Source organism: Nonomuraea mangrovi (assembly GCF_042681425.1).
GTDB lineage: Bacteria > Actinomycetota > Actinomycetes > Streptosporangiales > Streptosporangiaceae > Nonomuraea > Nonomuraea mangrovi.
Genome location: NZ_JBHUFV010000104.1, coordinates 1 through 55,422, shown reverse-complemented (window position 1 = coordinate 55,422; position 55,422 = coordinate 1). Strand labels below are relative to the sequence as shown.

At 70.0% G+C, this 55,422-nt stretch carries 56 protein-coding genes, 1 tRNA gene and 1 pseudogene; 25 read left to right on the top strand and 33 right to left on the bottom strand.

Annotated elements, in window-relative coordinates; all coding sequences use genetic code 11:
• Positions 1-58 precede the first annotated feature (58 nt).
• Positions 59-1,990, bottom strand: a complete 1,932-nt coding sequence (locus tag ACFSKW_RS52470) for an FtsX-like permease family protein (RefSeq protein ID WP_379583005.1) — start codon at positions 1,988-1,990, stop codon at positions 59-61.
• Positions 1,987-2,664, bottom strand: coding sequence for an ABC transporter ATP-binding protein (locus ACFSKW_RS52465; protein ID WP_379583003.1), 678 nt, complete (start codon positions 2,662-2,664; stop codon positions 1,987-1,989). Before ACFSKW_RS52465 ends, ACFSKW_RS52470 begins: the two co-directional genes overlap by 4 nt.
• Positions 2,665-2,813: 149 nt before the next feature.
• Here ACFSKW_RS52465 and ACFSKW_RS52460 point away from each other — a divergent pair, with 149 nt between their 5' ends.
• From ACFSKW_RS52460 to ACFSKW_RS52450, 3 genes are all read left to right on the top strand, one after another.
• Entirely contained in the window at positions 2,814-3,464 is a 651-nt protein-coding gene (locus ACFSKW_RS52460) for a response regulator (protein ID WP_379583001.1), read from the top strand.
• Between the two features lie 142 nt (positions 3,465-3,606).
• Positions 3,607-4,179, top strand: a complete 573-nt coding sequence (locus ACFSKW_RS52455) for a DUF4328 domain-containing protein (RefSeq protein WP_379582999.1) — start codon at positions 3,607-3,609, stop codon at positions 4,177-4,179.
• Between the two features lie 70 nt (positions 4,180-4,249).
• Positions 4,250-5,137: a hypothetical protein gene (locus ACFSKW_RS52450; protein WP_379582997.1), complete on the top strand. Its 888-nt coding sequence runs from the start codon at positions 4,250-4,252 to the stop codon at positions 5,135-5,137.
• Between the two features lie 16 nt (positions 5,138-5,153).
• On the opposite strand, the gene ACFSKW_RS52445 is transcribed toward ACFSKW_RS52450, so the two are convergent.
• From ACFSKW_RS52445 to ACFSKW_RS52435, 3 genes are all read right to left on the bottom strand, one after another.
• Entirely contained in the window at positions 5,154-9,179 is a 4,026-nt protein-coding gene (locus tag ACFSKW_RS52445) for a DNA polymerase III subunit alpha (protein WP_379583011.1), read from the bottom strand.
• Entirely contained in the window at positions 9,179-9,445 is a 267-nt protein-coding gene (locus ACFSKW_RS52440; RefSeq protein ID WP_379582995.1) for a DUF6504 family protein, read from the bottom strand. Before ACFSKW_RS52440 ends, ACFSKW_RS52445 begins: the two co-directional genes overlap by 1 nt.
• 83 nt (positions 9,446-9,528) lie before the next feature.
• A complete protein-coding gene (locus tag ACFSKW_RS52435) occupies positions 9,529-10,260 on the bottom strand; it encodes a GntR family transcriptional regulator (protein ID WP_379582993.1) in 732 nt (243 codons plus the stop codon).
• A gap of 213 nt (positions 10,261-10,473) precedes the next feature.
• On the opposite strand from ACFSKW_RS52435, the gene ACFSKW_RS52430 reads away from it, so the two are divergent.
• From ACFSKW_RS52430 to ACFSKW_RS52405, 6 genes are read left to right on the top strand one after another with little or no spacing between them, the layout of a single operon-like run.
• Positions 10,474-11,514, top strand: a complete 1,041-nt coding sequence (locus ACFSKW_RS52430; RefSeq protein WP_379582991.1) for an ABC transporter substrate-binding protein — start codon at positions 10,474-10,476, stop codon at positions 11,512-11,514.
• Positions 11,514-12,326: an ABC transporter permease gene (locus tag ACFSKW_RS52425; RefSeq protein WP_379582989.1), complete on the top strand. Its 813-nt coding sequence runs from the start codon at positions 11,514-11,516 to the stop codon at positions 12,324-12,326. Before ACFSKW_RS52430 ends, ACFSKW_RS52425 begins: the two co-directional genes overlap by 1 nt.
• Before the next feature lie 10 nt (positions 12,327-12,336).
• On the top strand, positions 12,337-13,197 hold the full coding sequence (locus ACFSKW_RS52420; RefSeq protein ID WP_379582987.1) for an ABC transporter permease: 861 nt from the start codon (positions 12,337-12,339) through the stop codon (positions 13,195-13,197).
• Positions 13,194-14,273: an ABC transporter ATP-binding protein gene (locus ACFSKW_RS52415; protein WP_379582985.1), complete on the top strand. Its 1,080-nt coding sequence runs from the start codon at positions 13,194-13,196 to the stop codon at positions 14,271-14,273. Before ACFSKW_RS52420 ends, ACFSKW_RS52415 begins: the two co-directional genes overlap by 4 nt.
• A complete protein-coding gene (locus ACFSKW_RS52410) occupies positions 14,263-14,973 on the top strand; it encodes an HAD family hydrolase (RefSeq protein WP_379582983.1) in 711 nt (236 codons plus the stop codon). Before ACFSKW_RS52415 ends, ACFSKW_RS52410 begins: the two co-directional genes overlap by 11 nt.
• Positions 14,974-14,979: 6 nt before the next feature.
• Positions 14,980-16,581, top strand: coding sequence for a serine/threonine-protein kinase (locus ACFSKW_RS52405; protein ID WP_379582981.1), 1,602 nt, complete (start codon positions 14,980-14,982; stop codon positions 16,579-16,581).
• On the opposite strand, the gene ACFSKW_RS52400 is transcribed toward ACFSKW_RS52405, so the two are convergent.
• Positions 16,578-17,141, bottom strand: a complete 564-nt coding sequence (locus ACFSKW_RS52400; RefSeq protein ID WP_379582979.1) for a TetR/AcrR family transcriptional regulator — start codon at positions 17,139-17,141, stop codon at positions 16,578-16,580. The genes ACFSKW_RS52405 and ACFSKW_RS52400 overlap by 4 nt on opposite strands.
• A 49-nt stretch (positions 17,142-17,190) precedes the next feature.
• Here ACFSKW_RS52400 and abc-f point away from each other — a divergent pair, with 49 nt between their 5' ends.
• The 3 genes from abc-f to ACFSKW_RS52385 all read left to right on the top strand — a co-directional run bounded on the left by abc-f (position 17,191) and on the right by ACFSKW_RS52385 (position 20,411).
• On the top strand, positions 17,191-18,705 hold the full coding sequence (gene abc-f, locus ACFSKW_RS52395; RefSeq protein ID WP_379582977.1) for a ribosomal protection-like ABC-F family protein: 1,515 nt from the start codon (positions 17,191-17,193) through the stop codon (positions 18,703-18,705).
• Entirely contained in the window at positions 18,690-19,649 is a 960-nt protein-coding gene (locus ACFSKW_RS52390; protein WP_379582975.1) for a quinone oxidoreductase family protein, read from the top strand. Before abc-f ends, ACFSKW_RS52390 begins: the two co-directional genes overlap by 16 nt.
• A gap of 117 nt (positions 19,650-19,766) precedes the next feature.
• Entirely contained in the window at positions 19,767-20,411 is a 645-nt protein-coding gene (locus tag ACFSKW_RS52385; protein ID WP_379582973.1) for a hypothetical protein, read from the top strand.
• Between the two features lie 43 nt (positions 20,412-20,454).
• Here the strand turns inward: ACFSKW_RS52385 and ACFSKW_RS52380 are convergent, their stop codons facing one another.
• A complete protein-coding gene (locus ACFSKW_RS52380; RefSeq protein WP_379582971.1) occupies positions 20,455-20,652 on the bottom strand; it encodes an SHOCT domain-containing protein in 198 nt (65 codons plus the stop codon).
• 87 nt (positions 20,653-20,739) lie between these two features.
• On the opposite strand from ACFSKW_RS52380, the gene ACFSKW_RS52375 reads away from it, so the two are divergent.
• Positions 20,740-21,552 carry a patatin-like phospholipase family protein gene (locus ACFSKW_RS52375; protein WP_379582969.1) on the top strand — a complete coding sequence of 271 codons (813 nt, stop codon included), beginning with the start codon at positions 20,740-20,742 and terminating at the stop codon, positions 21,550-21,552.
• Positions 21,553-21,555: 3 nt separating this feature from the next.
• Positions 21,556-22,590, top strand: coding sequence for a 1-acyl-sn-glycerol-3-phosphate acyltransferase (locus ACFSKW_RS52370; RefSeq protein ID WP_379582967.1), 1,035 nt, complete (start codon positions 21,556-21,558; stop codon positions 22,588-22,590).
• A 194-nt stretch (positions 22,591-22,784) separates the two neighbouring features.
• Here ACFSKW_RS52370 and ACFSKW_RS52365 read toward each other — a convergent pair whose 3' ends face one another.
• From ACFSKW_RS52365 to ACFSKW_RS52325, 9 genes are all read right to left on the bottom strand, one after another.
• On the bottom strand, positions 22,785-23,399 hold the full coding sequence (locus ACFSKW_RS52365; protein WP_379582965.1) for a VOC family protein: 615 nt from the start codon (positions 23,397-23,399) through the stop codon (positions 22,785-22,787).
• Complete coding sequence (locus ACFSKW_RS52360) at positions 23,389-23,937, bottom strand: alkylhydroperoxidase domain protein (protein ID WP_379582963.1); 549 nt, start codon at positions 23,935-23,937, stop codon at positions 23,389-23,391. The genes ACFSKW_RS52365 and ACFSKW_RS52360 overlap by 11 nt, the downstream gene beginning before the upstream one ends.
• A complete protein-coding gene (locus tag ACFSKW_RS52355) occupies positions 23,934-24,542 on the bottom strand; it encodes a CMD domain protein (protein WP_379582961.1) in 609 nt (202 codons plus the stop codon). Before ACFSKW_RS52355 ends, ACFSKW_RS52360 begins: the two co-directional genes overlap by 4 nt.
• A complete protein-coding gene (locus ACFSKW_RS52350; protein ID WP_379582959.1) occupies positions 24,539-25,507 on the bottom strand; it encodes a putative FMN-dependent luciferase-like monooxygenase in 969 nt (322 codons plus the stop codon). The genes ACFSKW_RS52355 and ACFSKW_RS52350 overlap by 4 nt, the downstream gene beginning before the upstream one ends.
• The gene (locus tag ACFSKW_RS52345; protein ID WP_379582957.1) at positions 25,504-27,006 is read right to left on the bottom strand and encodes a dipeptide ABC transporter ATP-binding protein; all 1,503 of its coding nucleotides are present in this window, start codon (positions 27,004-27,006) and stop codon (positions 25,504-25,506) included. Before ACFSKW_RS52345 ends, ACFSKW_RS52350 begins: the two co-directional genes overlap by 4 nt.
• A complete protein-coding gene (locus tag ACFSKW_RS52340) occupies positions 26,984-27,763 on the bottom strand; it encodes an ABC transporter permease (RefSeq protein WP_379582955.1) in 780 nt (259 codons plus the stop codon). Before ACFSKW_RS52340 ends, ACFSKW_RS52345 begins: the two co-directional genes overlap by 23 nt.
• Complete coding sequence (locus ACFSKW_RS52335) at positions 27,760-28,650, bottom strand: ABC transporter permease (protein ID WP_379582953.1); 891 nt, start codon at positions 28,648-28,650, stop codon at positions 27,760-27,762. Before ACFSKW_RS52335 ends, ACFSKW_RS52340 begins: the two co-directional genes overlap by 4 nt.
• Positions 28,647-30,257: a TIGR04028 family ABC transporter substrate-binding protein gene (locus tag ACFSKW_RS52330; RefSeq protein WP_379582952.1), complete on the bottom strand. Its 1,611-nt coding sequence runs from the start codon at positions 30,255-30,257 to the stop codon at positions 28,647-28,649. The genes ACFSKW_RS52335 and ACFSKW_RS52330 overlap by 4 nt, the downstream gene beginning before the upstream one ends.
• A 132-nt stretch (positions 30,258-30,389) precedes the next feature.
• The gene (locus tag ACFSKW_RS52325) at positions 30,390-32,939 is read right to left on the bottom strand and encodes a glycosyl hydrolase family 18 protein (RefSeq protein WP_379582950.1); all 2,550 of its coding nucleotides are present in this window, start codon (positions 32,937-32,939) and stop codon (positions 30,390-30,392) included.
• Between the two features lie 119 nt (positions 32,940-33,058).
• On the opposite strand from ACFSKW_RS52325, the gene ACFSKW_RS52320 reads away from it, so the two are divergent.
• Together ACFSKW_RS52320 and ACFSKW_RS52315 are read left to right on the top strand one after the other, a co-directional pair.
• The gene (locus ACFSKW_RS52320) at positions 33,059-33,808 is read left to right on the top strand and encodes a MerR family transcriptional regulator (protein ID WP_379582948.1); all 750 of its coding nucleotides are present in this window, start codon (positions 33,059-33,061) and stop codon (positions 33,806-33,808) included.
• A complete protein-coding gene (locus ACFSKW_RS52315; RefSeq protein ID WP_379582946.1) occupies positions 33,808-34,626 on the top strand; it encodes a hypothetical protein in 819 nt (272 codons plus the stop codon). Before ACFSKW_RS52320 ends, ACFSKW_RS52315 begins: the two co-directional genes overlap by 1 nt.
• A gap of 10 nt (positions 34,627-34,636) precedes the next feature.
• On the opposite strand, the gene ACFSKW_RS52310 is transcribed toward ACFSKW_RS52315, so the two are convergent.
• A complete protein-coding gene (locus tag ACFSKW_RS52310) occupies positions 34,637-34,807 on the bottom strand; it encodes a hypothetical protein (RefSeq protein ID WP_379582944.1) in 171 nt (56 codons plus the stop codon).
• Positions 34,804-35,247 (bottom strand): hypothetical protein, encoded by a 444-nt coding sequence (locus tag ACFSKW_RS52305; protein ID WP_379582942.1) that lies wholly within the window; start codon positions 35,245-35,247, stop codon positions 34,804-34,806. Before ACFSKW_RS52305 ends, ACFSKW_RS52310 begins: the two co-directional genes overlap by 4 nt.
• Positions 35,248-35,338: 91 nt before the next feature.
• Between ACFSKW_RS52305 and ACFSKW_RS52300 the strand changes: the two genes are divergently transcribed.
• On the top strand, positions 35,339-35,884 hold the full coding sequence (locus ACFSKW_RS52300; protein ID WP_379582940.1) for a hypothetical protein: 546 nt from the start codon (positions 35,339-35,341) through the stop codon (positions 35,882-35,884).
• A 48-nt stretch (positions 35,885-35,932) separates the two neighbouring features.
• Complete coding sequence (locus tag ACFSKW_RS52295; protein WP_379582938.1) at positions 35,933-36,436, top strand: hypothetical protein; 504 nt, start codon at positions 35,933-35,935, stop codon at positions 36,434-36,436.
• A gap of 63 nt (positions 36,437-36,499) precedes the next feature.
• Here the strand turns inward: ACFSKW_RS52295 and ACFSKW_RS52290 are convergent, their stop codons facing one another.
• Positions 36,500-37,975 (bottom strand): cobyric acid synthase, encoded by a 1,476-nt coding sequence (locus ACFSKW_RS52290; protein ID WP_379582936.1) that lies wholly within the window; start codon positions 37,973-37,975, stop codon positions 36,500-36,502.
• A 99-nt stretch (positions 37,976-38,074) separates the two neighbouring features.
• Between ACFSKW_RS52290 and ACFSKW_RS52285 the strand changes: the two genes are divergently transcribed.
• Positions 38,075-39,361 carry an MFS transporter gene (locus ACFSKW_RS52285; protein ID WP_379583009.1) on the top strand — a complete coding sequence of 429 codons (1,287 nt, stop codon included), beginning with the start codon at positions 38,075-38,077 and terminating at the stop codon, positions 39,359-39,361.
• On the opposite strand, the gene ACFSKW_RS52280 is transcribed toward ACFSKW_RS52285, so the two are convergent.
• Entirely contained in the window at positions 39,294-40,415 is a 1,122-nt protein-coding gene (locus ACFSKW_RS52280) for a cobalamin biosynthesis protein (protein ID WP_379582934.1), read from the bottom strand. The two genes, ACFSKW_RS52285 and ACFSKW_RS52280, sit on opposite strands and share 68 nt — an antisense overlap.
• Positions 40,399-41,181, bottom strand: a complete 783-nt coding sequence (locus ACFSKW_RS52275; protein ID WP_379582932.1) for a phosphotransferase enzyme family protein — start codon at positions 41,179-41,181, stop codon at positions 40,399-40,401. Before ACFSKW_RS52275 ends, ACFSKW_RS52280 begins: the two co-directional genes overlap by 17 nt.
• 175 nt (positions 41,182-41,356) lie before the next feature.
• Here ACFSKW_RS52275 and ACFSKW_RS52270 point away from each other — a divergent pair, with 175 nt between their 5' ends.
• Together ACFSKW_RS52270 and ACFSKW_RS52265 are read left to right on the top strand one after the other, a co-directional pair.
• The gene (locus ACFSKW_RS52270) at positions 41,357-41,797 is read left to right on the top strand and encodes a lamin tail domain-containing protein (RefSeq protein ID WP_379582930.1); all 441 of its coding nucleotides are present in this window, start codon (positions 41,357-41,359) and stop codon (positions 41,795-41,797) included.
• A gap of 82 nt (positions 41,798-41,879) precedes the next feature.
• Positions 41,880-41,953, top strand: a tRNA-Arg gene (locus ACFSKW_RS52265).
• A 240-nt stretch (positions 41,954-42,193) separates the two neighbouring features.
• Here the strand turns inward: ACFSKW_RS52265 and ACFSKW_RS52260 are convergent.
• The 4 genes from ACFSKW_RS52260 to ACFSKW_RS52245 all read right to left on the bottom strand — a co-directional run bounded on the left by ACFSKW_RS52260 (position 42,194) and on the right by ACFSKW_RS52245 (position 45,058).
• Entirely contained in the window at positions 42,194-42,934 is a 741-nt protein-coding gene (locus ACFSKW_RS52260) for a tyrosine-type recombinase/integrase (RefSeq protein ID WP_379582928.1), read from the bottom strand.
• A gap of 34 nt (positions 42,935-42,968) precedes the next feature.
• Positions 42,969-43,577, bottom strand: coding sequence for a hypothetical protein (locus ACFSKW_RS52255; protein ID WP_379582926.1), 609 nt, complete (start codon positions 43,575-43,577; stop codon positions 42,969-42,971).
• Entirely contained in the window at positions 43,574-43,762 is a 189-nt protein-coding gene (locus tag ACFSKW_RS52250) for a helix-turn-helix transcriptional regulator (RefSeq protein WP_346131382.1), read from the bottom strand. Before ACFSKW_RS52250 ends, ACFSKW_RS52255 begins: the two co-directional genes overlap by 4 nt.
• A 132-nt stretch (positions 43,763-43,894) precedes the next feature.
• Positions 43,895-45,058, bottom strand: a complete 1,164-nt coding sequence (locus tag ACFSKW_RS52245; protein ID WP_379583007.1) for a replication initiator — start codon at positions 45,056-45,058, stop codon at positions 43,895-43,897.
• 59 nt (positions 45,059-45,117) lie between these two features.
• Between ACFSKW_RS52245 and ACFSKW_RS52240 the strand changes: the two genes are divergently transcribed.
• A complete protein-coding gene (locus ACFSKW_RS52240; RefSeq protein ID WP_379582924.1) occupies positions 45,118-45,411 on the top strand; it encodes a GIY-YIG nuclease family protein in 294 nt (97 codons plus the stop codon).
• A 189-nt stretch (positions 45,412-45,600) separates the two neighbouring features.
• Here the strand turns inward: ACFSKW_RS52240 and ACFSKW_RS52235 are convergent, their stop codons facing one another.
• The 4 genes from ACFSKW_RS52235 to ACFSKW_RS52220 all read right to left on the bottom strand — a co-directional run bounded on the left by ACFSKW_RS52235 (position 45,601) and on the right by ACFSKW_RS52220 (position 49,181).
• Positions 45,601-45,951, bottom strand: coding sequence for a hypothetical protein (locus ACFSKW_RS52235; RefSeq protein ID WP_379582922.1), 351 nt, complete (start codon positions 45,949-45,951; stop codon positions 45,601-45,603).
• Positions 45,952-46,241: 290 nt separating this feature from the next.
• On the bottom strand, positions 46,242-46,574 hold the full coding sequence (locus ACFSKW_RS52230) for a hypothetical protein (protein WP_379582920.1): 333 nt from the start codon (positions 46,572-46,574) through the stop codon (positions 46,242-46,244).
• Positions 46,575-47,097: 523 nt separating this feature from the next.
• Positions 47,098-47,490, bottom strand: a complete 393-nt coding sequence (locus ACFSKW_RS52225) for a hypothetical protein (RefSeq protein WP_379582919.1) — start codon at positions 47,488-47,490, stop codon at positions 47,098-47,100.
• Positions 47,491-48,119: 629 nt separating this feature from the next.
• Complete coding sequence (locus ACFSKW_RS52220; protein ID WP_379582917.1) at positions 48,120-49,181, bottom strand: integrase core domain-containing protein; 1,062 nt, start codon at positions 49,179-49,181, stop codon at positions 48,120-48,122.
• 185 nt (positions 49,182-49,366) lie between these two features.
• On the opposite strand from ACFSKW_RS52220, the gene ACFSKW_RS52215 reads away from it, so the two are divergent.
• The 3 genes from ACFSKW_RS52215 to ACFSKW_RS52205 all read left to right on the top strand — a co-directional run bounded on the left by ACFSKW_RS52215 (position 49,367) and on the right by ACFSKW_RS52205 (position 52,504).
• The gene (locus tag ACFSKW_RS52215; RefSeq protein ID WP_379582915.1) at positions 49,367-50,509 is read left to right on the top strand and encodes a transposase; all 1,143 of its coding nucleotides are present in this window, start codon (positions 49,367-49,369) and stop codon (positions 50,507-50,509) included.
• A 369-nt stretch (positions 50,510-50,878) separates the two neighbouring features.
• A complete protein-coding gene (locus ACFSKW_RS52210; RefSeq protein ID WP_379582913.1) occupies positions 50,879-51,772 on the top strand; it encodes a TIGR03620 family F420-dependent LLM class oxidoreductase in 894 nt (297 codons plus the stop codon).
• 456 nt (positions 51,773-52,228) lie between these two features.
• On the top strand, positions 52,229-52,504 hold the full coding sequence (locus ACFSKW_RS52205) for a hypothetical protein (RefSeq protein ID WP_379582911.1): 276 nt from the start codon (positions 52,229-52,231) through the stop codon (positions 52,502-52,504).
• 482 nt (positions 52,505-52,986) lie between these two features.
• On the opposite strand, the pseudogene ACFSKW_RS52200 reads toward ACFSKW_RS52205, so the two are convergent.
• The 4 genes and pseudogenes from ACFSKW_RS52200 to ACFSKW_RS52185 all read right to left on the bottom strand — a co-directional run.
• A pseudogene (locus tag ACFSKW_RS52200) lies at positions 52,987-53,076 on the bottom strand (NAD(P)-binding protein); the annotation flags it as partial.
• 90 nt (positions 53,077-53,166) lie between these two features.
• Positions 53,167-53,589, bottom strand: coding sequence for a nuclear transport factor 2 family protein (locus tag ACFSKW_RS52195; protein WP_379582909.1), 423 nt, complete (start codon positions 53,587-53,589; stop codon positions 53,167-53,169).
• Between the two features lie 239 nt (positions 53,590-53,828).
• Positions 53,829-53,960 carry a hypothetical protein gene (locus tag ACFSKW_RS52190; protein ID WP_379582907.1) on the bottom strand — a complete coding sequence of 44 codons (132 nt, stop codon included), beginning with the start codon at positions 53,958-53,960 and terminating at the stop codon, positions 53,829-53,831.
• A gap of 149 nt (positions 53,961-54,109) precedes the next feature.
• A partial coding sequence (locus ACFSKW_RS52185; protein ID WP_379582905.1) for a transposase occupies positions 54,110-55,422 on the bottom strand: 1,313 nt, incomplete at its 5' end.

Below are 55,422 nucleotides of genomic sequence, written 5' to 3'. Positions count from 1 at the left end.
AGCGGTCGCTGATCGCATTCGACCACTAAACGTAGCCACACCCCTTGGCATCAACCATCTAGTCGGGACGCGGGGCGGGATCGTCGGTCACCGCGCGCAGCAACGGCCTGCTCAGCGCGCCCGCGCCGATCACGCCCGCGAACCCGACCGTGACGCACACCGCCAGCGTGATCGCGCCCGAGATGTTCGGCGACACCAGCATGAACGGCGAGGCGCAGAACACGCCGACCGCGATCGCGCCGCCGCCCATCACCATGAGCGGGATCAGCGTCTCCGACCTGCGCGCCCTGTCCAGCACCTCCAGCGGGGTGCCCGCCAGCCGCAGCAGGGCGTAGGTCTGGCGGCGGTCCAGGACCGAGGAGGCGGAGGTGATGCCCGAGCTGGCGATCGCGACGAGGAACGACACCGACAGCACGACCACGGTCCCCGTGGCGATGTCGTCGAGAAGCTGGCCGGTGAAACGCTGCTCGTCCGCCTCGCTGGTGGCCGAATGCCCGGGAACGAGCCCGTCCAGCGCCGTGCGCGCCCTGTCCACGTCGGCTGTGCCGACGGCGGCGGCGACGAGCCCCTTCTCCTGCTTCACCGTGGCCTTCACCCCCGCCTTCGCGAGCCGCTCGCGCGCCTGGCCCGCGACCACGGCCACCTTGGCCTCGGGCACGGCGAGCATGAGCCGGCCGTCGGCGGCGTGTCCCGCCAGCGCGTCCCCAGGGCTGAGCAGCCCGAGGAAGCCCGCCACGAAACCCGTCAGCGCCACCCCGCTGACCGTCCGCCACGCCGAGCGCGGATCGTCCACGAGCCTGCGGCCCGCCAGCAGCTTCGCGGGCCGCCTTGCGCGCTTCGCGGTGATCCTGCCGATGAGGCCGACGACCCACGGGCCGACCAGGTTGACGCACAGGAACGCCAGGCCCAGCACCACCGAGACCACGCCCACGCTTGCGCTCGTGCCGAGCATGGGCACGACGGCCAGCACCGCGAGCAGGGCGACCACCCTCACGAACCGCATCGCGGGCGGGGTCTCCCTCTTGGCCACGCCGAGCGGGCTGACCACGACCCTGCGCAGGCCGACGATCGCCGACACCCCCACCAGCAGCGGTACGGCCAGCAGCACGCCGGCCGCCAGAAGCGGGTTCGGCAGCAGATCGCCCGCGAACCACGGCCCTCCGCCGATCCTGATCGCCTTGAGCAGCGGGACCGCCACGCCGTACAGGACGGTGCCGAGCACGGCTCCCGCGAACGCGACGATCACGGCCTCGGCCACGGTCATCGCGACCACCTGCCCAGGGGTTGCGCCCACCAGCCTGAGCGCGGCGAGGCGCTGGTCGCGGCGGGCCACGGTCAGCCGCGCCGCGGCGCCGCCGAACACCAGCAGCGGCACCACCATGAGCACGCTGGCGATGAGCGCGAGAATCCGGTAGGCCTGCGCGTCCTCCGTCGGAGTTCCGGCGAGCGTCTCGACCTTGGTCGGCGGTACCCCGCCCCGCCACGTGTCGCCGCGCGTGCCGGTCATGGCGGGGTCGTCGGCCCGGTGGCCGACCACCGCGACCAGTTCGCCCGGATAGACGAGGGCGGAGTCGCCCAGCACGCCCTTGACGTTGTCGTAGCGGTCGGCGAGCCGGTCGGCGGGCAACTGCCTGGCCAGCTCCGCGAGCGCCGGCGACAGCCACACCTCGCCGGGGGCGGGGAAGCGCGGCAGCCCAGGCGGCGCGTCGGCCTTCGGGTCCAGCGCCGCCAGGTCGACGACGGTGATCTTCCTGTCCTGGACGTAGTCGTCCCTGGTCGCCTCGACCGCCGTCGCCTTGCCCGCCGCCTGGACCGGGTTGCGCCACGCGCTCCGTTCCGCGCGTCCCTGGAAGGCGAAGTTGGCCGAGACGGCGAACAGCAGCAGCCCCGTGGAGATGACGACCGCGCCCAGCGTCAGCCAGGTGCCCAGCATGCCTCTGCGCCCGCCGCCCCTGAGCAGGCGCCAGGTGAGGCTCATGAGGTTGCTCACCGGCTCACCGCGCCGTGAAGCAGGTTGCCGTCGCGGACCTCGACCGTACGGTCGCACCAGCCGGCCACGCCCGGGTCATGGGTGACCACGATGAGCGAGGCGCCGTTGTGCTTGGTGGCCTCCACCAGCAGCCGCATCGTGTCGTGGCCCGTGTTCTGGTCGAGCGCGCCCGTCGGCTCGTCGGCGAACACCACGGCGGGCTTGGTCACCAGCGCCCTGGCGATCGCCACCCGCTGGGCCTGACCACCGGACAGCTCGCCCGGCCTGCGCCCCTCCATGCCGCCGAGCCCGAGCGGGGCGAACCACTGCCTCGCCTGCCGTACCGCGTCGGACCTCGACACGTTGCCGAGCATGAGCGGGAGCGCCACGTTCTCCTCGGCGGGCAGTTCGGGCAGGAGCTGGCCGAACTGGAACACGAACCCGAACCTGGTCCTGCGCAGGGCGCTGCGGTCGCGCTCCTTCATGCTGTCGATGCGCTGGCCGAGCAGGTGCACCTCGCCCGTGTCCGGCTTCATGATCCCGGCCAGGCAGTGGAGCAGGGTGGACTTGCCCGAACCGCTCGGACCCATGATCGCCACGGCTTCGCCCGCCTGGATGGTGATGTCCACGCCGTTCAGCGCCACCGTCTGGCCGAAGCGCTTGGCGAGCGCGCGGCCTGCAAGTACGTCGTTCATGGAGACGACCTTGTCGTGCGAGGCCGGGGCCGCGGATCGGCCGTGCGTCCGATCGCCATCAGCCGATCGGCCGATCTAGGCTCGGCCCCGCCCCCGGGAGATCGGAGGGCGGCCCATCCCACGATGATCGGAAAGTTAGGCTTGCCCGTGTGACGATTCGCGTGCTCATCGCCGACGACCAGGAACTTGTCCGCACCGGCTTCCAGATGATCCTCGACGCCCAGCAGGACATCGACGTCGTCGGCACGGTGGCCGACGGGGCCGACGCGGTCGAGGCGGCCAGGCGGCTGCGCCCCGACGTGTGCCTGCTCGACATCAGGATGCCCAAGCTCGACGGCATCGAGGTGACGAGGATCCTGGCGGGCCCAGGCGTCGAGAACCCCATGCGGGTGGTCATCGTCACCACCTTCGACCTCGACGAGTACGTCTACGGCGCGCTCCGCTCGGGCGCGACCGGCTTCCTGCTCAAGGACAGCGGCCCCACCCTGCTCATCGAGGCCGTCAGGGCCGCGGCCGCCGGCGACGCGCTGGTGTCACCGTCGGTGACCGTACGGCTGCTCCAGCACCTCGCCCAGCCGGCGGCCGGCGCGGTCCGGCCGCTCAACGATCCGCTGACCGAGCGTGAACTCGATGTCGTACGGCTGGTCGCCAGAGGCAGGACCAACCAGGAGGTGGCCGGAGAGCTGTTCGTGTCGCTGTCCACGGTCAAAACCCATCTCGGCAGCATCCAGTCCAAACTCGGGGCAAGGAACCGGGTGGAGATCGCCGCGTGGGCATGGGAGTCAGGCGTGGTCAGCTGATTAACGGAGGGCCTGGCGGGATACATGTGAATCAGAACCTCAATGTGTGCCACGGGGGGAGAGATTCGTGCGCCAGGCTCCTTCCGCGGCGAAGCGATCGGCTTCGGCGGTCTATGTGACCCTTGCCGCCCAGCTCGCCGCCATGACCGCTCTAGTGATCTTCGATCAGGTGCGCGGCAGGCGGCTCGCCGCCGAGATCGTCACGCTCGGTGGTGACGCGCGCGCCCCGGGAGCCGAGGCCGTGGTCGGGGCCGTCACGCTGTTCGCGGTGCTGATGTTGCTGGCGGTCGGCACGCTGGTCGCGTCTGCGTCCGCCTACCTGACCTGGCTGGTCAGGGCGCGCCGCGCCACCAGGGTCGCCAATCCGTCGGGGCCGGTGATGGCGGCGTGGCTGCTGCCGGGCGTCAACCTGATCGCGCCCGTCATGCTGGTCGACCAGGTATGGAAAGGCTCCCGCCCACCGCTCGACCGGCGAGTGCGCTGGCTCGCCCTGGCGGGTGCCTGGTGGGCGAGCTGGCTGGCGGCGCTGGCACTGGTCATGGTGCGACTGCCGCTGCGCGGCTCGTCGGGCGAGCTGACCGGGCTGAGCGGGCTCGAACTCGGCGTGACGGCGGTGGCGGCGCTGCTGTGCGCGTGCACGGTCCGTGAGATCACCCGCATCCAGACCGCCCCGTCCCGCCTGCGCCACCTGGCCACCTCACCTGCGATCTCCTGATCTCCGGGATGGAGCGTCAAAATCCGCGTCCGGCTGACACGTAGCGCAACCTTCACTAACTTAACGTGTCATGCCCGGCCCCCAGCATGATGCGACCAACAACCTGGTTCGCGACCATCCAGACCTCGCCATCCGGCTCATGAGCATGATCAGCGGCATTCGACTGGCGGACGGCTCCCAGATCCGCGTCGCCGGAGGGGAGCTCAGCGACCGTGTGTCGAAAGTCCGTCAGGCCGATACCGTGCTCGTCGGCGGTCCACCGCAAGACCCCTGGTATGCGGTGATCAGTGAGATCGAGACGAGGCTGTCGGACGACAAGCTCGACCAGACCCTGCGTTATGCCGTCACCTTGTGGCTGCAGTTGAACAAACCGGTTTACGTGATCGTCATCTCGCCCGACCGCAGAGCCGCCACGTTCAGGCGATCGGTGACGGTGAGTGCGGGAAAGCTGGAAATCACCCTGGACCCGTGCGTGTACGGCCCGGACAACATCCCGGTGCTCACCGATCCCGGTCAGGTGGTCAGCGATCCCGCACTCGCGGCGCTGTCCGTCATGGCTCATGGCGAGCGGCAGGAGGTCAGTGAGACCTTCTTGAAGGGGCTCAACGATCTCGATGACGATGACGCTCCGCGATACTATGAATACGCACACAACATGGCTTCGGCCCCGGCACGGCGTGTGATGGAGGCGTTGATGTCCAGCTCGACCTGGCTGGTTTCCAGTCCTTTCGCTCGTAAGCACTTCGGCGAGGGCAAGGCGGAGGGCCTCGCGGAAGGGCTCGCGAAGGGCAAGACCGAGGGCGAGGTCACGTTGCTGCTGACGTTGCTCGAGGCGCGCGGCATCGCCGTTTCCGACGAGATCCGTGCCAGGATCACCTCCTGCGCCGATCCTGGGCAGTTCGAGGCGTGGACGCGGCGCGCCGCCGTGGCCACCTCGGCCGGCGAGGTCTTCGAGTAGACCGGCCGGCCGGGGGTCAGGCGGCCTGGGTGGGGCCGGAGCTGCCCTGGCTGGCGTGCCAGAGCCGGCGGGGCGGGGTGACGACGCCGGGGGTGGGGCCGATGTCGGAGTACGGCGAGATGCGGTAGCCGTTGGCGTACTCGATGGTGCGCCCGCCGACGCCCTCCGCGGGGGCCCGCCGCCTGTCGAGCAGCGCGAGGACCGCCTCCAGGCCGTTCGCACGCCACGCGGCGTCGAGGTCGACGAGGTTCCAGCAGTCGACGGCCCGCATGGAGATCGCCCTGGTGCCCGTGCGGCGGATCACTCCCCTGGCGACCATCAGCCACGACCCGAACACCGTCGAGGCGCACCTGCCCTGCACCGACTCGAAGAAGGTCAGGTCGACAGGTCCCGTGGAGTCGTCGAGGGTGGTGAAGATGACCCGCTGACCCGACCGCACCGCAGGTGTCTGGGTGGCGACCTTGACGCCCGCCACCAGGACCTCCGCGCCGTTGCGCTGGGCGAGCAGGTCCTTGGAACGCACCACCCCGATGGCGTCGAGCAGCGTGTCGTGGAAGCTCATCACGTGTCGGCTGACGTCGATGCCGAGGATCTCCAGCTCGGCCTCGACCATCTCGGTCTCCGTCATCTCCGGCAACTCGCCTGGCTCGATACGTTCGGCGAACCCCAGGGGCAGCTGTACGGCAAGCGGCTCGTCCATCCGCGGCTCCTCGGCCGCGGCGGTCGTGGCCGTTCCGCCTCTCGCCTGCGCCTTCCCCTGGTGGCGCGACGACCTCCCCTGACGTGGCGGCGAGGACGCGCGGCTCCCGTCGGACCCAGCCCTGCCCGAGAAACCGGATCCCGACCCGCCCGAGAAACCGGATCCCGAGCGGCCGGGGAAGTCGGAACCCGTCCGGCCGGGGGACCCGGTGGAGTCGTCCCTGGAGCGCGCCTGCCCGGGAGGCGGTGACGGGCTGTAGCCCTTGCGAGCAGGGGGGCTCGCCTTGACGCCCGAGACCGAGGCCCGCTCCAGCACCCCCACCTGGGCGATCAGGTCGCGCCTTGTCAGCTCCCCTGGCCGCCAGCGCGGACCGCCGGGCCGCAGCGAGTGGAGCGCGTCGAAGCCGCCCACCTGGACCAGCCGTTCGATGACCGGACGCGAGGGCCTGGCCCTGTCCCAGAAGTCGGCGAGCGAGGTGTAGGGCCGGCCCGCCACCATCCTGTCGACCTCCGCCTCGCTCACTCCCTTGACCGCGGAGAACGGCACACGCAGGCCGTATCCCCGGCCGAGCTCCTCGGCCTTGAAGTCGCGCACCCGCCGCCGGTAGTCGACCCCTTCCAGGGAGGAGGGCTGGACGCTGACGCGCAGCGGCGGCGGGCCGACGCGTTCGACGGTCCAGTGCTTGGCCGACTTGTTGACGTCCAGGGGAAGGATCGTCACCCCGCACTGCCGGGCCTCGTCGATGATCACCCGCTGCGGGTACATGCCGGGCTCGTGGGTGAGCACACCCGCGAAGAAGGCGGCGGCGTGGTGCCGCTTGAGCCAGGCCGACTGGTAGGTGGGCAGCGCGAACGCCGCCGCGTGCGCCTTGCAGAACCCGAAGGCGCCGAAGGCGTCGAGCACCTGCCAGGCCCGCTCGACCGTCGCCTGGTCGTAGTCGGGCAGCACGTTCGCGAGGAACCACCGCCGCGAGGCCTCGCGGCGGACGGGGTCGCCGAGGCTGCGCCGTATCTTCTCCGCCTCGGACAGCCCGGCGCCGGTCATGGCGTCGATGATCTTCAGGACCTGTTCGTGGAAGACGACGACCCCGTTGGTCTCGGCGAGGGCCGCGCGCAGGCGGGGGTGCGGGTAGGAGGCGGCCCGCCAGCCGTGCCGCGACTCCAGGTAGGGGGTGACCATGTCGGAGTTGACGGGGCCAGGCCTGAACAGCGAGATGTCGACGATCAGGTCGTCCATCGTGCGGGGTTCGAGTTTGGCGACCAGCTCGCGCTGGCCTGGCGACTCGATCTGGAAGCAGCCGAGCGTACGGCTGGCGCAGATCATGTCGTAGGTCCGCTCGTCGTCCTGCGGGACGGCGTCGAGTTCGACGTCGACGTCGTCGACCCGCTTGATCTCGGTCAGCGTGTAGGCCATCGCCGACTGCATCCGCACGCCGAGCACGTCGAGCTTGAGCAGCCCCGCCTCCTCCACGTCGTCCTTGTCGAACTGCGACATGGGGAAGTCGAGGGCGCTGCGCTCCACGGGGGTGCGGTCGCGCAGACCCGAGTTGCCGACCAGCACCCCGCACGGGTGCAGCGCGATGTGCCTGGGCAGCCCGTCGAGCTTCTCCGCGAGCTGGAACACCCTGCCGAGCCCCGCCTCGTCGAGCCTGCTCTCACGCAGCTCGGGCAGGTCCTTCAGCGAGGCGGTGATCTGGCGGGCGCGGATGTGCGGGAACGCCTTGGCGATGGCGTCGATCTCGTGCGGTGGCAGGCCCATCGCACCGCCCACGTCCCGCAGGGCGCTGCGGGCCCGGTAGGTCTCCATCATGGACACGCAGGCCACGCGCGACTCGCCGTACATGTCGTAGATCGCCTTGTAGCAGTCGAGGCGGCGGGCGGACTCCACGTCGATGTCGATGTCGGGCAGGCCGATGCGGCCCTCGGACAGGAAGCGTTCCATGAGCAGGCCGTGGTGGAGCGGATTCACCTCGCCGATGCCGATGAGGTAGTTGACCAGGCTGCCCGCCCCCGAGCCGCGGATGGCGCAGCGGATGCCCATCTGCCGGATCCGGTCGGTGATGCCGACGACGGCCATGAAGTATCCGGACAGCCGCTTCTTCTCGATGATGGCCAGCTCGGCCTCGAGGCGGTCGCGGGCGTCCGCCGATCCGCGCAGCCCCCGGTCGTCGAGCCCGTTCTCGCAGCGGTGGCGCAGCAGCGGGACCGGGTCCCTGCCGATCTCGGGCAGGTGCAGGTCGGGAGGGTCGCTGCTCAGGGCGAGCAGCCGCCTCGGGTCGATCACGCACGCCTCGGCCAGGGCACGCGTGGTGTACAGGAGCCGGTTGGCGCGCCCCTGGTCGCCGCCGCAGATCTTGTGGGCGACCCTGCGCATCTCGTCGCCGCTCTTGAGGTAGGCGTGGGAGGTGCTCCTGTCCAGGTGCCGGGGATGCAGGGGGACGAGCTGGCGGGCCGCGTCGAGCACGTCGCCCACCTGGTGGTCGGCGGGGTCGAGGTACCTGGCCGCGTTCGTGAGCACGGCGGGCACGCCGAACTCCTCGGCGAGGGAGAGCATGCGGACGGCGGTGGTGGCGTCGCGGTAGCCGTACTGGTCGACCAGCTCGATCACCACGCCGCGCACCCGGGAACGCCAGAGGTCCAGCAGCGCCCTTGCCTGCTCGTCGCGCCTGGCGGCCACCGCGCGGCCCACGTCGGATCTCGGCCCGAGCAGCACGACCAGCCCGTCATCCGGGCCGAACGCCCCGCCCCTCTCCCTTCCGCCCGGACGTCCCGCGGGGCCCGGAGCGGGGGTGCCGGCGCCGGCGGCCCATTCGCCGACCAGGTCGCGGGTCACCTTCGGCTCGCCGCGGGTGCCTGCGTAGTGGGCGGCGGTGACCAGGCGGCACAGCCGGGACCACCCGCCGGAGCGGGCCAGCACGGTGACCCTGTCCTCGGCGTCGGCTCCGGTCCGCGGGCGCGCCTCCCGCGGACCGGAGCCGAACCCGTGACCGCCGAACCCGCGACCGCCGGACCCGTGACCGCCGGCCCTGCGATCGCCGGACCCGCCGGGCGTGGCGGGGCGGTGCGAGCCGGACAGCGGCCCGTAGGCGGCCGGGTCGCGCGGTGGAACGGGGTCGGACGCGGCGGACGCGTCGAGCGCGAAGTCGACGCCGAACACCGGCGAGATCCTCGCGTCCATGCAGGCCTGGGCGTGCTTGAGCGCCCCGTAGAGACCGTCGCGGTCGGTCAACGCGAGGATGTCCATCCCGTGCTCGGCCGCCCGCCGTACCAGGGCCTGGGGGAAGGCGGTGCCGTACCGCATCGAGTAGGCGGAGCTCACGTGCAGGTGCGGGAAGGAGAGCATCAGTCCCACGCCCTCAGCAGCAGCCAGCCCCCGCTGGCGGTGTCGAAGCGCAGCTCGTAGGAGCCGAGCTCACGGCCGGGACTGGCCTCGACGCGCCAGAACTGGCGCTCGCCCGGGTCGCCTTCGGTGGTCTTCCACCATTCGCGGGACACCACCCACTGGTCGAGGACGCGACGAACGAGGTAGAGCCGATCGCGCCAGACGAACTGGGTCGGCTGGCCCTCTCGGGTCCACACCTCTATCGGATCGCCGTAGAGTCTGCTCAAGACGCTTCTTCTCCCCGTGGCTCTGGGTCTGTTGCTGAGCCACCCGGGGGAAGTCGGGCGCTACTTCGAGCATATGTTCGAAGTCATGGGAGTGCAAGCCGCGTGAGCGGGTTCGCGCCGATCGAGTTGCGGATGCTGAAGGCCACGCTGCCCGCCCTGTAGCGGTCGTCGGACCACTCGACGGGGCGGCCCTCCTGCGTGGTGGTGATCCTGCGCTGGCGCAGGAGCGGGCTGCCGCGCCTGACCCCGAGCAGGCGGGCGTCCTCGGTGCCGGCCGCCACCGCGTCGATGAGGTGCTCGCCGTAGGCGAAGACCAGGCCGACCCTGTCGTAGAGCGCCTGGGTGACCGACTCGCAGTCGGGCGGCAGCGCCTCGACGGCGGAGGCGATCCACGAGGCGTAGACGGTCCGCTCCAGCAGCACGGGCTCGCCCTCCAGCGTGCGCAGCCTGAGCACCTCGAGCACCTCGGCGGTGCTGAGCCTGACCGACTCGGCGGGGCCCGCCCTGCGGCGGCGCTGGCCGAGCACCTCGCCGCCCACCGTGTGCCCCTTGGACCTGGCCCACTGGGCGAAGCTGTGCAGCTCGGCGAAGCTCTGGCTGCGCTCCCCGCCCAGCACGATGCGCCGCGCGCCCTGGCGCGAGCCGACCAGACCCTCCGCGGCCAGTACGGCGACGGCCTGCCGCACGGTCCCTCTGGCCGCCGAATAGCGCGCAGCGAGCTCCGCCTCCGACGGCAGCTGCGACCCTACAGGGTGAACACCCGTGAGAATCTCGTCACGCAGCTCAGCGGCGATGTGTTCATAGCGCGCGGCCATTCACGACCCCTCCTGTTCATGAAAAAGCAACGTTTATGCGACTAACTGGGTCTGGCCTTGTTTGTACAAGTTCCCCTAGGTTTTAGCCACACCCCAGAGAGTGGAGGCGACGTGTCCACACCTCGCATCGCAGGCTTGATCGCAGCTCTAACGGTAGTGACCGCGGCGTGCGGCGCCGCTCCGACCACCCAGACGCAGACGACGACAGGTGGGGTGAACGCCGCGACGGCGACCTCTGCCGCCGACTTCGGCGGTCTCGACAAACTTGTCGAGGCGGCCAAGAAGGAGGGCAACCTGCACGTCATCGCCCTTCCGCCCGACTGGGCGAACTACGGCGAGATCATCAAGAAGTTCGAAGAGAAGTACGGCATCAAGATCGAGAGTGAGAATCCGGACGCCTCCAGCGCCGACGAGATCAACGCGGTGAAGACCCGCAAGGGCCAGGACCGCGCGCCGGACGTGCTGGACGTCGGCCAGGCCTTCGGCTTCAGCGGCGCCAAGGAGGGCCTGTACGCGGCCTACAAGGTGCAGAGCTGGGACAAGATCCCCGACGGCCAGAAGGAGCCGAGCGGCCTGTGGGTCAACGACTACGGCGGCTACGTCTCCATCGGCTGCGACGCCAAGAAGATCGGCACCTGCCCCAAGACCTTCGCCGACCTGCTCAAGCCCGAGTACAAGGGCAAGGTCGCGCTGAACGGCAACCCGAACAAGTCGGGCTCGGCCTTCGCCGGCGTGTGGGCGGCCTCGCTGTCCCAGGGCGGCTCGCTCGACGACATCGCCCCTGGCGTGCAGTTCTTCAAGAAGCTGAAGGACGTCGGCAACTACAACCCTGTCGAGTCCACGCCCGCCACGGTCGAGAAGGGCGAGACGCCCATCAGCATCGACTGGGACTACCTCAACGCCGGGTACCGCGAGCAGTTCTTGCCCAAGGGCCTCGACTTCCAGGTGGCTGTGCCGTCCGACGGCGTCTACGCCCAGTACTACGTGCAGGCGATCAACAAGGACGCTCCGCACCCCGCCGCCGCGCGGCTGTGGATGGAGTTCCTCTACAGCGCCGAGGGCCAGAACCTGTGGCTCAAGGGCGGCGCCCGCCCGGTGCTGATGCCCTCGATGACCGCCGACGGCACCATCGACAAGGCGCTGGCCGACAAGCTGCCGCCGGTCGAGGGTGAGGCCAAGTTCCCGACCGAGGACCAGGTCACCAAGGCCAAGGACGACCTGGCCAAGACCTGGGACGCGGCTGTCGCGGGCTGATGAGGCGCACTCTCGGCGCGCTGCCGCTGCTCGCCTTCGTCGCGCTGGCCTTCGGGATCCCCGCCATCGCCATGGTGGCGGGGGCCTTCACCGTGGAGGGCTCGCCGGGGTTCGGCAACCTGGCGCTCACCCTGCAGGGCGGCTACCTGCTCGCGCTCGCCAACAGCGTGAAGCTGTCGGCCGTGGTGGCGGTGCTGGGCGCGGTGCTGGGCACGTTCCTCGCCCAGGCCGTGGTCACCTCGCGCTCCACCGCGCTGCGGGAGTCCGTGCTGACCGCTTCGGGCGTGCTGGCCAACTTCGGCGGCGTTCCGCTGGCCTTCTTCTGGGTGGCCACACTCGGCAACTCGGGCGTGATCAGCGGGCTGCTGGGCCTGCCCTCGGGCACGCTGTTCACCTTCTGGGGCCTGGCGCTGGTCTACCTGTACTTCTCGGTGCCGCTCATGGTGCTGGTCATCGCGCCGGCCCTGGACGGCCTGCGCCCGCAGTGGCGCGAGGCGGCCGCCAACAACGGCGCCACGACCTGGCAGTACTGGCGATACGTGGCCCTGCCGGTGCTGACTCCTGGGCTGCTCGGCGGCGTGGTGCTGCTGTTCGGCTCGGCGTTCGCCGCGTACGCCACCGCGTCGGCGATGGGCGCGGGCACCGTGCTGCCGCTGGTCACCCTGAAGATCGCCGCCGCCCTCTCCGGCGACGTGCAGACCGGCTTCGAGAACATCGGCCTCGCGCTCAGCCTGGACATGGTCCTGGTCGCCGCGCTGGTCATGGCGATCTACCTGCCACTGCAGAGGAGGAGCACCCGATGGCTCCAGTGAGGTCGACGGCATGACCACGCTCGCGCCCGTCGCGCCGGTCCCCGAGGCCGCCCCTGCCGCGCCGGCCCGCCAGGGCAGGCCCCGTCTCTGGCGAGGGTTCGTCTTCGCGCTGGCGGCCCTGTACTTCCTCGTCCCGCTCGCCGCGTCCTTCTGGTTCACGATCTACAACGAGACCACAGGCGTGTCGTTCGCCCCCTACGTGGAGCTGTGGACGGCCGAGGGCTTCCTGCCCAGCCTGCTGCTCTCCCTCGGGCTGGCCGCGGCCACGATCGTGCTGGTGCTGCTGCTCACGCTGCCCGCGATGATCGCGGTACGGCTGGCCGTGCCGGGGCTGCGGCCCGTCATGGAGGTGATCTGCACGCTGCCGCTGGTGGTGCCGCCGATCACGTTCGTCGCGGGAGTGAGCAGGTCGCTCCAGGTCGGCGGCGAGGTGCTCGCGCCGACGCCGTTCTGGGCCACGCTCAACGCGGTCCAGAACCAGGATTTCCCGCTCGTGCTCGTGTTCGTCTACGTCATGCTCGTGCTGCCCTTCGTCTACCGTTCGCTGGACGCCGGGTTGCGCACGATGGACGTGCGGACGCTGGTCGAGGCGGCCCGCAACCTGGGCGCGTCGTGGCCGCACGTGATGTTCAGGGTGATCGTCCCCAACCTGCGTTCGGCGCTGGCCAGCGCCGCCTTCCTGACCCTGGCCCTGGTGCTGGGCGAGTACACGGTGGCCAGCATCCTCGGCTACCAGCCGTTCGCCGTCTGGATCGTCACGATCTCGGGGTCCAAGGGGCAGTTGTCGGTCGCCGTCTCCGTGCTCAGCCTCCTGCTGACCTGGCTGCTGCTGCTCACCGTGTCCGGTGTTTCACGAAAGAAGGGCCAATGACCGCCCGGTTGGAGTTCAAGGGCCTGCGCCGCGTGTTCGGCAAGACGGTCGCGCTCGACGGATTCGACCTCACGATCGAGCCCGGCGAGCTGGTCGCCCTGCTCGGCCCGTCGGGCTGCGGCAAGACGACCGCGCTGCGCTGCGTGGCGGGGTTCGAGCGTCCCGACGAGGGCGCGGTGCTGGTGGACGGCAAGGACATCACGGGCGTGCCCGCCAACAAGCGTGACGCGGGCATGGTGTTCCAGTCCTACTCGCTGTTCCCCAACCTCAACGCGGCCGAGAACGTCGCTTTCGGCCTGCGGGTCCGCAAGACCCCGCAGGCCGCCCGCCGGGCGCGGGCGCTGGAGCTGCTGGAGCTGGTCGGCCTGCCCTCGCACGCCGACCGCTACCCGCACCAGCTGTCGGGCGGCCAGCAGCAGCGCGTCGCCCTGGCCCGCGCGCTCGCGCTGTCGCCGCGGGTGCTGCTGCTCGACGAGCCGCTGTCCGCGCTGGACGCCAAGGTCCGCGTGGCCCTCAGGGAGGAGATCCGGCGCCTGCAGCTCGACCTGGGGATCACCACGATCTTCGTGACGCACGACCAGGAGGAGGCGCTGTCGGTCGCCGACCGCGTCGCCGTTCTGAGGAACGGGCGTCTCGAGCAGTGCGGCACGCCCGCCGAGGTCTACGACCAGCCGGCCACGCCGTTCGTGGCCGAGTTCGTCGGCACCATGAACCACCTGCCGGGGCGCGTCTCCGGCGAGCAGGTGACGGTGTTCGGCCAGCTCCTGCCGGTCGACGGGACCGCGGAGGGCCTGGACGTCGACGTCCTCATCAGGCCGGAGGCCGTGCTCGTCACCCCCTCGGACGAGGGGCGGGCCGAGGTGATCGCCGCCTCCTTCCGCGGCGCCTCGGTCAGGCTGCGGCTGTCCATGGAGGGCGGCGAGGTCCTCGCCGACGTGCCAGGGCACGAGGCGGTACGGCTGGCGCCCGGCACCCGCGTGTCCGTCCGCCTGGTCGAGCGGCCCGTCCTGGTCGCGCCGCGCAGCACCGCCACGCCCGTGCCCACTCCGGCGAAGGACCCCGCGGGTGCCGCCTGACTCCCTCCCGTCCGGCTCCGTCCCGTCCGGCTCGACCTCACCCGGCTCAGTCCCGCCTGACGTGATCGCGCTCGCCGCCGTTCCCGGCGACCCCGTTCCCGGCGATCCCGTTCCCGACGCCGTCCTGTTCGACATGGACGGCACGCTCGTGGACACCGAGGGCCTGTGGTGGGAGGCCACGGCCGACGTGGCCGCCTCGCTCGGGCGCACACTCGGCCCCGCCGACGAGCCGTACGTCCTCGGCCGCACGGTCGAGGACACGGCCGCCCATCTGCTCACGCCCCCGGCCTCCGACGCGGTGGAGGCGGTCGCCGAGCGGCTCACCGAGTCGTTCGCCGACCGCATCAGGCAGGGGGTACGCGTCATCCCCGGCGCCGCCGAGCTCCTTCAGGCGCTCACGACGCAGGCCATCCCCACCGCCCTGGTCAGCGCCTCCCCCCGCTCGATCGTGGAGCTGGTGCTGCCCTCGCTCGGCCACAGTTTCGCGGTCGTCCTCGCCGCCGAGGACACTCCGCGCGGCAAGCCGCACCCCGACCCGTACCTGGAGGCGGCCAGGCTGCTGGAGGCCGACCCGCGCCGCTGCGTCGCCGTCGAGGACAGCCCCACGGGGATCGCCGCCGCCACCGCCGCGGGCTGCAAGGTGCTGGTCGTTTCACCCTCAGCGGGACTGCCCGATCTGCACGCGATGTCGCTAAGCTGACCCGTCGTGAACCAGATCGGACGCTACAGGCTGTTGGACATGCTCGGCAGGGGCGGCATGGGCACGGTCCATCTGGCCGAGGACGCCACGGGCCAGCGCGTCGCGATCAAGGTGATCAATCCGGAGCTCAGCCAGCACGAGCAGTTCAGGATGCGCTTCAGGAGAGAGGCCGACGCGGCGCGCAGGGTTCGCAGGTTCTGCACGGCCGCGGTGCTGGAGGCGGCGCTCGACGGCGACCAGCTCTACGTGGTGACCGAGTACGTGCCGGGGCCGAACCTGGAGGAGGCGGTCAGGCAGTCGGGCCCGCTGAAGGGGTCGAGCCTCGACGCGCTGGCGGTGAGCGTGGCGACGGCCCTCACCGCGATCCACGCCGCAGGTGTGGTGCACAGGGATCTCAAGCCGTCCAACGTGCTGCTGTCCCCCATCGGCCCGCGCGTGATCGACTTCGGCATCGCCAGGGCGCTCGACGAGATCGGCGGCGTGACCGGCACCGGTGAGCTGATCGGCACGCCCCGGTACATGGCGCCGGAGGTGCTGCGCGGCGAGCCCGTCTCTCCGGCGTGCGACGTGTTCTCGTGGGGCTGCCTGATGGCGTTCGCGGCGTCGGGGCGGGCGCCCTTCCCTGGCGAGACCCTGCCCGCGATCATCTACCAGGTGCTCAACACCGAGCCCTCGCTCGACGGGCTCGAGCCCGGACTGCGGGAGCTGGTGGCGGCCGCGCTGGCGAAGGATCCGGCGCGGCGCCCGACGGCGCAGCAGATCCTCGACCACCTGATCGGTCGCCAGGCCGCGCCCGAGCAGGCCGTGCACACGGTCCAGGTGGCCTGGCAGGAGGGCGCCACGACCCCCTACGCCGCTGCTCCGCCGAGGAAGAGGGGCAGGCTGGTAGCGGGGATCGCCGTGGCGGCGGCGCTGGCGGTGGGGGCGGCGGCGGGGGTGTGGGCGCTGCTGCCGAGCGGGCCTCCCGAGCTGCCCTCGCTCTTCTCCGACGACTTCACCTCGACCTCGAGCGGCTGGGGTGGCACCTACGACGCGGAGGCCGACAACAGCTACGGCTACATCACCTCCGACTTCACCTACGGTCTCGACGCGGGCGAGTACAACGAGGAGCGATGGGCCACGGCTCCTGTGCCGTTCGTCACCGAGAAGCCCGCCACGCCCGATCCCTCGGCCACGCCCACTCCGCTGATGCCCTCGTCCCTGCTCGTCGGGGTCGTCGCCAAGGTGAAGTCGGGCCGCGGCGAGTTCGGCCTGTGGTGCAGGGGCGACGGCGACGGCACCTTCTACGAGTTCACCCTCGACACCTCGGGCACCACCAGGGTCCGCCGCATCGCCGACAAGGCGGGCGGCAACATGGCCGCCCCCGTCAAGCTCGACGGGTTCAACGCCAGGGAGAGCAACCACATCCAGGTCTCCTGCGAGCAGGATGACGGCGCCACGCGGCTGTCCATGTGGGTCAACGGCAAGCGGGTCCACCAGGTGGACGACCCCGTCGGCCTGCCGAGCGGCACCATCGGCCTGTTCGCCCGGGTGCCGAAGGGCAGCGCCAGCCCGCTCAAGGTCGTCTACGACGACTTCGAGATGCGCGGCGTCAGGCCGCAGCCCTAGAGCACTCCTGCTCGGGCGGCGGCCAGCGCCGTGTCGGCGGCCCTGTCGGCGTCGCGCTCGCTGACGGGTTCGTGGGTGACGAACAACCGGTAGTACAGCGGGGCCACGGCCACCCTGATCACCTCTTCGGCGTCGACGTCCGCGGGCAGTTCGCCGCGCTCGACCGCCCTTCGCACGACGGCGGCCGACTGGGTGTGGCGGGCGGTGTAGAAGCCGGTCAGTGCCGTGGCGGCGGCCTCGTTCTGCATGCCGGCCGCGACGAACGCCGTGGCGACGGGGTCCATCCCGTTCCGCACCAGCCGGGTGATCTCCCGCAGGTCGCCGTCGACCGTGCCGGTGTCGGGGATCGGCCACGGCTCCCCCGACGCCAACTCCAGCGCGTCGGCGATCAGGCCCTCCACACTCGTCCACCTGCGGTAGACCGTGGTCTTGTGCACGCCCGATCTGGTGGCGACGTTCTCCACGGTCAGGCCCTGGTAGCCGTGCTCGGCGAGTTCGGCGAGCGTCGCCTGCCGTACGGCGTCGCGGACCCTTGCGCTGCGCCCTCCGGGTCGTTCCAAAGTCTACTCCAGTTGCGTTAGTGACGGCTTTAATGCAACTATAGTTGCGATGACTACTCAGCTCAGCCTTCACGGAATCAGCAAGTCATACGGCGACCGGCTCGTCCTCGATCACGTCTCGCTGGCCGTACGGCCCGGAGAGCGCGTGGGCGTCGTCGGAGAGAACGGCTCGGGCAAGTCCACGCTGCTGCGGATCATGGCGGGAATCGACAGGCCCGACGAGGGACGGGTGATCAGCACCGGCGCGGGGCATCTCGCCCAGCGGCTCGACCTCCCCGGCGACCACACCGTCCAGCAGGCGATCGACGCCGCGCTCGCGGACCTGCGGGAGATGGAGCGCGCGATGCAGGCCGCCGCCGAGGCAGGGGACATGGCCCGCTACGGCGAGCTGCTGACCGCCTTCGAGGTGCGCGGCGGCTACGAGGCCGACGCCAGCGTCGACAAGTCCCTGCACGGGCTGGGCCTGGGCCACCTGGGAAAGAACCGCAGGCTCGACTCGCTGTCCGGCGGCGAGCAGGCGCGGCTCGGCCTGGCCTGCCTGCTCGCCGCGGCACCCGAGGTGATGTTGCTCGACGAGCCGACCAACCACCTGGATGCGGCCTCGACCGCGTGGCTGGAGGAACGGCTGCGCGAGCACAGGGGCACGGTCGTCGCCGTCTCCCACGACCGCGCGTTCCTCGACAGGGTGGCGAGCGCGATCATCGAGGTGGACGCGGGCGGGGTGACCCGCTTCGGCGGCGGCTACAGCGGCTTCCTCGCCGACAAGGCCGCGGCCAGGCAACGCTGGGAGCAGTCCTACGCCGCGTGGCTGGAGGAGGTCGGCCAGGTCAGGGAGTTCGCCGCGACGACCGCGCACAGGGTGGCGGCGGGCAGGGCCATGAAGGACAACAACAAGATGGCCTACGACCGCAACGCGGGCAGGGTGCAGAGCTCGGTGGCGAGCCGGGTGCGCAACGCGCAGGAACGGCTGCGCCGTCTGGAGGAGGATCCCGTGCCCCGGCCACCGGAGCCGCTGCGGTTCGCCGGCGCCTTCACCGGCGAGGCGTCCGGCCGCACGCTGGTCGAGCTGCCCGAGCTCACGATCAGGTCGGGCGACAGGCTGCTGGTCCACGGCCCCAACGGCGCGGGCAAGTCCACGCTCCTCAGGAAGCTGGCCGCGCACGCCCTGGGCAGGGTGGGGCACCTGCCGCAGGAGGTCGACCTCACGGGACAGGACCGCACGGTCCTCGCCCGGTACGCCGAGGGCAGGCCCGGCTACCCCGACGAGCACCGTGCGAGCCTGCTGGCGACCGGGTTGTTCAGGCCCGACACGCTCGGCGTGAAGGTCGGCGAGCTGTCGGTCGGGCAGCAGCGGCGGCTCGCGCTGGCCAGGCTGCTGGCCGACGAGCACGACCTGCTGCTGCTCGACGAGCCGACCAACCACCTGTCGCTGACGCTGGTGGAGGAACTGGAGCGCGCCATGGACGCCTACCGGGGCGCCCTGGTGGTGGTCTCGCACGACAGGACCCTGCGCGAACGCTTCAGAGGCGCCCGGTGGAGACTGGAGCCATGCATGCCATTGTGATCAACGCTCAGGGCGGTCCCGAGGTGCTCGAGTACGCCGAGCACCCCGACCCGGTGCCCGGCCCCGGCGAGGTGCTGATCGACGTCGCCGCGAGCGGCGTCAACTTCATCGACGTCTACCACCGCGCCGGCACCTACCCCCTCGACCTGCCGTCCCCGATCGGCTCCGAGGGCGCGGGCACCGTCGCCGCCGTGGGAGAGGGAGTGGAGGACGTGGCGGTCGGCGACACCGTCGCGTGGGTGAACGTGCTCGGAAGTTACGCCGAGAAGGCCGTGGTGCCCGCCTCCAAGGTGGTGCCCGTCCCCTCGGGCGTGCCGGCCGAGCTGGCCGCCGCCGCGATGCTGCAGGGGATGACCGCGCACTTCCTCACGCATTCGGTGTACGAGCTGAAGGCCGGCGACGTCATGCTCGTGCACGCCGCTGCCGGCGGCATGGGCCAGCTGCTCACCCAGATCGGCAAGCTGAAGGGCGCCACGGTGCTGGCCACCGTCTCCTCCGACGCCAAGGAGAAGCTGGCCCGCGAGGCGGGGGCGGACCAGGTGTTCCGCTACGACGGCTTCGCCGACGCGGTCCGCGAGGCCGTCCCTGCGGGCGTGGACGTCGTCTACGACGGGGTGGGCGCCACCACCTTCGACGGCAGCCTGGCCTCGCTGCGCAGGCGCGGCCTCATGGTCCTGTACGGCGCCGCGAGCGGCCCGGTGCCGCCGATGGACCCGCAGGTGCTGAACAGGAGCGGCTCGCTCTACCTGACCAGGCCGTCGCTCGTCCACTTCATCGCCGAGCGCGACGAGCTGCTGTGGCGGGCGGCCGACCTGTTCGGCTGGCTCGCGGCGGGCGAGCTGACGATCAACATCTCCGAGCGCTACCCGCTGGCCGAGGCGGCGCGGGCGCATGAGGACCTGCAGGCCCGCCGTACGACGGGCAAGCTGCTGCTGATCCCCTGACCGCGCGTACGGGCCCGCGCCTCGGGGCAGGGCCCGTCGCCGTCTTCCCGATCGGGTGGTCCCGCACGCCCGGTTCGGCAATCATGGTGGGGACCGAACACGGCGGGAGGAGGCTTCGTGCGGCCGCGACCGTGGGCGAGACGACGGCTCGACTCGCCGGCGCGGGGGATGCTGATGGCGGTGGCCGCCCCCCTCGCGGGCATCGGGCTGTACTTCGGGGCGAGCATGCTGAACGCCTACGGCCCTTCGTGGCTCGACAATTGGGTGGGCGTGCTCCTGCGGCTGGCCATGACCCTCGCCGCCATGGCGCTCATCGTCTTCACCAGCCTGTACTTCTCGCAGGTCGTCGTGTTCTTCGGATCGTTCATCGCGCTCGGCATCGCCCTGTTCGCGGCGGGCAGGGTGGCGGACGCCCTGGTGCTCGCCCAGCGCGGCCAGACGACGTCGTGCGCGATCGTCGCCATCGACTCGCGCGTGGAGCAGTACACCACCACGGACGGCGACGGCCACACCACCTGGCACACCCGCACCGTCTACGACCACCGGCTCGACTGCGTCGCGCCTGGGATCGGGACGATGACCACCGGCGGGGCCGCGGGCAAGGTCGGCGAGCGGATCGTGGTGGCCTACGACCCCGACGACCGGATCCGCGTCCGCCCCGCCGAGGGCGCGTTCGACTACGCGGGCCCGCTGTGGACCTGCTGCCTCGGGGCCGCTGTGGGCATCGGGCTGCGCGTCTTCAGCGTCATCAGGTATCGCTGACCTCGTCGTCCCGAGACGGCCGCCGACCGGCCGGCAGGCGCGCTCACCAGTCCTGGTTGAGGCCTGACATGCGGCGCAGGTACTCGTCCTCGTCGATCTCGCCCGCCGCGTAGCGGCGTTGGAGGATCTCGCGCGGGCTCTCCCGCTGCGGCCGCGCGGGCGGCGAGGGGCGCCTTCTGATCATCATGAGCACGAGCACCACCATGATGATCACCAGCAGTACGACAAGCAGCTTTATCATCGCGGACGCCACCCTCCTTCCGAGAACTCTACGGACAACAGCCCGCCTGGAGCCAGACGGTACCGAGCTAGGCGATGATACGAGGTTGTGGAGACAGCGTTCGTGCTCGGTGGCGGAGGCGTGCTCGGCGCGCATGAGGTCGGCATGTTGCGAGCCCTCGACGAGGCGGGGATCAGACCCGACCTGATCGTCGGCACGTCCGTGGGCGCGCTCAACGGGGTGCTCATGTCCGCCTCGCCCTCCGACGCCGTGAAGCGGTTGACGACCCTGTGGCGCTCGGACGTGGCGCGCACCGCGTTCGCGGGCTCGTGGGTGCAGCGGCTGTCCACGCTGGCCAGGACCGGCACGCACCTGCACCCGATCGGGCCGCTCAGGCGGTTGCTGACCGAGCTGGTCGGTGTGGAGCTCATCGAGGAGCTGCCGGTCCGCTTCCAGTGCGTGGCGGCCTCGATCGAGCAGGCCAGCGCCCGCTGGTTCGCCGAGGGGCCGCTGGTCGACGCGGTGCTGGCCAGCTGTGCCGTACCGGGGTTGCTGCCGCCGGTGCGGATCGGCGACGAGCACTTCTTCGACGGCGGTCTCGTGCACAGCATCCCCGTCGGCAGGGCCGTGCAGCTGGGGGCGCGCAGGGTGTTCGTGCTGCAGGTGGGCAGGATCGAACAGCCGCTGTCGGCGCCCAGGCGGCCGTGGGAGGTGGGGATGGTGGCCTTCGAGATCGCGCGCAGGCACCGTTTCGCCGAGGAGATGGCCTCGCTGCCCGGCTCGGTGGAGGTGCACGTGCTGCCCACGGGACTCGACACGCCCATCTCCCCGCTGCGCTACCGGGATCTGTCGCAGATCTCCGGTTCCATCGACCGGGCCTACGCGGCCTCTTCCCGCTACCTCGCGGGCGTGATCCGATGAGGTGTGCCTCCTCGCATCGTCCGCAGGCTCGTGCTCGTCCCGCTGGTGATCGTGCTGGCCGTGGCGGCCGTCGTCACCCTGCCGCTGTGGCTGGTCGTCGTCACCGCCGCCTCGATGCGGCTGCCGCCGCCGCAGCGGCGCGGGGTCCGCTTCCTGTGGTTCGGGGTGACGTGGCTGGTGCTGGAGTGCGGGGTGCTGGTGGCGTGCCTGGGGCTGTGGGTGGCCAGCGGCTTCGGCGGGCGCCTGCACCGTGACCGGCACCAGGAGCGCCACTACCAGCTGATCCGCTGGTTCCTCTCCCATATGTACGGCGTGGCGGTGCGCGTCTTCCGGCTCAGCGTGGAGATCGACGAACCGCCCGGCGACGTACGGCGGGCCCGCCCCGTGATCGTGCTGTCGCGGCACGCCGGCCCAGGCGACTCCTTCCTGCTGGTCCACCACCTGCTCCACCTCTACGGCCGGCGGCCCAGGATCGTCATGAAGGCGGCCCTACAGCTGGACCCGTCGCTCGACGTGGTCATCAACCGCCTGCCCAACGCCTTCGTGCACCGCAGAACCGCCGAGAGCGGGATCATCGAGGAGATCCGGCGCCTGTCGGCCACGATGGACGCCGACGACGCCCTGGTGATCTTCCCCGAGGGCGGCAACTTCACCCCGCGCCGCCGCAGGACGGCGATCAGGCGGCTGGAGGAGAAGGGGCTGCAGGAGGAGGCCAAGCGGGCCAGCGCCCTGGACCACCTGCTGCCGCCCCGGCCGGGCGGAGCGATCGCCGCGATCGAGGCGTGCCCGGAGGCCGACGTGGTGTTCGTCGCGCACACCGGGCTGGACGACCTCGTCACGATCGGCGACGTGTGGCGAAGGCTGCCGGTGAGCGCCCGCATCAGGGCGCACTGGTGGCGGGTGCCCGCCGCCGAGATCCCCGCCTCACGTCAGGACCGCATCAGGTGGCTCTACGACCAGTGGGAGGCCATCGACGACTGGATCACCGAGAACCGTCCACCCGAGGGGGCAGGCTCGCCCGCACCACCTGGCCCTTGATGTCCTGCATGATCAGGAGGACGTGGGTGACACAGCTGCCGAGCACGCCCGCCTGCAGCTCCGGCGATATGGGCCGCTCATCACCCGAGGAGACCGCGGGCTTCAGCCTTGGGGAGGAATCGGGAGCTCGGGAGGGCCGTCAAGGCCCGAGCGGTGCAGTGACCTTTCCTGATCCGCATCGCAGGGGGAGGATGTCAAGCCAGCGTCACCTTCCCCTTCGGCGTGTCCAGGACGGCCCGCAGCCCCACCTGCCGGCCCTCCTCCACGTCGATGGTGGCGCCGACCGCGTCGAGCTCGGCCCGCAGGCTCGCGACGTCGGGTGTGACGGCCGCGAACGACGCCAGCGTCAGCTGCGGCAACCCCGAGGCGGCGGGATGCTGCGTGCTCCCCCAGTCGATGAGGAACGGCACCGGCCTGACGGCCGCCGGGTTGTCGAACCGGGTCAGGCGCCACTCCAGCAACGTCCCGTCGGGCTTGCGCCGCGACAGCGGCTGCACCTCGCCGGGGTCGTAACCCCGCTCTCGCGCCAGCTCGACCGTCCTGTCGATGTCGTCAGGGTGGATCGCCCAACCGGCGAGCCGCGCCTCGGTCAGCGACTCCAGCACGAACGCCCTCGGCCTGGCGTCCTCGACGTCCGGGTCAGGGCCGATGATCTCCAGATAGGCCGTCGGGCCCAGGCCGACCAGGTAGTTGGCGGTGCCGCCGGGATGCGAGCCGCCCTTCACGGGGGCGACCCCCGTCCGCTCGGCGAAGTCGGCCACCCCCTTCAGCAGATCGGGAACGGCGTACACCAGGTGATCAAGACTCATCGGGTTCTCCCAGGGAAAGCATGAGCCGGTTGGCCCAGTTGAAGAAGGCGGCCGCGTGTAGCGCGTCGCTGATGGCCAGGTCGTCGAGCCCCTGCTCGCGCAGGGCCGCGACGTCGGCCCGAGGAGGGGTTTCGGTGAGCGCTGCGGAGGCGTCGACGATCGCCCGCCAGCGATCATCCTGCTCGGCCCGCACGCCCTCGTCCAGCAGCCGCTGGACGTCCTGCTCGCGCTTGGAGTAGTGGGAGGCGAAGCGGGCGTGGACGGAGGCGCAGAAGACGCACCCGTTGGCGCGGGAGGTCGCCGTGGCCGCCAGCTCCCGCTCGGCGCGGGGCAGGCCGCCGTCGGCGTTGTAGAAGATGTCGTTGTCGGTCCTGGTGCGCGAGTGCAGGACGCGCGGGTCGCGGGCGAGCAGCCTGAAGTACGGCGAGGCGGCCCGCGCCCTGTCGACCAGCGCCTCCTCGTGCTCCTCCGACAACTCGTCCTCGGCCAGCGGCTCGATCCACGGCTTCCAGCCGAGCTGGTCCTGGGTGAACTTCACGCGAGCGCTCCCAACGCGGTGACGACACGGATCTGATAGGTGAGGAAGGCGACCAGTTGCGAGAGCGTGACGATCCCCGTGATGGACCAGCCCGCGTCGCGCAGCTCGGCCAGCGCCTCGGGGCTCGCCTCCCGCGGACGGAACACCAGCAGGTGGGCGTGCTCCAGCGCGGCGGCCAGCCTGCCGTCGATCCCCTCGGCCCTGTAGCGGGGGCCTTCGACGCTCTCGTGGGCCAGTTCGGCCTCCCGGTAGCGGCCGTAGGGACCCGCCGTCAGCGCCGCCTCGGCCTGGACGTGGATCCGCTTGGCCAGGTCGGGGTCGAGCGGAGCGGCGTAGAGCGCGGCAGCGGCCTCCTGGCGGTGCAGGCCCGCGACGAAGGCGGCGACCGCGTGCCGTTCGGCCTGCGTCACCTCCTCCAGCCCGACGTCGCTCACCCCTCGCCCGAGCGATGTCCCGCCCGCCTGTCCTGGCAGCTCGAAGGACGGCACGAACAGCGCCTCGTAGGTGCGCTGCGCGTGCTCGCGGGCGTCCGGCCGCCGCCTGCGCAGCACGTCGAGCCGCGAGCCTGGGGCGATGCCCGCCAGCTGGTCGATGATGTCGGTCATGCCTTCTCCGAAGGGGTCCAGCCGAGCGCGGGCGCGACCTTGGTGGCCAGCAGCTCGATCGAGCGGAGGATGAGCGGGTGCGGCGGGTCCGCCGAGTGCACCTGGAAGACCAGGTCGGTCACCCTGTCGAGGGTCCGGTCGGCCCGCAGGCTCGCGATCACCTCGTCCGGCGTGCCCACGTGCGTGTCGGCCCGCAGGAACGCCGCCAGTTCGGGCGACTGGCGGGAGGCGCGCGCGATCCCCTCCTCGGCGTGGCGCAGCGCCTCCTGCCTGGAGTCGGCGACGAACGCGGTGCGGGAGGCGACGATGCGCGGCGCCGTACCGGAGGGGAGGTTCTCGTAGTAGGCGTCCACGATCGGCTTCTGCACCTCGGCCAGCGTGACGCCCTCGGCGCGCGGCTGCGTCCGCGACAGCATCAGGCCGTTGCCCGCGCGCCCCGCCCGCTCGCCGCCGCCGACGGAGAACGTCGCCTCCCAGATCGCGCCGAGCAGCCGGGGCGCGGCGGGGTAGAGGTGGTTGCCGCCGCCCAGGTCGCCGCCCGACCAGGCGTTGACCAGGACCGCGAGGTGCTCGGCGTAGATGGCGGAGCGGGCGGCGCTGTCGTGGCCGAAGGCGGCGAAGGACGAGGCGGTCCCTCCGCTGCCGACGCCGACTTCGAGGCGGCCGCCGGACAGCAGGTCGAGGACGGCGGTGTCCTCGGCGACCCGCACGGGGTGTTCGAGCGGCAGCGTGATGATGCCGGTGCCGAGCCTGATGCGGCTGGTCCTGGCGGCGACGCCGGCCAGGAAGACCAGGGGCGCGGGCAGCCCGCCCTCGCTCTCGCTGAAGTGGTGCTGGGCCACCCATGCCGAGTCGAACCCGTGCGCCTCGGCGTGCGCGATCTGCTCGGCGGCCAGCTCGTACCTCTCGGCGGCGGTGGCCTGGTCGAGCAGGCGGGTGAAGAAACCCAGCCTCTTCCGGCTCATCGGACCGGCTCCGGGATCGCCGCGAGCAGCTCGCGGGTGTAGTCGTGCAGAGGTCTGGTGAAGACCTCCTCTGTCGTTCCGGTTTCCACGATCTTTCCCTTGTTCATGACGGAAACGGTGTGCGAGATCTGCCGCACGACCTTCAGGTCGTGGGAGATGAACAGGTAGGTGATGCCCAGGTCGCGCTGCAGGCTCTCCAGCAGGTCGAGGATCTGTCCCTGCGCGCTGACATCCAGCGCGGAGACGGCCTCGTCGAGGACGAGCAGCCGGGGCGAGACGGCCAGCGCCCTGGCGATCGCCACCCTCTGCCGCTGGCCGCCCGACAGCTCGCGCGGCCTGCGGGAGAGCAGGTCGGCGGGCAGCCCCACGCGGTCGAGCAGGTCGGCGGCCGAGCCGTCGAGCGCGAAGTTGCGCAGCGGCTCCTCGATGATGCGCCGGACGGTCTGGCGGGGGTCGAGCGAGGCGTAGGGGTTCTGGTAGACGAGCTGGACGTGCTTGCGGAAGTCGCGGCCGTGCGCGGGCGCCCCGGCGAGCGTGGCCTCGCCCGAGCTCGGCGTGACGAACCTGGCGATCATGCGGGCGGTGGTGGTCTTGCCCGAGCCCGACTCCCCCACCAGCGCGTGGGTGGTGCCCTGCCGTACCTCGAAGGAGACGCCGTCGACCGCGCGGAAGCCGCCGTACTCCTTCACCAGGTCCCTGGCCTCGACGGCCACGGGCGCCGTCGGGTCGGCCGCCCTGAACGGCCGCTCCTCCTTCGTGAGCACGCGCCGGGTGTAGGCGAGCGTCGAGGCGGGCCCCTGCTCCTCGACGCGGCCTTCCCGCATCACCACGACCTTGTCGGAACGGCCGGCGGCCACGGCGAGGTCGTGGGTGACGAGCAGCACGGCCGTGCCGAACTCCGCCCGCAGGTCGTCGATGAGGTCGAGGATGCGCCGCTGCACGGTGGCGTCGAGGGCGCTGGTCGGCTCGTCGGCGATGACGAGCTGCGGGCGCAGCGCGATCGCCGCGGCGATGAGGACGCGCTGGCGCATGCCGCCGGACAGCTCGTGCGGGTAGCGCGCGGCGTGCGCCTCGGTGAGGCCGACTCTGACCAGGAGCTCGGCGACGCGGCTCCTGATCATCCCGCGGTCGCCGCGCCGGTGGATGCGGAGCGTCTCGCCGATCTGCGCGCCGACGGTCTTGACGGGGTTGAGCGAGTTGCCGGGATCCTGTGGCACCAGGCCGATCTGCGCGCCGCGCACCGATTCCATGCGCCTGGGCGACCAGCCGGCGATGTCGGTGCCGTTCAGCAGGATCTGCCCGCTGTCGGCGGGGTGCAGGCCGAGGATGGCGTGCGCGGTGGTCGTCTTGCCCGAGCCTGAGTCGCCGACCACCGCGACGACCTCGCCCGGCTCGACGGTGAAGGAGACGCCGTGGACCGTACGGCGCCTGCCCTGTCGCCGCCGGCTGCCCGGCTCCGCGTAGGAGACCACCAGGTCACGCACGTCGAGCAAGCTCATCGATCCTCCTGCTGATACGGCCGGCGGCGAGCACCACGGCCACGACGACCGCTCCGGGCAGCGTGGTCAGCCACCAGGCGGTCGCCAGGTAGTTGCGGCCCTCCGAGATGAGCAGGCCCCACTCGGGGGTGGGCGGCGCGGCGCCGTACCCGAGGAAGCCGAGCGTGGAGATGGCCAGGATGGCCACGCCGAACTGCAGGGCCGCCAGCGCGATGACGGGGCCGAGCGAGTTGGGCAGCACGTGCCGCCACAGGACGGGAAGGAAGCGCCCTCCGCTGCCGAAGGCGGCCTCCACGTAGTCGGTTCTCCTGGTCTTGACGACCTCGGAGCGGGCCAGGCGGGCGAAGGTCGCGACGGAGCCGATGCCGACGGCGAGGGCGACGTTCACCGTGCCGGGGCCCAGCAGGATGATGACGGTCAGCGCGAGCAGCAGGCCGGGCACCGACAGCAGCACGTCGACGACGCGCATGACGAGCGTGTCCGCCAGGCCGCCGAGCGAGCCGGCGAGCAGGCCGAGCAGCGTGCCGAGCACGAGCCCGACCGCGACGGCGACGAACGCGCCCGACAGCGAGTGCACCGCCCCGTGGACGACGCGGGCGAACAGGTCGCGCCCGACGGCGTCCGTGCCGAACCAGTGCTCCGCGCTCGGCGCCAGGAGCTTCTCGGCGGGCACGCCCGCGATCGGGTCGTAGCCGGTGAACAGTCCCGGCACCGCCGCCCAGAGCAGGACGAGGGCGACAATCAGCCATTTGATCATCTGAGCCTCGGATCAAGGATCGGGAAGAGCAGGTCGACGATCAGGTTGACCAGCACGAACACGGTCGCGGCCAGCACCACGACGGCGAGCAGGACGGGCGTGTCCTGGGCGCTGACGGCCTGCTCGGTGAGCCTGCCGACGCCGTTCCTGCCGAACACGGTCTCGGTGATGACCGAGCCCGCGATCAGCTCGCCGAACGTCAGCCCCGCCATCGTCAGCGTGGGCAGCATCGCGTTGCGGGCCACGTGCCGCCAGAGGATCCACCGGCGGGAGGCGCCCTTGGCGGCCACCACCTGCACGAACGGCTGCGTGGACACGTGGTCGATGCCGCGCGCGAGCACCTGGGCGATCGGCGCGGAGATCGGGACGGCCAGCGTGAGCACGGGAAGGATGAGCTGCTGCGCCTCGGTGCCGCCGATGACCGGCACCAGCTTCAGCCTGAAGGAGAACAGCTGGATCAGCAGGATGCCCACCCAGAACACCGGGACCGCGACGAACAGGGAGGGCACCTCCCTGAGCCAGGCCAGCAGGCGGTTGCCGGAGGCGAACGCGATCAGCACGGCCAGCACGATCGCGAGCGCGAAGCCGAGCCCGGCCAGCTTGGCCGTCTCCGGCAGCGCCTCGGCCAGCCGTTCGACGACGGGCGTGCCGGTGTCGATCGAGTAGCCGAAGTCGCCGCGCAGGAATCCGAGCAGCGTGTGCAGGTAGGCGGCCGGGCCGTCGGTGCCGTAGTACTCCCTGATCTGGGCGATCTGCTCGGGTGACAGGCCGAGCTCGGGGTTCTGGAACTTGATCAGGATCGCGTCGCCGGGCAGGAGTTGCAGCAGGACGTAGGAGGCGGTGAAGGCGGCCCACAGGACGAGGGCCGCCTGCCCTGCCTTTCTCATGACTTCCACACCGAGTAGAAGCTCGGCCTGCCGACCGCCTCGAAGGCGACGCCGTGGACGTTGGGCGCGCCACCGTACACCTGGGGCTCCTCGAACAGCGGGATCGCGTAGCCCTGCTCCACGAGGTAGCGCTGGATCTCGGCGACCTTCGCGTTGCGCTCGGCGGGGACGGCCAGCGCCGACTCCTCCTCGAGCAGCCGGTCGAGCTTGTCGTCCTGGGAGAGGATGACGTCGCGGTTCTTGCTGTGGAACTGGCTCTTGATGACGTCCTGGTCGGCGCGGCCGACCATGCTGTGGCTGACGGCGGTCTTCTCCGCGTTCTTGATGTCGACCGCGAGCGTGCCCGCGTCACCGGGGCGCACCTCCAGCTTCACCCCGAGCTCAGCCCACTGCTGGGCGACGAGTTCGAGCGTCTGCTTCGACAGCGGCTGCGGCAGCGAGACGAAGACGCCGAGCTGGAGCTTGGCGCCGTCCTTCTCGCGGATCCCGTCGGCGCCGCGCTTCCATCCGGCCTCGTCGAGCAGCGCCCCGGCGCCCGCGGGGTCGAAGGCGAGCTCCTTCGACAGGTCGACGTAGCCCTGAGCGAGGTGACTGAGCACCGAGGTGGCCTGGGGATAGCTGGGCGTGAACAGCGTGTCCACGACCTCCTTGACGTCGGTGCCCTTCTGCAGCGCCTTCCGTACCCTGATGTCGCTCAGGATGCTGTTGGAGGGCCGCAGGTAGAGGCCGTTGTTGACGCCCCTCGTCGGCTCGGCGTAGAGCGTGAAGCCCGCGCCCTTCACCGTCTGCTCGTCGTAGGCCTGCACGTAGCGGACGAAGTCGGCCTGCCCGCTGGTGAGCGCGCCCACGCGGACGTTGTCCTCGGGCGTGACGATGATCTTGATCTCGTCGAGGTAGGCGCGCCCCTGGTGCTTGGACGACGGCGGCGCCCAGTTGTAGTCCTTGCGCGCCTTGAGGTCGATCTCCTTGTCCACGATCTGGTCGGCCACGGTGAAGGGTCCCGAGCCGACGACGTTCTTGAGCTGGCACTGCTGCTCGTACGGCAGGCCGATCGTCTTCTTCGACACCAGCCCTGCGCCGATCACCGAGGTGCCCTGCAGGAAGCCGGGCGAGGGCTTGCCGAAGTGGAACTTCACCGTCCTGGGATCGACGACCTCGCTGCGCTCGTAGTTGTTGACGAACTCGGCGGGCGGCAGCTTGAGCTCGGTGTCACCCTTGCCGTACACGTCGAAGTTGGCGGCCACGGCGCTCGCGTCGAGCGGGCTGCCGTCACTGAACGTCACGCCGTCGCGCAGGTGGAAGGTGTACTCGGTCGCGTCCTTGTTGATCTCCCACTTGGTGGCGATCCACGGCTCGATCTCCAGCGTCTCGGGGTTCTGCCAGGTCAGCTTGTCGGTGAGCTGGTTGAGCAGTCCACCGTTGGGATAGAAGCCCGCCGCCGGCAGATAGAGGCAGGTCGGCGGCTGGTGCTCGAGGTAGGTCAGCGTGCCGCCGACGATCGGCTCGCCCGCCGCCGCGGCCTTCGCCGTGGGCTCGGTGGTCGCGCCACAGCCTGCGAGAAGTCCCGTGACGGCGAGAAACACTGCCGCTGTGACGCGTGTAGCCATGGGGAGATCGCCCTTCGAATGCGGGGTTGGGTGAAAACCACCATAACCTACCGAAATTGTAGGTAAGGCCCATGTCCGCATGCTGATACGGCTTGCGCCCCCCGCATGAGACGCAAGCCGTATCGCGCGCCGCTACCTCAGCCCTGCGTCGAGCGCGGCGGTCAGGACGCCGGTGTCACCCGACATCTCCCAGATCATCGCGCCCAGCAGGTTCTTGCTCCTGAGCCACGCGGTCTTCTTGCCGATCGACCAGGCGTCGTCGAAGGACCACCACTGGCCTCCGTTGCCGGTGAAGCACGAGGTGGCCACGGCCTGCTCGTCGTGCCGTACCGTGCAGTTCGGCACGCCCGCGACCAGGTTGCCGTACCCGCGGGTCCCCGCCTCCTCGGCGAACTGTCCTGGCGCGGCGCCCGTGGCCGACTGCCACTCGCCGGCCTTGCCGCCGTCGGCGACGCCCTGCCAGCCGCGCCCGTAGTAGGCGAGGCCGATGGTGAGCTTGCGCGGGTGCACACCCGCCTGCAGGTAGACGTCGATCGCCTTCTCGACGCTGAAGTCGGGGTCGTAGGGGCTGTCGGTGTCGAGGTGGAGGTTGCCCTGGTGGCCCGTGCGGTTCGGCTCCCACGAGTTGTCGCTGCCCGCGCCGTGGAAGTCGTAGCCCTGCACGTTGAAGATGTCCAGGTTCTTCGCGATCTGCGGGAGGTCCCAGCCCGCGGCGATCTTGGCGGGATCGGCGGGAGTGAAGGCGGTGAGCTGGTAGCGCTGCCCCGTCTGCCTGGTCAGCTCGTCGAGCTGGCGCCGGAACTCGGCGATCAGGAGGGTGTTGTTGGCCTTGTCGTTCGGGCTGACGTGGTTGCCCGCGTGCCCCTCGGCGCCCGGCCACTCCCAGTCGAGGTCGATGCCGTCGAAGACGCCCGCCGCCGTGCCGGGTCCGCCCGCTCCTCCGGCCACCGGCAGGTTGCCCTTGATGTAGATGTCGATGCACGAGCTGACGAACTTCTTGCGCGCGGCGTCGGTGGCGGCGACGTCGGAGAAGTACTTGGAGTAGGTCCAGCCGCCGAGCGAGATCAGCACCTTGAGGTGCGGGTGCTTGGCCTTGAGCTTCTTGAGCTGGTTGAAGTTGCCGCGCAGCTTCTCCCAGCCGGTGTCGGCCACGCCGTCGACCGACTGCGCCGCGCTGAACGGCCTGCCGTAGTCGGCCTCGGCGTCCCCCGCGCCGTCGCCCTGGCTGGGGTCCTGCGGGTTCTGTGTCGTCCCCTTGGTGACGCCCTGCAGGCAGGTCAGGTTGACCGGGTCGATGTTGCCGAAGGCGTAGTTGATGTGCGTCAGCTTCGCCGCCGCCCCGCTCGTGTCGAGGTTGCGGACGAAGTACTGCCTGCCGTAGATGCCCCACTGGACGAAGTAGCCGACCCTGGCGTAGCCGGTCTCGACGATGTCGGAGGTGGTCACGGTGACGGGGGCGCCGGCAGGCGACAGGTTGTCGTACAGGTCGCGGGCCTTGACGGTGAAGGTGTATTCGGTCGACGGTGACAGGCCGCCGACCGTCGCGGTCGTGCCCGTGACGGTCGTGGCGAGGGTCGCGCCGGTGTAGACGTCGTAGTTGGCCACGCCCTTGTTGTCGGTGGAGGCCGTCCAGGCGAGCGTGACGCTGGAGGAGGTCCTGCCGGTGCTGCGCGGGTTGCCGGGTGTCGTCGGCGGCTGCGTGTCGTCGGCCGGGTTGTTCGTCGTCACCGTCACCGGGGCGCTGGCTGCCGACAGCGCGCCCTTGCGGTCCTTGGCCTTCACCGTGAAGGTGTAGGAGGTGTTGGGCGTCAGGCCTGACACGGTGGCGCTCGTGCCGGAGACCTCGGTCCCGTTGGAGAGCACGTAGCCGACGATGGGCAGGCTGCCCTGCTGGGCGGCGTCCCACGCGAGCGAGACCGTCCTGGTGGTCTTGACGGTCACGCGCGGGTTGCCCGGAGCTCCTGGCGGCGCGTCGGGGGTGCCGTCGCAGTTCACGTCGTTGACGCGGCACGAGGTCGGCTCGGCGCCTGCCGTGCTGACCGTGAAGGACGGGCTGTAGGGCTCGGTCGTCGCTCCCGCGGCCACCGTGGTGTTGTAGTGGGCGGGGGTCAGCGTGACCGTGCGCCCGTTCTGGGCGAGGGTGGCGTGCTGGGCGTTGCTCGCGGTCACGCCCGAGGGCAGGTCGAACACGACCGTCCAGCCGTTCAGCGCGGTGGTGGAGTTGTTGGCCTCGACGATCTTGGCCGAGGTGCCGCTCACCGAGTAGGTCGCGCCCACGGGCGGGGGCGCGGGCGGTTCGGGGCCGCTGCCGTCGCAGTTCGCGCCGTTGACCTTGCAGGAGACCGGCTGGACCGCCGAGCTCAGCGTGACGGCGGGGCTGTAGGGCTCGGTGTTCCTGCCCGCCTGGACGGTGTTGATGTAGAAGGCAGGGGTCAGCGTCACCTTGGCGCCGTTCTGGGTGATCGTGGCGTTCTGCGGATTGCCGGCGGTGACGCCAGGGGGTAGTTCGAAGACGATCGACCAGCCGGTGACGGCCGTGGTGCCGGGGTTGGCGACCACGAACTTCCCGGTGGTTCCCGACAGGCCGAAGGTGGCGGTCAGGCGCGCCGCGGCGTCGGCGGGAACGGCGCTCAGGGCCACGGCGACGAGCACGGCGAGCAGCACAACAGGTGATCTGCGCATGCTACGGATCTTTCTATTAAGAAAGTTTCCTAAGAGTTGACCGGATCGTAAACCTGCTCCTGACCACCGGCAAGGCCCAAGTTTGACCTTGACGTAACGTCAACGTGTGTAATGGCCGCATGCGGATCGGAGAGCTCGCAGCCCTGGTCGGGGTGTCGACCAGGACCGTGCGCCACTACCACCACCTGGGCCTGCTGCCCGAACCCGAACGGCTCGCCAACGGCTACAGGGAGTACCGGCTGAGGGACGCCGTCCTGCTGTCCCGCATCAGGCAACTGGCCGGGCTCGGCATGTCGCTGGACGAGCTGCGCGACGTGCTGGCCGACGACCAGGGCAAGGACCTGCGCGAGGTGCTCCAGGAGCTGGACGCCGACCTGGCGAGGCAGCAGGAGGCCATCGCGGTCAGGCGTGCCAGGCTGGCCGTCCTGCTCGCCGGGACGGACCTGCGCCCCGACTCCATCGTGCCGCCCGACATGGCGGCGGTGCTGCACGACCTGTCGGCGGGGGCATCCACCTTCGCCGCGCTCGACCGCGAGCTGCTCACCCTGGTGGGCAACGTGGCCGACCCCGCCGACCGCGCCCACCTCGTCGACCTGATGCGGCCCCTCACCGAGCCCTCCGCGCTGGCCAGAGGGCATGAGCTCTACCGGAGGCTCGACGAGCTGGCCGAGGCGAGCCTCGACGACGGGAGGCTCGCCGAGCTGGCCGGCGACCTGGCCGCCCATCTGCCCGACGACCTGGTCAGGCCGATGATCGAGAACGCCGGCTCCCAGGGCAGCGGATGGCTGGAGGCGCTGAACGACGAGATGACACCCGCGCAGGTCGAGGTGTTCAGGCTGCTCATGATCACGTTGAAGGGACGGGTGTGATGCTCAGGCTGGCACGAGCCGCGCTGTACACGGTCATCCCCGCCGAGCTGCTGCTCGCGGTCCTGCTCGTCTCGGGTGTCTCACTGCCGGCGCCGGTGCTGCTGCTGGCCGAGGCGGTCGTGCTGGGCGTGCTCGCGCTGGAGGCGGCGACCGCCGTCCGGCTCTACCGGGCGGCGCGCGGGCAGGGGTCCGACCGGCGGTCGGCGCTGCTCTCGACCGTCGACCGGCTGCTGCCGGTGACGGTGCGCAAGGTGATGGAGTTCGAGCTGAAGGGCATGGCCAGCCTGGTCCTGTGGGTGGCCAGGCGGCGCCACGGCGTGCCGCAGGGAGCCACGGCCGTGCCGTACTCGAGAGAGCAGTCGACGACCATCCTGATCATGCTGTTCGTGATGGTCGTGGAGACGGTCGGCATCGACCTGCTGCTGGTGGCCCTGGACGTGCCCGCCCCGGTGCGCGTCACCGTGCTGATGCTCGACCTCTACGGCATCGGGTTCGGGCTGGCCTTCGCCGCCGCCTGCGTCACCAGGCCGCACGTCGTGACCGGCGACGAGCTGCGCGTCCGCTTCGGCGCCTACTTCGACCTGCGCATCCCCCGCGAGCTGATCTCCTCGGTGCGGGTGGCGCGCAACTACAACGAGACCGGCATGATCCAGGTCTCCGACGGTCGGCTCAGCGTCGCCGTCGGCTCCCAGACCAACGTGGTCGTCGAGCTGGCCGAGCCCATCACCGTGACGCGCCCGCTCGGCCGTCGCGAGACCGTCACGAGCGTCCGCTTCTTCGCCGACACCCCGAGCATGGTGCGGCTCCAGGGCGCGTGACCACCCCGCCTCACGAAGGAGGACGGCTCGCGCGGGCCGCACGCTGGGCGTCCCGGCGAGCGGCCCGCTGCTCGTCCTCGTCGAGCGTGGAGTTGACCACGACGATCGGCTCGCCGTCGACCCAGGTCAGCAACCAGCCCTGGTCGCGCGGCAGCGCCCGGTAGACGGTGCGGGCGATCACGGCAGCTCGCCCTCGCTCAGCCGGTGGTCCGCCGCGGTGCCGTCGGCACCGGTCCTGCCGGGACCGCCGGGACCGCCGGGACCGCCGGGACCGCCGGGACCGCCTGCCCGCACGCGCCTGACGACGTCGACCGTCCTGCGCCAGTCGTCGGCCTCGTGGCCCCGCCACGAACGTGTCCCGCGCAGCCCGATGACGCAGCGTGAGCCGTCGATCGTCACCGTCACCTGCTGGAAGCGGCCCCGTCGCGGCGAGCGGACGGCTGTCACGTACTCCAGAGGCGGCGGCTCGGCCTCCGTGAGGTACTCGATGAGGCGCGTGGCGCGCCGCAGCCGCTCCCTGGTGAGCTCCAGATCGCGGACGAGCCTGTTGTGCCACTCGATGCGCTTGCTCGCCCTGGCCGCGCGCCTGACGAGACCGGCGATGGGATCGACGTCGTTCATGGGGGCCTGCCATGGTGCTCGACAACGGTGGTCAGGGCGCCCCACATACCCGTCACGCGATTGAAGCACACGGCTTCCGTAGACTCCAGGGATGCGGCGGGTGAGCAGCACGGTGATCGTGGTGGCGGGGGAACACGCCGCCGAGGTGGTCGCGGGACTGGACGGCATGCGCAACGTGCGAGCTCTCACGGCCGTCGAGCGCGGGCCCGACCAACTGGCAGAGGCGGTGACCAGGGCACGGTCCACCTACGTGGTCCACGACGCCGACCCGCTCGCCGAGGTGGGGCGCGCGTGGGCGGGCTTCTTCGACGGCACCGAACCCGTCGGCGGCCTCGAGGTCGCGGTCGAGGAGACGCTCGCGGCGCTGCGGGCCGAGCGGCTGGTGCTGCCCGACTACTACGTCGTGCTCGAACCCGACGAACTGCCGGCCACCGTGCGGCACTGGTGGCTGGGAGTGCTGGCGGGCGCCGCGCCGGTGCGGGTGGTACCCGCGCCGCCGTCCGCGGGCGCGGTCGCCGAGTTGCTCGGCCGTCTGCAGGCGGGGCGGTGGTGGCCGCAGGACGTCGAGGCGTGGCTGCGCGAACTCCCCCGCGTCGTCCCCGACCGCGCGGGCCTTTCCGCTCAGCCCTCCCCCTGACGGCACGCCTGACGGGTCGACCGGGCGGGCGTGAAGGACACTGCTGTCATGAACGCGCGTGATACAGGTGCGGCACCTGAGCGGGTGGAATTCGCGGGCGCCGTGTACGGCTCGCTGCTGGCGGCCTCCGTGGTCGTCGGCTCCACCGCCGAGGGCGGGCCACCCGCCGCCGGAGAGCTCATGGTGCTCCTGATCTGCACGGGCGTGGTGTTCTGGATCACCCACGTCTACGCCCAGATCGTGAGTCACGGATACCCGATCAAGCCCCTGACCTGGGAGAGCCTGCGGGCGGTCGCCAGGCACGAGTGGCCGCTGGCGCAGGCGTCGTTCCCTCCGGCCATAGCCGCCGCGCTGGCCGCCGGGCTGGGCCTGTCCAACACGGTCGCGGCATGGGCGGCGTTGTGCGTCGCGGTGGCCGGCCAGGTCGTCTGGGCCGTCGCGGCCGCGGTCAGGATCCACGCCTCCACGCGGGTGGTCGTCGTCTCCGGGATCGCCAACCTCGTCCTCGGCCTGGTCCTCGTCACGCTCAAGACCGTGATCTCCACCCACTGAGCCTTCCGGCGGCTCGCCGGTTCGTCACCCGACCCGCAGATCATCACCCTGCCCCGCGGATCGTCACGCGCCCGGCGGGAGGAACGGCACCGCGGGGGCGCCCTTCTCGATCAGCCTGAGCAGCGCGTCGGTGTCGAGGTGCCGCTCGACCAGGTCGCCGAGCGCGTCGAGCCGTTCCTCCCTCAGCCGAGCGAACGACACCCCCGGCGCGGGCACGAAGTCGCGGCCCGCCCGCGCCGCCACCTCCGACAGGAAGGCGCGCCTGAAGTCGTCGTTCTCCAGCGCGCCGTGCCACGTCGTCCCCCACACCGCGCCCACGGTGCACCCGTCGAGGAACGGCTCGCCGCTCTCGACCGTCGCGACGCCGTGGTGGATCTCGTAGGCCGACACCGCGTGGCCGTACGCCTGCCCCGTAGGCCTGGCCAGCCGCTTCTCCTCGGCGAACCGCACCCGTACGGGCAGCAGCCCGAGCCCTTCGACGTGCCCCGCCTTCGACTCCACCTCGTCCACGATCTCGCGGGCGAGCATCTGGTAGCCGCCGCAGATGCCCAGGATCGGCAGCCGCCTGGCCGTCAGCGCGTCGGCCAGCCCGGTCGAGCGCAGCCACGCCAGGTCGGAGACCGTCGCCTTCGAGCCGGGCAGGACGACGAGGTCGGCGTCGTCGAGCTCGCCGGGGGCGGTGACGAACCTGACCAGCACGCCCGGCTCGCCGGCCAGCGCGTCGAGATCGGTGAAGTTCGAGACCCGCGGCAGTTTCACGACCGCCACGCGGAGGGTCTGCCGACCGTGGGGCGTGCCGGTGACCGTCTGGCGGCTGTCGAGCGCGAGAGAGTCCTCGACGTCGAGCCACAGCCCGTCGAGCCAGGGCAGCACGCCGTACACCTCGCGGCCGGTCAGCCCGCGCAGCGTGTCGAGCCCCGGCTGCAGCAGTTCGACCGCACCCCTGAACTTGTTGACCACGAATCCCGAGACGAGGGCCTGGTCCTCGGGAGACAGCAGCGCGACGGTGCCGTAGAAGGCGGCGAACACGCCGCCCCTGTCGATGTCGCCCACCACGACGACCGGCAGGTTCGCCGCCCTGGCCAGGCCCATGTTGGCGATGTCGCCGCGTCTGAGGTTGATCTCGGCGGGGCTGCCCGCGCCTTCGCAGATCACCACGTCGTAGGCCTCGCGCAGCCGGTCGAACGACTCCAGCGCCCGCTCTCGCAGGAAGTCCTTGAGCGCGCCGTACTCCATCGCGTCGACGTCGGTCAGCGGCCTGCCCATGAGCACGACCTGGCTGCGGCGGTCGCTGCCCGGCTTCAGCAGGATCGGGTTCATGTCCGCGACCGGCTCCAGGCCCGCCGCCTGCGCCTGCATGGCCTGCGCCCGGCCGATCTCCGCGCCGTCGGCGGTGACGAAGGAGTTGAGCGACATGTTCTGCGCCTTGTACGGCGCGACGCGCACCCCCTGCCTGGCCAGCCAGCGGCAGATCCCCGCCGTCACCACGCTCTTGCCCGCATCCGACGTGGTCCCCGCGACCAGCAAAGCACCCTTCACCCGGCAACCGTAGCGGCCCACGCTCTTGGCACATGCTGTGACTTCTGCCACTCTGTCTGGAACAAACTCCTAGAATCAGATTCTGGAAAGGGCGTGAGCATGGTCGGCACGCTTCCTCCCACAGGGATCACCGCCGAAACCCGTGCGCCGTACGGCTGGACTCCCCTTGTCGTCCTGTTCGTCGTCGGCCTGGTCGATCGCGTCGAGAACAACCTCCTGTCAGGCGTGCTTCCCCACGTGCAGGCCGAGTGGGGCTTCAGCGATACCGCGGCCGGCTCGATCCCGACCGCGTCGGCGCTGGCCGCCGCCATCGTCGCCATCCCCGCCGGCTACCTCGCCGACCGCGTGAACAGGACGAAGATCCTCGCGGTCGTCGTCATGCTCTGGGCGGTGGCCACGCTCGGCTCGGGCCTGGCGGCGGGCTTCGCCATGTTCTACGCGATGCGCGTCTTCCTCGCCGCCGCCGAGAACATCGACAACCCCGCGGCCGGATCCCTGACCGCCGACTACTACCCGCCCGTCACCAGAGCCAAGGCGTACGGCCTGACCAGGGTCACCACCTACCTCGGCGGCATCGGCACGCTGATCGGCGGCGTGCTCGCCCAGGCGTACGGCTGGCGGACCGCCTTCCTCGTCATGGTCGTCCCCGGGCTGATCGCCGCCTACCTGTGCTGGCGGCTGCGCGAACCCGCTCGCGGACACCTGGACCAGGTCGTCGCCGGCGGAGCGGGCACGGTCGCCGACAGGCGGCCTGGACGGTTCACGGAGGTGCTGCGCATCCCCACCCTGGTGATCGTCTGCGCCGGGCTCGCGCTGCTCACGCTCGGCCTGGCCGGCATCTTCTACTGGATGCCGTCGCTCATGGTCCGCAGCTTCGGCGTCGGCACCGGCGTCGCCGGATCGATCAGCGGCCTCATCACGGTCACGGGACCCGTCCTCGGCACGCTGATCGGCTCGCGGCTCGGCTCGAAGTGGCACGGCACCGTCAAGGGCGGCCGCCTGCTGGCCGGAGGCGGCGGCATCACCGCGGGCTCCGTGGTCCTGGCCGCCGCCCTGGCCATGGAGTCCCTGCTGTGGCTGAGCGTGCTGACGCTGCTGGCCAGCACGCTCATGTCGATCGCGATCCCGAACATGACGGCCTCGCTGGCCGACGTCGTCGGCGCCCACGCCCGCGGACTCGGATTCGCCGTCCTGCAACTGCTGACGACGTTCGGCGGCGCGTTCGGATCGCTGATCGTCGGCCGCGTCTCCGACAGCAGCGGGTCGCTGACGGCCGGCATGTACGCCCTCATCCCGCCCATGGTCATCGGCGGCGTGATCACGCTCCTGGCGCGTGGCTTCTTCGAGCGCGACGCGGCCAGAGTGCTGGAACAAGCACGGCAATAGCGGCGGCGGCGAGGCTCACCGTCCTGGTGAGCCTCACCGCGCGGCGGATGTCGCGCACCTCCGGCTTGGGCCCGTCCCCCATCTCGGGCCGGTGCTCGACCCGGGAGCCGTACACGTTGGTGCCGCCCAGCGTCACATCCAGCGCGCCGGCGAACGCGGCCTCGCACCTGCCCGCGTTGGGGCTGGGATGCCGGTGACCGTCCCTGCGCAGCACCCGCAGCGCGCGACCCCTGTCAGGAGCGGCGAGTACGGCCAGCAGGCCGGTGATCCTGGCCGGAACGTAGTTGGCCACGTCGTCGAGCCTGGCGGCGGCCCAGCCGAAGTTCTCGTACCTCGGCGAGTGGTGGCCGACCATCGCGTCGAGGGTGTTGACGGCCCGGTAGGCGAGCAGGCCGGGGACGCCCGCGACGGCGCCCCAGAAGAGGGGGGCGACGACGGCGTCCGAGGTGTTCTCCGCCAGCGACTCGACGGTGGCCCTGGCCAGTTCGGGGGCTTCGAGCGCGCTGGGGTCCCTGCCGCAGAGGTGCGGGAGGCGTCTTCTGGCGGCCGCGAGGTCGTCGGCCTCCAGGGCTTCGGCCATGTGGGCGCCTTCGCGAGCCAGCGTGGTGCCGCCGAGAACGGCCCAGGTCGCCGCCGCCGTCAACCCCGCCTCCAACGCCCACCCCAGCACCGCACGGCGGCCTTCCGCACCCAGCCCCGCCCGGCTTGCACCCAGTCCCGCCCAGCGACCTTCCGCACCCAGCCCCGCCCAGCGACCTTCCGCACCCGGCCTCGCCCGGCGGCCTTCCGCGCCCAAGGCGGCCCCGGCTCCCGCCCGGCTTGACGCGAGCGCGCCGCTCGCCCGTCGTGCGATGAGCCCCAGTCCTGCCGACGCCCCCACGCAGATCGCGACATGCGCCACCCCGTGCGGCCTGGCGTCGCCGTACAGGCGCTTCTCCAGCGCCGCGGCGGCCCGCCCGAACAGCGCGACAGGGTGACCACGCCGCGGATCCCCCACGACGGCGTCCACGAGAACCCCCAGCGCGAGCCCCGCAGATCTAGACGAGATGTGCATGAACCTCATCTTCGTGGGTGTCGAGCCATGCCGCGGCCCGCCGGATGCGCTCGCCCGCGCCGTCCGCCCACATCCTGGCCCAGCCGCCGCCCTCCGCCGCGCGAGCCCTCATCATCTCGTACGACCGCCCGAACCTCAGCCTCGCCAGCGGGATCAGGCGACGGCGCTCGCGGGACGGCAGGCCGTACGCGTCGCAGAAGAGGCGTACCCGCGCGCCCGCGTCGACGTCGCGCAGCAACGGGTGCCTGTCGACGGGGTCGGCGATCGGCGCCCAGTGGCGCAGCGTCGTGACCACGTCGAACAGCCTCGTCGTCGGCCGCGCGAGATCGAAGTCGATGAGCGCCACCGGCCGGTCACCCCTGAAGATCGCGTTGTCCGGGGTCAGGTCGCAGTGCCCGATCACTTCGGGAGCCGCGTCGTCGTTCGACCCGCCCTCCCAGCGGTGGCCCGCCAGCGGGAACCCCGCCGTCGCGTCATGGAAGCCGCGCAGCAGCCCAGCGAGCCGTTCCAGCGCCTGGTCGGTGACGGAGTCGGCGGTCAGGCCCGCCGTACCGGGGACGAAGGTGATGATCTCGCGACCGGCGGCGTCCACGCCCACCAGACGCGGGGCGCCCTCGAACCCCACCGCCTCCAGATGGCGGAGCAGAGCATGCACGGCGGGGCTGGATCGGCAGGTGGGTCTGCGCACAGTGTCGCCGATTCGCACCACTCCGTCCGTCACGTCCCCGCCCTGCAGCGGAATCTCGTGCAGGACCGTCGCGACCATGCCACGACACCTTAGCCCTATTTGTACGGCCCCCGCCTGGGGATTTCGGACAATCGCCATGTCAGGTGATGTTCACAACGTGAGTCAACGACCACACCGCGTGAACCCGTCCGCGAGGCCGGTCGTCTCACTCTGCACACACCCACACATCCCACACATCGCAGAGGAACCACCCATGCCGCTCCCCCTGGCCCTGATCGCCGCCCTCACCGCCTCCACCGCGTTCGCCCCCTCCTCGGCCGCCCCCGCCGTACAGATCACCAAGGTCTACTACGACTCCCCCGGCGTCGACCGGCGCAGCAACACCTCCCTGAACGGCGAGTACGTCACGATCCTCAACACCACCCGCCGGCCGGTCGACCTGGAACAATGGACCATCAAGGACAAGACCGGCTACACGTACACGTTCGGACCGGACGCCGTGCTGGGCCCCGGCAAGAAACTCACCCTCCGCACCGGCCAGGGCAGCGACACCCCGTCCACGTCATACTGGGGACGACGCGCCTACGTCTGGAACAACGACAAGGACATCGCCTATCTCCGCGACCCGGACGGGAAGCTGATCGACTCCTGCTCGTACAACAGCAGCAGGACCGACTACCGGAACTGCCTGTAGGGGCGGCCCGGGAGGACGAGTACGCGTGACACGGGAAATCGAGTACGTGCGCACTCCCAGGATCATGCACAATTGTGCGGGAGCGCCCTTAGCTCAGCTGGATAGAGCATCGGACTTCTAATCCGACGGTCGCAGGTTCGAATCCTGCAGGGCGCGCAACCGAGACCAGGCAATCTGACGGTTGACCTGGTCTTTTGCATGATCGGGCGAGGTTCCCTGTAGGCAGCTCTAGGCGGCCCGAGGCAGCTCCATGCCACTGATCCCGGAACATACGCGGAATGCTCTCGGCCACGTTTCCGCAGGTCGACGGGCGAGTTTCGGAGCGCGGTACGGGGAATCCGATGCTGCAACGAAGAAGGACCCCGGGGTTTCCCGGGGTCCTTCGAGACTTCCTGATCATGCGGCCAGCGCGTCCAAGATGCGCTTGTTGGCCACCTCTTGTTGCCCATCGATGCACTTGGCGTAGACGCGCAACATCACGTCCACTCCGTGCCCGGCTCGTTCGGCCGCCTCCGGTGCGTGCACGCCCGCGTTCAGCCAGAGCGACACGGCCGCGTGTCGAAGGTCATAGGGTCTGCCGGCCAGCGGAGAGGCCACCTGATCGGGGGTGAAGGCGTAGGTCCGAGCTTCCCGCCATACCTTGGCGTAGGCCGAGCCGGAGATCAGCCCGCCCGTCCGCGTTCGGAAGAGACGCCCGTCCTCCCCCACGCCATGCGTCGCGATGTGATCGCGAATGATCGAAACGAGGTCCGGCGGGATCGGAACCGGCCGGGTCTCCGTCACCTCGCGGTGCTTGAGCCCGCGCTCTTCATGGGTCTCGCCCGAGTCGGTGTACCTCTTGTTGCTCTGAGGACGGGTCTTCTCCAGCGTGAGTAGTCCCCAGCCCTTCTCGGGCAAGTAGCAGTCCTTGTCGCGCAAACCTGCCGCCTCAGCGGGACGCAAGCCCCCGAAGTACATGCAGGCGAACAGGGCCGCGAGCATAGGACCGCGTGTCCTGCCCACGTAGGTCACCGCGGTCAGAAGCGCGCGTGCCTGCTTCGGGTTGACCACGCAGCGCCGATCGATCTCGCCGTTGGTCTTGGTCTTGCGGAACTTGACCTTGTGCAGCGGGTTTGCCGAAAGCTCTTCCAGCTCCACGGCGTATTCGAGGAGGTGGTGGAAGACGGCCCGCTTACGCCGGTAGGTCGCAGTCCCCGCAGCCGTCCCGTCCAGGAGCAGCGCGACTGCTTCGAGAGCAGCACGGACGTGCTTCGGCTCTTCGAGGGCCCTTCAAAGGTAGCGATGCGGATTCCAGCCACTTCACCGCCTGCATGATCTCGGCGGTCGGCTCGGGGCGACGATCCTCCGGAAGGAAGGAGTACTGACGCAGCGCGCGCCTGATGATCTGGCTGTCAGGCCGGCCTTTCAGATTGCCCGTCAACACGGGGGTGATGTTGGCCAGTGCATCGGTCATGCCCTCACGGGACTTGGCCGCCGCGTGAGGCCACCAGGCGTGAACGTAGGCGACCGCGAAGGGGTACCACGTGCGAGCGTTCTTGGCTCTGGCCATGGAGGCTGGCAGGCCGCTCTCCAGCTCGAAGGCTTCACCGTTGCGCGCGGCCTGGCGCAGCTCGGACAGAAAGCTCTCGGCCAGGCCCTTGGTCTTGAAGGTGGACGACTTCTCACGGTTGCCGACCGTCCAGCGCACGGTGTGGGAGACGATGCGCGGCTTCTTTCCGTTGCCGTCGTTGCGGGTGTTGATGCGGATGTCCCAGAACTTGACCTTGTAGGAGGTGTTCATGCTGCGCTCCTGAGGGATTCGAGCCAGGCGTTGAGGTCGCTGCGGTAGATGCGGAGTTCGCCGTTGGGCAGGCGGATGCCTTGCGGTGCCTTGCCGATCTCGCGCCAGCGGTAGAAGGTGCGGCGGGAGATGCCGCCGAGTTCGTCGAGGACCTGGGCCACAGTGAGGAGTTCGTCTCGCTTCACGCCGCCACCGCCTCAGTTGCCGAAAGATCCTGGCCGGTGGCTTGGGCTTCCAGCTCGCGCAGGTGGGCGCGCCAGCGTTGGCGGTTGCTAATTGACCGGAGGAGGCGCACGGTCAGCGGCTCCACGTTGGCGTCACCAGCTGGAACAGGGCGCCAGACGTAGCGGTGCGGGTCGGGGGCTTCGTCGGTCTGGCCGAGAGCTTTCAGGACCCCAGGTGCGGCGATCTTGCTTGTGTTCGGCCAGGGTCTTGTTCGACCACTTGCGGGAGACCAGGACGCGGCGACCGGCGTAACCCAGGTGCGCCGGCTTGTGCGCCTTGCCCCGGCACCGGCCGGGAGACATCCCCGCCTTGGCCCCCTTCGGTTGCACCCCGTAGCGCAGCCAGTTGGGGCAGGTAGGCGAGCAGGGCTCGTAGCGGAGGGCATCGACGAAACGGGCAGCGTGCTCGCGCTGGGCCTGGCCGTCGAGGGCCTGGTCGAGGCTCTTGGTGAGGTACTTGGACAGATAGCGGACGCACTGGTCGGCATCCGGTGTGCCCGCGAGCACGCCCTTGACGTCGACTTGGTCGCCGAAACGGATCACGTGCGCCGGTTGGGCTTCCGGGTCGGTGTCGAGCTGGTCGAGGGCCTCGTCCCAGGTGGGCAGGACCTCGCCGGTTGCCGGGTCGAGGTAGCCGACTTCCTCGTCCCAGACGGGCAGGTGATCGCCGTCGAAGCGGACTTCGTCGATCTGGGGCCACCACACCTGGTGGTAGGTCGCGGCGGCGATCTGCTTGATCTCGGAGCGTGGGAGGGTGCCGCGGATGGCCATGTGCAGGTGTGGGGCGAGGCGCTTTTGTGGTTCGACGCTGGCGAAGTACTGCACGTCGTAGCCCGCCACGCGGCGCAGATTCTGCACGAACCGGTCGATCAGCTTGGAGAAGTGCAGCGCGTCACGGGCCGCCCGCGTGTAGTCGTAGGCGTCCGGGTCGACCGGAGCGCCGTTCATGACCTTGCCGTAGGACGGCAGGGTGAGGGTGACGAACAGCGACGGCCGGTAGGTCACGCCGTCCGAGCCGGTGAAGACCCGCCCGAGCGTGGTGTTGGTCATCGTGCGCTTGGGCAGATCGGGAGCGTCCTGCCGCCGGCGGGTGGATCGGGAGCGCTTGGCGGTGGTGCGGCCGAGGACGTTGCCGCGCATGCCCGCCTCGTTGATCTCCTCGTCCAGGTCGACGATGACCGCGTCGAGGTCGGTGGTGTCCTCGCCGAGGCGGTCGGCTTGGTCGCGTTGGGCTTGGATGTCGGCGCGGAACTCGATCAGCCAGCGTTGTTCCTCGTTGGCTGGGTCGGGGGTGATGGCGGGTTCCTCGTCCAGGTGTGGAGCCGGAGGACCGCGTGCGCGAACTGGGCGATGCGTCAGTCCCGTTCCGGTTCGACACGCATGCGCTGATCTTCAGCGAAGACGCCGTGGGCCTGGAGGCGCGTCTGCACGCGGAGCTGAATGACCGGCGGCTCAACAAGGTGAACCTACGGCGAGAGTTCTTCCACGCCACTCCGGCGGAGGTACGGGGCCTGTTGCAGAAGATTGCTGGTCAGCACCTCCTGGAATACCGCGATACGGCCGAAGCTCTGGAGTGGCGGCAGTCGGCTGGGGCGACTGAACCGGCCTAGCTCCGCCATCCGTTAGCGGATGGGATGGCTGTTCACCCGCTCGCGGACTGCCGAATTGCTCTCATAGGGATCAAGGGCGGCGCAAGCGCCGCCACGCGGCCCGAGCTTGCGGGCCGCACGCTGCGCGTGCGGCCTGGGGGCCGTTCTCGCGCGCGCCCGCCACTCGGGCCGCGCGAGGACAAAGCCGTTCTATTCCACCTCGCCAGTCGGCGACTCACGCCAGGCCTCCCAATGGAAGGCATCGCGCCAACCCGAGATGCGATACATCCACATCGTGAATGCCTGAGCCACCACTCGGATGTCTCGGCATGTGGTCTGGAAGTGAGCGTCGGCGCCACCATCGCGATGCTCCAACCAGTACGTTCCATCATCCTGACGGTATGCCTGCATGTAGTACTCAGAGTTTTCCGCATCTGAACGTTCCAGGATGAGGAAACGGTTCTTCGCCGACAACTCATTCAGGAGCTTGCGGATGTCCTCCGAAGTCGGGCCATCAAGAGAGTCACCACGCTCATTGAGCGCGCGAACGGCTTCCTTCACGGACAGAGAGTATGCCTCCGGCGGGGGCTCTCCGGCTCCGGGATGATCGCCGCGCGCCCTTGGAGTTCGTAGGTGGCTGAGGTGGAAGCCTGATCATCCCGCCCGCCATCGACCGGGACAAGCCGAGCAGACCAGGGCCACGGGTACCAGATCGTTCGTCCGGTGGGGCGCTCCATCTGGTACCCGTGGCCCTGGCCCGCTTCCCCTGCGGGCGGGTCGACGGCAGACGGGAAGATCAGGCGAGTGAGGTATCGCAGGAACCCGGGCGAGTGCTGGCGAGATCGGCACTATTAGGCTCTTGAGCCGTCCACCCATGCCCAAACGATCACCAGCGCTTCGGGGTTGGTCGCTGGCCTGTTGATGGCTTCCAGAATCTCCGGCTCATTCTCCAGGTACATAGGGTCGAACGGGCGCAGAACGAGTTCGTTAGTTTCCCAATTAGGAGATTCCATGGTCACGGACACGGGGAGGCTGTCATTGGTCGTTCTCCATCCACGGCCGCCCAAGTGTTTCATGGCTTTCTTAACCGAGTCCGTGCCGTTCTCGCCTCTGGTATCGACTACAAGTGTGGTGATGACATCAGTGGTGCCCTCGTAGCCGCCCTCTGAGGTCGACTCACCCATGACCCCTCCGATGCTGCGCGCCTCATTAAGGACTGCAGGGTCCACCCGAAGAGTCGTGTGAGTGAGTCCGCAGCTTGAAACCAGCACGCCACCGATCAAGAGGGCAATGGCCATCATCCGGACATGGCCTATCTGTCTCCGGTGGAGGCGTACGCGCTCAGATAAGGACATGGCAGGCGTGCTCGCTTCCGACGGCGCTGCAGGAGAAGGAGCACGATCATCTCGTGCGCCATCGACCTGGGACAAGCCACTGGAGCGCGAGGCCAACACCTGCTAGATGCGGCTGACCCATTGGCAAGCAGGTGATTCACCGAGCTTCCTGGGAGCCATCTTGGGAGCCACTGGAACGGACGATCATGAACTGCGGCGGACGGAGACGTACGGTGAGGATGCCGCCAGACGAGGTGGCGGACGCCTATGAACGCCCATGAAGATCGTTTGGGGACCTACGGATTAGAAGGCAAGGTGTGCCATTCGATCCAGGAGCGAAGCCGCTGGAAGGTTTCGGCCAGAGTGGGCCTGGTCAATCCCCGTAGCAGTGCAACATCAGATCGGGCACTGTACGCCAGTTCATCAGCAGCTTCCGTATGGCCGCTACTAATTCACGCTGTACGTCATCGCCAGCAACTGCCTCCAGACGATCGACGTCAGCCTCGAGCAGGGGTAGGTCACGGTGATCGAGAACGGTGTCCGCCCATGGGTCGAGCTGCCCGAGAATCGGTAGCCTGTTGCCTCCGGCACTGTTCACCAGTGGCAATAGCTTTTCCACCTCCACGTCCAGCAGCCAACCTCGCTGCTGCGCGATCTCCCACTCCTCAGCATTGGCGTGGCGGTGCTCACGGCGCTGGGCCCGAGTAGCCCGACGTAGGCTCTTCGGGCGAGTCTGTGGAGGACGCAACGCCAACAGCAGGCCCATGCCGACGAGAGTACTCGCAAGATCCGGAACATGTTCGGAATGATCTTTATCGGGTCTCAGGTACCTGAAAGCCGCGCGCAGGTCAGCACGGTCGCACAGCTAGAAACGACGTTCCACTTCTAATCCGACGGTCGCAGGTTCGAATCCTGCAGGGCGCGCTTTGATCATGGCGTTGACCTGCGGAAACGCGCGCCACGGCACTCTTGCAGAACATTGTTCCGACCCATCCGTGCTCCTACCGTGCTCGCCCATACCAACCCTGTACACACCATGATCACCATGCCGTTCATCACCGCACTCACCACCCCTGCCACATGACGAACGGCCCCGTCCCGCCGCGATTCCAGCGGAACGAAGCCGTCATCTCCCCCGGCCGAGCCTCTCCCTCTCGCTACACGCGAAGCTGCCGCAGAACGCCTCGGCCCTCATCGCCATCGCCTAGTGCGGTGACCATGAACGTTCGCCGGGTCGGGTGATCACGCGGCCCGGTGCGCTGGTCGTCCCCAACGTCGTTGTTTCTCGCTGCGGATGCGGGCGCGTTCACGACGTTGGGCGTCCAGCACGTCGGGGTGGCGTGTAGTGCTTCAAAACTCGCATGTACGGTCTGAGCTGGGGTTCCTCTGCCTGGCTTATGCGGCTCGACGGTACTCGTTGATCGCGCCGCCGAGCACTTTGCGGCGTTCGATCCGGCCTTCCATCGGCACCGCCAGCTGTTCGTCTTGATCGGGTGGTCGTTGCCCTCGCGCCTGGTGAGGTCGGTGGCCGTTGTAGTGACCGATGTACTCGTCCAGGACCGCGCGCAGGTGACGTTCACCGTAGATCAGCATGCAATCAGTGCACTCGGCTCGCACCGTCCGGATCCAGCGCTCGGCATAGCAATTCGCCCGAGGTATCCGCGGCGGCGTCTTCAGCGCCGTGATGCCCGCGGCGGCAAAGATCTCATCGAGGACGGCGGTGAACTTGGCGTCCCGATCGCGGATGAGGAAACGGAACACTGCTGCTTGCTCACCGAGGTCGATCAGGAGATTGCGGGCTTGCTGAGCGGTCCAGGCGCCGGTCGGGTGAGAGGTCACGCCCAGGATGTGGACGCGTCGCGTACGGACCTCCATCATGAACAACACGTACAAGCGCTTCAGAAAGATCGTGTCAACATGGAAGAAATCGCAGGGCAGAAGCCCCTTGGCCTGGGCGCGCAGGAAGGCCCGCCAGGAAGTATCGAGATTTCGAGGCGCCGGGCTGAAGCGGCGTGAGCGCAGCACGCGCCGCACGGTCGCCTCGCTGATCTGGTAGCCGAGCCGCACCAGTTCTCCATGCACGCGGCGGTAGCCCCACGCGGGGTTCTCCCGCGACACACGGATGATCAAGTCCCGGATCTCCCGGCTCGTCCTTGGGCGCCCGGGCCGATGCGGGTAGGTCCAGGTCCGGCGGGGTAGACGACGGTGCCAAGTCAGCAACGTCGCCGGGGTGACCAGCCGATGGGCGCGCAGCACGCTCGGTAACCACTGGGCCATCGCCGCGAGAATGGCCCAGTCGGCCCAGTCCGGCTTGGGGCGCGCGACCTGACGCCGCAGTACTGTCACCTCGTGACGCAGCACCATGATCTCAACGTTCTTCGACGCTTGGCTGCGGCCCAGCAACATCAGCCAGCCGAACACCCGGACCGTGATCAGATAGAGCAGGCGAACAGGCACAAGGCGTGATCTTGTCCGTGCGGGCGGAGTCAGTCAAACCACAGCTCAGAGTCGTGACTGCGTTTTGACGCGGTACAGCCCGCCTGGCCGCACGCCTGGCTGTGGCGGTCAGCCGGATGACCCTGATCCGACTGATCCGCGCCCTGCCCGAGCCCGCGCTCCAGAACGGCCCGGCCGTGCTGGGCGTGGACGACTTCGCCCTGCGCAAGGGCAGGATCTACGGCACCATCCTGATCGACATCAGCACCGGACGACCGATCGACGTCCTACCCGACCGCACCGCCGACACCCTGGCCACCTGGCTCCAAGAACACCCCGGCGTGGAGATCGTCTGCCGCGATCGCGCCGGTGCCTATGCCGACGGCGCCAGCCGCGGGGCACCCGAGGCTACTCAGGTTGCTGATCGCTGGCATGTCTGGCGAAACCTCGACCAAGCCGTCGAACGCACCATCGCCACGCACCGCCGGCATCTGCAGGCCATCAGCCCGGCATCGGTTCCCCAGTCCGGTCCCGCCCCGGCGCTGCTCGCGCCACCTCCGCCTGCTGCCCAGCCGCCGCGCACGCCGGAGACCAGGCAGGATCGGGTCGCGGTCCGCACCCGTGAACGGCATGCCGCCATCCACGAGCTGCTCGCCCAAGGCCAGCCCCTCCGGCAGATCGCCCTCCGGCTGCATCTGGGCCGCAACACCGTCCGCCGCTTCGCCCGCGCCACCACCCCCGAAGAACTGCTCGTCCACGCCGGCACCGGCCAGCAGGCCAAGAGCCTGGAAGTCTTCGACGACTACCTGCGCCAGCGCTGGGCCGACGGCTGCACCAACGCCGAACAGCTCTACCGCGAACTACAAACTCGCGGCTACCCTGGCGCCAGCACGGTGGTCCGCCAGTACGTCCGGTCGTGGCGGACCGCTCTTCCTGCCGCGCCGCCATCGCAGCGGCCCCCTACAGTGCGGCAGGCCGTCGGCTGGTTCCTGCGCAACCCCGCCAACCTCGACCCCGACGAACAGCGTGGGCTCGACACGCTGTGCGCCACCAGCCCTCAGCTTGCCGCACTGCGCGGTCATGTCCGGCACTTCGCCGAGATGATGACGCACCGCCGCGGTCGGCAGCTCGACGCCTGGATGACCGCGGTCCTCGCCGACGACCTTCCTGAGCTGCACTCCTTCGTCAAAGGTCTACGCCGTGGCCGGGATGCCGTCGCCGGCCTCACCCTGCCCTACAGCTCCGGCCCCGTCGAAGGCCACGTCAACCGGATCAAAACGATCAAGAGGCAGCTGTACGGCCGCGCCAAGCACGATCTCCTCCGCCTTCGCGTCTTGCTGGCGGACTGATGGCCCACTCACGGAATGTGTGCCTGAGCCAGAATTCGGCCGTCGTTGACAGCGCAGCAGGTCGGCGCGGCGAGTTGTGCTGGCTCGGTCAGCGCGGGGCGCGGCCCAGGCCGAACTCGCCGCCATTCGGGATGAACGGTTCCGCAGCTCGTGGTCCCCCGTAGCACCGCCGCGTGGTGGACGACATGACCATCGCGTGCGGGACTCCGGCGAAGGCGGCCGGTGTGGCGGTTGAGCACCGAATGGGCAGAGAAATGACCTGGGTTCTGGACATTTCGTTGAGGAAACATCTTGGCTTGCGGTTTCGATCTATGGACCCGAGCCGCATTCCATATGTCAAGTAGATCGGCAGGACCGAGGGGATGTTCCATGGGCGGTATCGACGGTATGGATCTGGGCACGTTCGGCATCTACACCTTCGACTTCGAGCATCAGCCGGCCGCGCAGATGCGCGAGTCAATCCAGGAACTGGAGAAACAGGGTTGGCGGGCGTTCTGGATGCCCGAACTCCTCGGACGTGAGGCGCTCACCCACGCCGGCTTTCTGCTCTCCTGCACTGAACGCCTGCACATCGTGAACGCCATCGCGCAGATCTGGTCCCGCGAGGCCAGGTGGACGCACGGCGCCGCCCTCCTGCTGGCCGACGCCTACCCCGACCGGCACGTGCTCGGGCTGGGGTTCGGCGGGCAACGACGGCCGGGGACCAAGCCGCTGGCGGCCATGAGCGCGTACCTGGACGAGATGGACGCCCTCGAGATGCTCAACCCCGCGCCGAAGGCCCAGGTGCGCCGTATCCTGGCCGCGTACGGGCCGAAGATGCTCGAACTGGCCCGCGACCGCACCGCCAGAGCCCACACGTACCACGTCACCGTGGCGCACACCGCGCAGGCGCGGCAGATCCTCGGCCCCGCCGCGTTCCTGGCCGTTGAGCACGCGGTGCTGTTCGAGACCGACCCTGCCGCGGCCCGAGCCATCGCCCGCCAGCACCTGGCTCCCTACCTGAACAGCCCGTACAACAGGACGAAGTTCCGCCGCCTGGGCTACGCGCAAGAGGAGATCGACGGGGGCGGCAGCGACCGGCTTATCGACGATGTCGTGTTCTGGGGAGACCTCGACACCATCGTCGGCAGACTCCACGACCACGTCACGGCCGGCGCCGACCACGTCGCCGTACAGGTGATCGGGATCGAACCGGGCCAGACGGCGATGCCCTACTGGCGCGAGCTCGCCGACGCGCTCTCCCCCGCGCACGTCAATGCCTGAGGGAGCCGGAGAACCACCGTTGGCTTGGTGGCGTCCAGCGCAGGTGACACAACGCGGCCTTCCGCGACCACTGTCCACTTCACAGTCCGCTCCGTGACCAAGAAATGAGCCGCTTGTGTTCCCAGGAACGCAACGTGTCATAAGCGGATCGAGGGCCGCGTGCGTCGTCTCCTCGTACCGGAGGACGAGCTCTTCCGGGTCGCTCTGCGTCCGCAACGCGTAGCGCAGCAACTCGGCCTGCACCAATGCCATCGAGATCCCCTGGCAGAACGTCGGGTTGGTGGTCGCTCACACGTCCCCGACGCTGACCAGTCCCGTCACCGACAGCACTCCGGTGATGGGCTCGCCGTACGTGGCCCACTCGCGCAGGTGAGGGAACAGGGCGACGGCCAGGTCCCAGACGTGCTCCTCGTACTGGAGCCCTAGCCCGCCGCATTCGAGGTTGCAGCCGAGCCGGTGCTGCGCGACGAGCGGGCGGTCCTCCTGGTGGACACCTTCGAACGGATCCAGGGCCTGGAGGGCTGGCTGCGGGAGCGCTTCCTGCCGCGGCTACGGGTGGGCGCGCTGTTGGCCTTCGCCGTCGGCCATCCGCCGGCCTTGCTGCTGAGCGCGGCGGTGGCGGTCAAAGACGGCGGAGCGAGCAGGCGCTGGACGCGCAACCAGGATGGTGGCGACCCTGCTGGGCCAACTGATGGGCGAGGTGCCCTCGGCTGCCCACCGGCACGCCCTTGAGATCTGCGCGCACGCCTACACGACCACAGAGGACCTGCTGCGCGCGGCCCTTCCGGAGGACGCCGGGGCGCTGTTCGGCTGGCTGCGGCGAGCGGGATCCCGCCCAGGCGCTGCGCGATCTGCCGGAACCGGCCATCGAGCGCGTCTGCGCCCACCTGTGGCACCGCGAGCTGTGCGGCACCGGGGTGCCGCACTCGCACGCGGGATAGAGGTTCAGCTCACGCCATCGCTGCCTGGCACGTCTCGACCGATCCGTGCCAGGCGGGACGCGGCGTAAGCGTCGGCCGGCCTCCTTGGCCAGCCGTCGCGAGATCGTGCCGCCCAAGCGGATGACGCCCCGGAGATTCGGGCGGGCGGCCGCCGGATCGATGCGGCCGTTGGTGAGCAGCGGTTGGATCATGCGCTAGTCCTTGCTCGCGCACATGTCGTAGCCGACCGACTCCTTGTAGGTGTTGATGTAGATGGCGTCAGCCTGGCCGCGCGCCTGACTCGATCAGCAGCACCCGGCAGGACGGATCGGCACTGAGCCGGTAGGCCAGCACGCATCCGGCCGATCCGGCTCCCACGATCATGTAGTCGTAGGCATCGCTCTGTTGAGCGGGCTCGGCGGACGGAGGGGAAGACACCCTGCGTGTCCTTTGGTTGTCTTGTGGGGACATGGGCTACTGCGTGGCTCGCCAGATGGTGTGGGTGTCGAAGACGGTCTCGAACCGCTGCGCGATCCCGTCCAGGAGGTGCCAGACATGGACGAACCTGGCCACTCCTTCCTTACCGGTCGTGCGATTCACGCCGCGGTACTCGCCCTGGACGAAGAGCTTGTCGCCCACGGGGGTGAGCTCGAACGTGATGATCGTGAAGTCGGACCAGTCGACGGCGATCGGCGCCATCGCCTTTTCGAGGACCTCCTGGGGGCCGTGGTAGGTGCCGCCGGTCGCGCCGCCGGCCGCCACCGTCCACGTGACGTCCGGCGCCAGGCGCTCCATGAACCCCTGCATGTCGCCCGTGGCCAGCGCCGAGTAGATCTCGGTGACGGTCCGGCGGTTGATCCGCTCGGTCGGGCTGAGGGTCTTCGTCTCGGTTTCCATCGTGTGCAGCTCCTCAGTCGTCTGGTGTGCTGCCGATAGCCGACTACGAAGCACTGCTCATTTCCCAGACCGTCCGGCCGCCGATTTCCGCCCACCCGCGGTGCCGGAGCGGCGCGTTCAGCCTTGTCGCGTGGCGGCTGTGCGCCCAGTCGCGGTCAGGGGATCAGCAAGGTCTTGCCGAGGGTCCGCCGCGCGCCGATCGCGGCATGCGCGTCAGCGGCGCGTTCCAGCGGGAACGTCTATCCGATGGCCGGTCGCAGACGCCCGGCCGCGCTGTCGGCCAGTGCCTGCACGGACATCTCGTGCATGGCGGCCGGTGGGGGAAGGCCGACGCCCCGTGCGGCCGCCTCCTCCTCGGGGATCCGGGTCATCGTGCCGCTGCCGGCGGCGAAGGCGATGAACCGGCCACCCGGCCGGACCAGTTCGAGGACGCCGCGCCCGATGGCGCCGCCACTGGCGTCGCACGCCCATGCCGCCGGTCGTGGTGGCGACCCTGTACGACTCTGCTGGTTAACTCATTTCATGCGGCCAAGGCTGGTTCGAGTTGGGCCAGGCGGCTGGTGCGTTTCCGGGCCAGGGGGTGGCCGTTCCACCAGGAGTTCAGCCGGATCAGGTTGATGGCGATAGCGGAGACGATGTGTTCGAGGTGGACTTTCTTGATGCCGCGGTAGCGGGCACGGCGCAGGCCGGTGACCGTGACGGCTTGGTGGATGGTGGCCTCGATACCGCACCGGAGGGCGTATTGGTCGCGCCAGGTGAGGGTGGTCTGTTCGGCGCGGGCCGCGTCGAGGGTTTCCTGGATCGCTCGTGGGTGCAGGGTGAGGTGGCGGCCGCTGTGCTGGGCGCTGGTGCATAGGGTCCGCACCGGGCAGGGGCGGCAGGTGTTGAGTGGGAAGGCGGCCACGATCATCGGGCGGTTCTTCTGCCGGCAGGGTGTCCAGGAGGTACTGGTCTGTCCTTGCGGGCAGGTGACCTGCCGGTTGTCCCAGTCGATGGTGAAGGCGGCGCGGTCGTAGCCGTTGCAGGTGCGGGCTTGGACGGAGTTGTCGGCCCGCAACGGGGTGATCAGGTTGATCTGGTGCTGCTCGCGGGCGGCGACGATGAGCTCGGCTGAGGAGTAGCCGGCATCCAGGTAGTGCTCGGCGGGCAGCAGGCCGCGCCGGGCCAGGTGCTGATGGATGGTGGCGGTCATCGCCGTGTCGGGCACGGTGGCGTCGGTGGTGGCCACGTTCGTGATCAGGTTCGGCGGCCTCGTGCCGGGGGCGGTGCCGGGGTCGGCGAGGATGTCTTGGGTGTCGGGGCTGCGGTGGCAGGTTTCGCTGATGTGCACCTTGTAGCCGTTCCACAGCAGCTCGCTGCCCTTGGCCGCCCAGCGGGCATCGAGATCGTAGGGCGAGGCCAGCCGGTATCTGCCCGGCGGCAGTCCCTCGCCGCCCGATGCGAGGTCCTGCCGCCGTTTGATCACCTGCCGTCCCCGCCGGTCGGTGGTGCGGACATAGTGTTGGATCAGCATGATGCGCAGCACATCGACGGCCGGCAGGTGGCGCAGCCAGGCCGGGGAGAACGGCGCGTAGACGGCCTCGACCAGCGCATAACCGTCCGCCCCGTAGACCCGCGCCAGCTCTTCCTGCTTGGTCTTGGAGGTGGGCATCCGCCAGGAATCGACCCGCAGCCCGTAGCGGTCGGCCCAGCCGGGCACCTCCAGCACCTGTCGCACCCAGCTGGGTGCGGCCACCGCCAGCGCCTCCAACGCGGCCCGCACGCATTCCCCGGCCAACTCCACCCGGTTCACATCACGCACCGCGGAGATCACATGGGTGGAGTCAGTGCGCT

Coding starts and splice junctions, on each gene's coding strand:
- ACFSKW_RS52230 (WP_379582920.1), bottom strand. CDS start 46,574: ATGGGTGAGTCGACCTCAGAGGGCGGCTACGAGGGCACCACTGATGTC.
- ACFSKW_RS52380 (WP_379582971.1), bottom strand. CDS start 20,652: ATGATAAAGCTGCTTGTCGTACTGCTGGTGATCATCATGGTGGTGCTC.
- ACFSKW_RS52340 (WP_379582955.1), bottom strand. CDS start 27,763: ATGATCAAATGGCTGATTGTCGCCCTCGTCCTGCTCTGGGCGGCGGTG.
- ACFSKW_RS52195 (WP_379582909.1), bottom strand. CDS start 53,589: ATGGAAACCGAGACGAAGACCCTCAGCCCGACCGAGCGGATCAACCGC.
- ACFSKW_RS52325 (WP_379582950.1), bottom strand. CDS start 32,939: ATGCGCAGATCACCTGTTGTGCTGCTCGCCGTGCTCGTCGCCGTGGCC.
- ACFSKW_RS52450 (WP_379582997.1), top strand. CDS start 4,250: ATGCCCGGCCCCCAGCATGATGCGACCAACAACCTGGTTCGCGACCAT.
- ACFSKW_RS52300 (WP_379582940.1), top strand. CDS start 35,339: ATGCGGCGGGTGAGCAGCACGGTGATCGTGGTGGCGGGGGAACACGCC.
- ACFSKW_RS52270 (WP_379582930.1), top strand. CDS start 41,357: ATGCCGCTCCCCCTGGCCCTGATCGCCGCCCTCACCGCCTCCACCGCG.
- ACFSKW_RS52365 (WP_379582965.1), bottom strand. CDS start 23,399: ATGAGTCTTGATCACCTGGTGTACGCCGTTCCCGATCTGCTGAAGGGG.
- abc-f (WP_379582977.1), top strand. CDS start 17,191: ATGACTACTCAGCTCAGCCTTCACGGAATCAGCAAGTCATACGGCGAC.
- ACFSKW_RS52435 (WP_379582993.1), bottom strand. CDS start 10,260: ATGGCCGCGCGCTATGAACACATCGCCGCTGAGCTGCGTGACGAGATT.
- ACFSKW_RS52295 (WP_379582938.1), top strand. CDS start 35,933: ATGAACGCGCGTGATACAGGTGCGGCACCTGAGCGGGTGGAATTCGCG.
- ACFSKW_RS52320 (WP_379582948.1), top strand. CDS start 33,059: ATGCGGATCGGAGAGCTCGCAGCCCTGGTCGGGGTGTCGACCAGGACC.
- ACFSKW_RS52350 (WP_379582959.1), bottom strand. CDS start 25,507: ATGAGCCGGAAGAGGCTGGGTTTCTTCACCCGCCTGCTCGACCAGGCC.
- ACFSKW_RS52315 (WP_379582946.1), top strand. CDS start 33,808: ATGCTCAGGCTGGCACGAGCCGCGCTGTACACGGTCATCCCCGCCGAG.
- ACFSKW_RS52255 (WP_379582926.1), bottom strand. CDS start 43,577: ATGAACACCTCCTACAAGGTCAAGTTCTGGGACATCCGCATCAACACC.
- ACFSKW_RS52455 (WP_379582999.1), top strand. CDS start 3,607: ATGACCGCTCTAGTGATCTTCGATCAGGTGCGCGGCAGGCGGCTCGCC.
- ACFSKW_RS52335 (WP_379582953.1), bottom strand. CDS start 28,650: ATGAGAAAGGCAGGGCAGGCGGCCCTCGTCCTGTGGGCCGCCTTCACC.
- ACFSKW_RS52190 (WP_379582907.1), bottom strand. CDS start 53,960: ATGACCCGGATCCCCGAGGAGGAGGCGGCCGCACGGGGCGTCGGCCTT.
- ACFSKW_RS52330 (WP_379582952.1), bottom strand. CDS start 30,257: ATGGCTACACGCGTCACAGCGGCAGTGTTTCTCGCCGTCACGGGACTT.
- ACFSKW_RS52390 (WP_379582975.1), top strand. CDS start 18,690: ATGCATGCCATTGTGATCAACGCTCAGGGCGGTCCCGAGGTGCTCGAG.
- ACFSKW_RS52415 (WP_379582985.1), top strand. CDS start 13,194: ATGACCGCCCGGTTGGAGTTCAAGGGCCTGCGCCGCGTGTTCGGCAAG.
- ACFSKW_RS52280 (WP_379582934.1), bottom strand. CDS start 40,415: ATGCACATCTCGTCTAGATCTGCGGGGCTCGCGCTGGGGGTTCTCGTG.
- ACFSKW_RS52465 (WP_379583003.1), bottom strand. CDS start 2,664: ATGAACGACGTACTTGCAGGCCGCGCGCTCGCCAAGCGCTTCGGCCAG.
- ACFSKW_RS52425 (WP_379582989.1), top strand. CDS start 11,514: ATGAGGCGCACTCTCGGCGCGCTGCCGCTGCTCGCCTTCGTCGCGCTG.
- ACFSKW_RS52275 (WP_379582932.1), bottom strand. CDS start 41,181: ATGGTCGCGACGGTCCTGCACGAGATTCCGCTGCAGGGCGGGGACGTG.
- ACFSKW_RS52225 (WP_379582919.1), bottom strand. CDS start 47,490: ATGGGCCTGCTGTTGGCGTTGCGTCCTCCACAGACTCGCCCGAAGAGC.
- ACFSKW_RS52305 (WP_379582942.1), bottom strand. CDS start 35,247: ATGAACGACGTCGATCCCATCGCCGGTCTCGTCAGGCGCGCGGCCAGG.
- ACFSKW_RS52210 (WP_379582913.1), top strand. CDS start 50,879: ATGGGCGGTATCGACGGTATGGATCTGGGCACGTTCGGCATCTACACC.
- ACFSKW_RS52445 (WP_379583011.1), bottom strand. CDS start 9,179: ATGCTCTCCTTCCCGCACCTGCACGTGAGCTCCGCCTACTCGATGCGG.
- ACFSKW_RS52420 (WP_379582987.1), top strand. CDS start 12,337: ATGACCACGCTCGCGCCCGTCGCGCCGGTCCCCGAGGCCGCCCCTGCC.
- ACFSKW_RS52345 (WP_379582957.1), bottom strand. CDS start 27,006: ATGAGCTTGCTCGACGTGCGTGACCTGGTGGTCTCCTACGCGGAGCCG.
- ACFSKW_RS52285 (WP_379583009.1), top strand. CDS start 38,075: ATGGTCGGCACGCTTCCTCCCACAGGGATCACCGCCGAAACCCGTGCG.
- ACFSKW_RS52355 (WP_379582961.1), bottom strand. CDS start 24,542: ATGACCGACATCATCGACCAGCTGGCGGGCATCGCCCCAGGCTCGCGG.